This window comes from Enterococcus sp. 3H8_DIV0648 (assembly GCF_002140655.1).
Taxonomy (GTDB): Bacteria; Bacillota; Bacilli; order Lactobacillales; family Enterococcaceae; genus Enterococcus_A; species Enterococcus_A hulanensis.
On sequence record NZ_NGLG01000001.1, the window covers coordinates 3,517,748 to 3,558,211 of the forward strand.

32 protein-coding genes and 1 pseudogene are annotated in these 40,464 nt (G+C 42.1%); 30 read left to right on the plus strand and 3 right to left on the minus strand.

All coding sequences use genetic code 11. The annotated features are described in order from the left end of the window. The first annotated feature begins 240 nt into the window (after positions 1-240). The 26 genes and pseudogenes from A5875_RS16025 (at position 241) to A5875_RS16150 (ending at position 35,339) form a co-directional block, all read left to right on the plus strand. The gene (locus A5875_RS16025) at positions 241-2,148 is read left to right on the plus strand and encodes a SpaH/EbpB family LPXTG-anchored major pilin (protein WP_088934516.1); all 1,908 of its coding nucleotides are present in this window, start codon (positions 241-243) and stop codon (positions 2,146-2,148) included. Positions 2,149-2,175: 27 nt separating this feature from the next. Further along, positions 2,176-6,984 (plus strand): SpaA isopeptide-forming pilin-related protein, encoded by a 4,809-nt coding sequence (locus A5875_RS16030; protein ID WP_088934517.1) that lies wholly within the window; start codon positions 2,176-2,178, stop codon positions 6,982-6,984. Position 6,985: 1 nt separating this feature from the next. Then, positions 6,986-7,699 (plus strand): pilin N-terminal domain-containing protein, encoded by a 714-nt coding sequence (locus A5875_RS16035; RefSeq protein WP_088933407.1) that lies wholly within the window; start codon positions 6,986-6,988, stop codon positions 7,697-7,699. Between the two features lie 110 nt (positions 7,700-7,809). After that, on the plus strand, positions 7,810-9,564 hold the full coding sequence (locus A5875_RS16040; protein WP_088934518.1) for a sortase family protein: 1,755 nt from the start codon (positions 7,810-7,812) through the stop codon (positions 9,562-9,564). A 15-nt stretch (positions 9,565-9,579) separates the two neighbouring features. Continuing rightward, positions 9,580-11,736: a glucosaminidase domain-containing protein gene (locus A5875_RS16045; RefSeq protein ID WP_088934519.1), complete on the plus strand. Its 2,157-nt coding sequence runs from the start codon at positions 9,580-9,582 to the stop codon at positions 11,734-11,736. A 17-nt stretch (positions 11,737-11,753) separates the two neighbouring features. Continuing rightward, entirely contained in the window at positions 11,754-12,332 is a 579-nt protein-coding gene (lepB, locus tag A5875_RS16050) for a signal peptidase I (RefSeq protein ID WP_088934520.1), read from the plus strand. Between the two features lie 31 nt (positions 12,333-12,363). Continuing rightward, positions 12,364-13,137, plus strand: coding sequence for a hypothetical protein (locus tag A5875_RS16055; protein ID WP_088934521.1), 774 nt, complete (start codon positions 12,364-12,366; stop codon positions 13,135-13,137). Then, complete coding sequence (locus A5875_RS16060) at positions 13,137-14,648, plus strand: hypothetical protein (protein WP_088934522.1); 1,512 nt, start codon at positions 13,137-13,139, stop codon at positions 14,646-14,648. Before A5875_RS16055 ends, A5875_RS16060 begins: the two co-directional genes overlap by 1 nt. A gap of 42 nt (positions 14,649-14,690) precedes the next feature. Further along, positions 14,691-15,431, plus strand: coding sequence for a hypothetical protein (locus tag A5875_RS16065; RefSeq protein WP_242551312.1), 741 nt, complete (start codon positions 14,691-14,693; stop codon positions 15,429-15,431). A 22-nt stretch (positions 15,432-15,453) separates the two neighbouring features. After that, the gene (locus tag A5875_RS16070) at positions 15,454-16,554 is read left to right on the plus strand and encodes a hypothetical protein (RefSeq protein ID WP_088934524.1); all 1,101 of its coding nucleotides are present in this window, start codon (positions 15,454-15,456) and stop codon (positions 16,552-16,554) included. Between the two features lie 108 nt (positions 16,555-16,662). After that, on the plus strand, positions 16,663-17,451 hold the full coding sequence (locus A5875_RS16075; RefSeq protein WP_088934525.1) for a helix-turn-helix domain-containing protein: 789 nt from the start codon (positions 16,663-16,665) through the stop codon (positions 17,449-17,451). 224 nt (positions 17,452-17,675) lie between these two features. Next, a complete protein-coding gene (locus tag A5875_RS16080) occupies positions 17,676-20,828 on the plus strand; it encodes a 5'-nucleotidase C-terminal domain-containing protein (RefSeq protein ID WP_176244701.1) in 3,153 nt (1,050 codons plus the stop codon). Positions 20,829-21,175: 347 nt separating this feature from the next. Further along, positions 21,176-21,988: a MetQ/NlpA family ABC transporter substrate-binding protein gene (locus A5875_RS16085; RefSeq protein ID WP_088934527.1), complete on the plus strand. Its 813-nt coding sequence runs from the start codon at positions 21,176-21,178 to the stop codon at positions 21,986-21,988. Next, entirely contained in the window at positions 21,981-22,781 is an 801-nt protein-coding gene (locus A5875_RS16090) for a DUF169 domain-containing protein (RefSeq protein ID WP_088934528.1), read from the plus strand. The genes A5875_RS16085 and A5875_RS16090 overlap by 8 nt, the downstream gene beginning before the upstream one ends. A gap of 11 nt (positions 22,782-22,792) precedes the next feature. Further along, positions 22,793-23,767, plus strand: a complete 975-nt coding sequence (locus A5875_RS16095; protein WP_088934529.1) for a methionine ABC transporter ATP-binding protein — start codon at positions 22,793-22,795, stop codon at positions 23,765-23,767. Next, positions 23,760-24,416 (plus strand): methionine ABC transporter permease, encoded by a 657-nt coding sequence (locus A5875_RS16100; protein ID WP_088934530.1) that lies wholly within the window; start codon positions 23,760-23,762, stop codon positions 24,414-24,416. The genes A5875_RS16095 and A5875_RS16100 overlap by 8 nt, the downstream gene beginning before the upstream one ends. Positions 24,417-24,592: 176 nt before the next feature. Then, a complete protein-coding gene (locus A5875_RS16105) occupies positions 24,593-25,789 on the plus strand; it encodes an MFS transporter (protein ID WP_088934531.1) in 1,197 nt (398 codons plus the stop codon). A 201-nt stretch (positions 25,790-25,990) separates the two neighbouring features. Then, positions 25,991-27,640 carry a hypothetical protein gene (locus tag A5875_RS16110; protein WP_088934532.1) on the plus strand — a complete coding sequence of 550 codons (1,650 nt, stop codon included), beginning with the start codon at positions 25,991-25,993 and terminating at the stop codon, positions 27,638-27,640. 58 nt (positions 27,641-27,698) lie between these two features. Next, positions 27,699-27,965: an rRNA processing protein gene (locus A5875_RS16115; protein ID WP_088934533.1), complete on the plus strand. Its 267-nt coding sequence runs from the start codon at positions 27,699-27,701 to the stop codon at positions 27,963-27,965. 11 nt (positions 27,966-27,976) lie between these two features. Beyond that, the gene (locus A5875_RS16120) at positions 27,977-29,053 is read left to right on the plus strand and encodes a hypothetical protein (RefSeq protein ID WP_088934534.1); all 1,077 of its coding nucleotides are present in this window, start codon (positions 27,977-27,979) and stop codon (positions 29,051-29,053) included. A 515-nt stretch (positions 29,054-29,568) separates the two neighbouring features. Continuing rightward, entirely contained in the window at positions 29,569-30,603 is a 1,035-nt protein-coding gene (locus tag A5875_RS16125; protein ID WP_088934535.1) for a proline racemase family protein, read from the plus strand. Between the two features lie 230 nt (positions 30,604-30,833). Continuing rightward, complete coding sequence (locus tag A5875_RS16130; RefSeq protein WP_088934536.1) at positions 30,834-31,595, plus strand: MurR/RpiR family transcriptional regulator; 762 nt, start codon at positions 30,834-30,836, stop codon at positions 31,593-31,595. 259 nt (positions 31,596-31,854) lie between these two features. Next, positions 31,855-33,165: pseudogene (locus tag A5875_RS16135) on the plus strand (PTS sugar transporter subunit IIC); the annotation flags it as partial. 26 nt (positions 33,166-33,191) lie between these two features. Then, complete coding sequence (locus A5875_RS16140) at positions 33,192-34,622, plus strand: 6-phospho-beta-glucosidase (protein ID WP_088934537.1); 1,431 nt, start codon at positions 33,192-33,194, stop codon at positions 34,620-34,622. 52 nt (positions 34,623-34,674) lie between these two features. Then, a complete protein-coding gene (locus tag A5875_RS16145; protein WP_088934538.1) occupies positions 34,675-34,995 on the plus strand; it encodes a PTS sugar transporter subunit IIB in 321 nt (106 codons plus the stop codon). A 29-nt stretch (positions 34,996-35,024) separates the two neighbouring features. Beyond that, complete coding sequence (locus A5875_RS16150) at positions 35,025-35,339, plus strand: PTS lactose/cellobiose transporter subunit IIA (RefSeq protein WP_088934539.1); 315 nt, start codon at positions 35,025-35,027, stop codon at positions 35,337-35,339. Between the two features lie 717 nt (positions 35,340-36,056). Here A5875_RS16150 and A5875_RS16160 read toward each other — a convergent pair. From A5875_RS16160 to A5875_RS16170, 3 genes are read right to left on the minus strand one after another with little or no spacing between them, the layout of a single operon-like run. Then, entirely contained in the window at positions 36,057-36,266 is a 210-nt protein-coding gene (locus A5875_RS16160; protein ID WP_176244702.1) for a hypothetical protein, read from the minus strand. A 53-nt stretch (positions 36,267-36,319) separates the two neighbouring features. Continuing rightward, entirely contained in the window at positions 36,320-36,634 is a 315-nt protein-coding gene (locus tag A5875_RS16165; RefSeq protein ID WP_088934542.1) for a DsrE family protein, read from the minus strand. Between the two features lie 9 nt (positions 36,635-36,643). Then, a complete protein-coding gene (locus A5875_RS16170) occupies positions 36,644-36,904 on the minus strand; it encodes a metal-sensitive transcriptional regulator (protein ID WP_088934543.1) in 261 nt (86 codons plus the stop codon). A gap of 178 nt (positions 36,905-37,082) precedes the next feature. Here A5875_RS16170 and A5875_RS16175 point away from each other — a divergent pair, with 178 nt between their 5' ends. The 4 genes from A5875_RS16175 (at position 37,083) to deoC (ending at position 40,200) form a co-directional block, all read left to right on the plus strand. Next, positions 37,083-37,394 (plus strand): rhodanese-like domain-containing protein, encoded by a 312-nt coding sequence (locus A5875_RS16175; protein ID WP_088934544.1) that lies wholly within the window; start codon positions 37,083-37,085, stop codon positions 37,392-37,394. Position 37,395: 1 nt separating this feature from the next. After that, positions 37,396-39,045, plus strand: a complete 1,650-nt coding sequence (locus A5875_RS16180; RefSeq protein ID WP_088934545.1) for an FAD-dependent oxidoreductase — start codon at positions 37,396-37,398, stop codon at positions 39,043-39,045. Then, a complete protein-coding gene (locus tag A5875_RS16185; protein ID WP_088934546.1) occupies positions 39,038-39,337 on the plus strand; it encodes a rhodanese-like domain-containing protein in 300 nt (99 codons plus the stop codon). Before A5875_RS16180 ends, A5875_RS16185 begins: the two co-directional genes overlap by 8 nt. Before the next feature lie 188 nt (positions 39,338-39,525). Continuing rightward, a complete protein-coding gene (deoC, locus tag A5875_RS16190; RefSeq protein ID WP_088934547.1) occupies positions 39,526-40,200 on the plus strand; it encodes a deoxyribose-phosphate aldolase in 675 nt (224 codons plus the stop codon). The last annotated feature ends 264 nt before the right edge of the window (positions 40,201-40,464 follow it).

Sequence of the window (40,464 nt, forward strand, 5' to 3'; positions counted from 1 at the left end):
TGTCAACTAGAGATTTTAATGAAAATGATGAAATTATAACAGCTTTTGAAAGGAGGTATGTTTATCGAGAGACAGACATACTAGTTTTTCATTAGTTTCCAATACAGAAGTGGGCGTAAAAAAGCGTCATTTGTGTATTGGAAAAAAGTAAGTATTTGAGAAAACGGCGGCAACCTTTTCTAAGTACTTATTTTAACTAATTTAGGAGTAAAAAACAAAAAAGAGTAAAGGAGTTTATTTATGAAAACGAAAAGAAAATGGATAAGTAGAGTAGCAGTTAGTTTGGGATTATTAACAATGATTGGGGGAGCAGCTTTAAGCGCAGGAAGTTCTGTAGTTAATGCAGCACAAACAATCAGTGATAATCCGACATCAGATGATAAAACACCTCGGACGATCACTTTATGGAAATATGAAATCAAGAGTGCTGCTGAGTTAGGTGAGCGTGGGGATGGCCTTGAACTTGCTGGGAATGCACCGGAGTTAGATGGAAAAACACTAATGCCAGATGTTCATTTTGAAATTGTGCGTGTTAAAGCCAATGATGGTAAACCATTAACCGATCCTTTGAAACAAAAAGAAGGGTCTACAGAGGACTATACGATTGACACAACTTTCCCGAAAACAACTGGTTATACTGATTCAGGCGGGAAGTTAACGTTTGATGCTAGTACAATACTTGGGATCACAGGAGCAACTGGTCATAAAGCTGCAGATGGTATCTACTTGATCAAAGAAATCCCGAATCCAAACACTGGCAAATATGATTATACTGTTGCGGCAGAAGGACCAGGGACTTATAAAGATCCAGTAGATAACAAAATCAAGAAAGAAATCTCCACACCAATGAGTCCATTCTTTGCGTATTTACCACAAACAAAACGTGTAGAAGATCCTCAAAATCCCGGGAAATATATTTCAAGTGGTGAATTGATTTATGATGTTCATGTTTATCCAAAGAATATCGTAACTGATAGTGAGTTGGACAAAACAGTTGAAGGTGGCAAAGGGTATTCAATTAAAGCAGGAGAAGATTTTCAATGGGAAGCGACAACAAAACTTCCAGACGGACTATATTTTAAAGCAGATAAAGATATGACCATTGTAGATGTGTATGATCCTGATACAGATTCTTATTCAGATGTTGATATTTCTGCAGGGGATGAAGTATACGCAGATTATTTCTTCGTACATGATGAACTTGCAAAAGAATTACACTTGGATGGAGTTAAGGTGCAATTCTATAATCCTGATACTAAAGTTTGGGATACTATGACACTTAATAATGAGTATGAAGTATATAAAAATGGAAGTGCAACAAAAGAAACTGCTGATCCGATTACAGATGGGGTCACTGGTAAGACAGATATTCGTGTGGAATTAACACAAGCAGGGATGAAGAAAATCGAAGAACTTACTCCAGAACGCTATTCTCAAATTCGCGTAATTTATGAAACACACACAGAAAAAGATTTCAATGGAATTATTGAGAATGAATACGATACAGGTTACTTGATTCCTGGTCAAAAACCTAAAACAGATGATAGTAAAGATAATCCAGAATACTATGATGGCGGATTTAATATCAAAAAGGTTACAGAAGATGGCACTACTGTTTTAGAAGGTGCTGAATTCCATATCGCATTGACAAAAGCAGATGCAGAAGCTGAAATTTTCTTAGCGGATGATGGTGTTGCTTATCCAAAAGGAACTACAGGGGTAACTTTCCTAACTGCTAAATCTGATGCATCAGGACTTGCAAAATTTGATGGTTTGAAACTGGATTGGTTTACGGACACTGATAGCGATGGTAAACAAGATCCCAAAAATCCAGCTGAAGCAACATGGGATAAAATATATGATAAAAATACAGACACAGGGATTCATAAAAAATACTGGGTAGTCGAAACAAAATCTCCAGCAGGCTATGAATTGTTAAAGACACCTCAAGAAGTAACCGTTACTTTGGATACTCATAAAGATGTGAGTGGAGTCGTCGTACCAGAACTTACAGTTGAGAACAAATCAAAAACTAATCTACCATTCACTGGTGGCACTGGCACAATGTTGTTAATCATCATCGCAATCGGAGCGATCACGATCGGTACTGCCGCAATCGCAATTGATAAAAAACGTCGCGCCGTTTAATAAGAGGGCAGAAAGGAAGGGCAGACAATGCGCAAGCAAATTAAAATAAAGCAATTAGTCGCCATTCTTCTTCCTATCGTTTTCATACTAGGTATTGTGTATTCAATATCTAGTATGATTTCATTACGGGCGGATGATTCTTCCACTCAACTGATTGTTCAAAAAGGCGATGAAGATATCACTGGAAAAGATATCGACATTTCAAATACCTTAGTAGATTTAAAGATGACAGCGAAGGTCAATCAGCTTTATCGCTTACCTAAAAATGAAAAACTGAGTGTTTTTTCGACTGATTTTGATTCAGAGAATATTTCAACGAGAACTATTTCTTCTTCCGATTTTGATGTGAAAGAAGAACTTGCTACCTTGAATAGTTCGAATGCTTCTGACGAAGATAAGAAAAAGTTAGCCAGTGAGTTTATTCAGGTGAGTGATTCTGCAACAGGAGAAGTAACAACTTATTTAAAGCTATTAAAGGGTGATAGCCAAAAAATATCATTTGCCAGAGAAAATACAAGTGATGAATTTTTGATTGAGTTTGAAAATATTGAAGATAAGAGTAAACAAAAATTATTTAGTTTTATTTCTCCAAAGATTGACACCGAACCTGACGAATCAGAAGTACAGAAAGAAGCAGAAGAAAACAAAGAATTTACAGAGAATAAAATAGAAGCGGCTGAAACTAAGCCATTGACTGGCAATGAATCAATTGAAGAACTTGAAAAAAGAAACTACTCAGAAAAAGAATCGTTTAAACCGATTGAACTTCCTTTAGATGAAAGTAAGCCAACTAAAAAAACTAAAGCTACTAGAGCCGCTGCTTCCATTAATGTCACTGGTGCAAAGTTAACTGTTCGATCTGGGACAGCGGGATTTGATGCAAGTGATGCTCCTGGATACGATAAGGACGATTTGAATGATTGGGTACGAACATTTGATTCTAATATATACTTGCTAACCTTTTCACTTGAAGGTAGTGATCCAGGTATCACATATTCAAATATCAAGTATCGAGTAGATATGGATTTGCCAAATGCTTATGGATTCGATACCTCTGGCAAGAATCGTAACAATTTCACAATAGTAACGGATGAATCTAATGGTCTGAAAACGGAAAGTGATGGAACTAAAACGGAGAATGGATATGTGGAATCTACAATTAATTCTAATGGACAAATTCTTCTACCTATATTCGTAAATGTTCTTGGTGCTCAACACAACACCAAAATTATTCCTGAATTAAAAATTACAATTGTTAGTGCAGTCAATGATAAAACAGGTATCGAGGAAAAGTTGAATAAAGTTTATGATAAAGAAAAGTTACCTGTTTTATCTGTCCCAGAAAAGAAAGTTTCTGCAAAGGCATCTTTAACAACTTCGTTACACAAAGGTGATCAAGAAAGTTTTGGTAATACGGTTTTTGGTGGAACATGGCCTCCCAATAGTAGAGAAAATTGGCAGGTCGGTGGTGTCGGTGTTGGCATCATGTTGAAGCCGATTTCAGGAAGAAATAACTATGATTTTCGAGGAGCAACCTTCCCAGTAGGAAAAATTAGTTTCACGATTAATACTCCAAGAAACTATTACAAACTATCACCGTCATCAGATGCGCCGGAGTACCCTGTTGCGTCAGGTACTAATGGTTCGGATCCGACAAAGGCCTATCCGATAAATATTATTGCTGGAACAACCGGTTCATTAAGTACGAATGCATCTGATTGGCATTGGAATAAGTATTCTAGCTCATTAGGAACCTTGAATATTAATGAAAAAAATTTAGCTCGTAGTATTCCATTTGGAAAGACTGGAGCGAATTATCATGAAGTACCAACTGTTTCTGATAAATCTAAAATAGGGGTATATGATACAGGTGATGTATATGTAGCTGATTATACAGAAGTTGAGATTGATAATTATGAACCGATTTGGAATCCCTATACCTATAATATGGATGGGACTCCTGTTGATAAGAATAAAAAATATTTTGCTTCTGTTTCGTTACTTGTAGATTGGAGTAATCTGTATTTTTCAAAAATGACTGAATCAGTGAAATATTATTATAGTGATTTAGAAATATCAAATCTAACTTATGAATCAGAAAGCCATGCTGGAGAAGGAAAAACTACGTTTAGTGTCTCCAGCAGTGAGAGTGGAATATCACAATTCTTACTTTGGGTTAATCCTAATGATGGCTTAAGTCAGGGAAAAGATATTGAGACCAATACAGAAAGATGGATTACTTCCGGAGGTGGAAAAATAGCTAAAGGGTATCAATTTGATTTGGCTGCCCGGTATAGGGATGGTTACTTTAAAGGATACAAATCGAAGAAACTGGTTGCGTATGCTAGATGGAATGCTAACTCTGCGAAGTATGATGCTAGTCGAGAAACTTTTATTACTCAAAATTCGGGATATTTTGAATATCAATACGGAATAAAGAAAACCACTAATCCCGCTCCGGATCGTAGCTCACTTACAGAATCAGCAATAGATGCTCAATATACTTGGCACGCAGATATCGACACTGCTTTGAAAGCTGGCGAAATATCGGCGCTTAAGATTACTTCTGAACGAACGAATCCGACGATTATGTTTGAATACTCTATTTCTTTACCAGTTGTTGCAACAGGTCCGATAAATAGTGATTCAGATAGTACTGGAAACCGTAATATTGCCATGTATAACACATTTGGACATTTTGTCAAAACAGATGGAACTGTAGAAACTCATTCATATCCTGGAAGTGGAGATGTTTATGAACCGACAGTCTTTGATAATAAGGGAAATGTAGTTACCACCCATCGTGGTAAATTAAATGGTGTGACTCATACGAATAATACTTCCAATATAGGAAGTTATGGTGATTCATTCTGGATAAAAGGAGTCGGGATAACCACTACTACTAAACCAGAAAAGGATATCTATAAAACTGATGAAAAAGTTAGATGGAAAGTGACTGGTAACGTCAGTGGCGGAAACGGTGATCACACAGTTACGTTGAAAACAACGATTCCCAAAGGACTCTCTTATGTCAGTGGCTCAAAAGAAATCACTGACGGAACATTGAAATCAGAGAATGTTGTGACGAATGGCGATGGAAGTACCACTATTACTTGGGTAATCGAAAATGTGAATGCAAGTAAACATGTGCCAGAAGTAACATTTGAAACAAAAGCAGATGTTACTAAACTAACATTCACTGATTCATCGATTTCGGAAGTTACTGCTTATACCGTTGGGGAAATTTTCGTGACAGGAAGTCCGAATGAGAATGATGATTCTCCTAATTTTGCTCGAGAATCGTCCGGAAAAGTACAGCTTTATCAAATGCAGAAAATTTCCTTAGAAAAGTCAGTAAGCCCTGAGAATATAGAGGTTGGCTATATTGACGATGCTAACAGTTCTGCATCTACGGATATTAAATACAAAATTAAATTAACGAATAATAGTTCGGATAAGCTAGTGAATGTAAGAGTATTAGATGTATTGCCTTATAACGGTGATTCACTTGGTACAGATTTTACTGGCAATTATTCGGTGACTGGAATGCGATTCATACAAGGAAATGGAAAAGTAACCTATACAAACTCTCGTCCACCTGACGCAGAGAATCGGGATCCAAATTCTATAACCGGTTGGGGAGCATACGTTCCGGGAACATCAAATGTTTCAACTATCAAAAATGCACAGGCATTCTTGATAGCTTTAGATGAAATGGCGGTGGAGGAAGAACTTGAATTTGAAATTAACATTTCTCCAACAGGGCAAAAAGCAGGGGATATTTATCGCAATAGAGCTAGTTTCAATAGTTCAATTGATCTACCAGTTAAGAGCAATACAGTAGAGACAAAAGTTTTTAGTCGTGATCTAACTGGGTATGTTTGGTATGACGATGATTATGATGGGTTGATCGGAAATAAATCCGATGGATCGCCTGAAGATCCAGTAGGGAATATCCCTGTGAAGCTGTATCGAACAAGCTATGAAAACGGAAGTTACACGAAGCAACTAGTGGAAAAAAGTTTGACCGGGCAGGACTTTGTTGATGGAAATAATGATTCATTAATCAAGACAGGCTCAGATGGAAAGTACAAATTTGAGAATCTTCCTGAAGGGGAGTATATCGCTGAGTTCATGGTAGAAGATATCGTCGTGACGAAGAAGATCGTGATCATCACCAAGAAAAAGGTTGGCAGTGATGATACGCTGAATTCGAAAGCCGATCCAAATACCTTCAAGACGGATGGTTACGATCAGCCGAAATTGAACGATCTACCTTTAGCGCCACTACTTGGAACAGATAAGATCCATCATATTACTGACGTCAACGCCGGTCTGACCCGTCTATCCAAGATTCGTCTCTTCAAGTATGAAGAAGGAACGGTCATTGATGTTGATAAAGATGGGAAATTAAGTGATGAAGAAATTGAAGCTAGTACAACGAATGCCTTAGAAGGTGCCGAGTTCCAATTATACAAAGGCAAAAGCGATGATCCAAACACCATCAAGGATGAAAATAAAGTTGGAACGGTTAAAGTTACAGACGAGCATGGATGGTTAGAATTTGAAAGCTTACCACCAGGTTTCTACACGATCGTCGAAACCAAAGCGCCGGCTGGCTTTGAATTACTGAAAAAACCGATTGAAGTGGAAGTCCCAACGTATAACTATATCGCGATCGTCCATGTACCGGATAGCGCGCAAACCAAATTACCATTCACCGGAAGCACCAAGGCCATGCGGATCATCTTGATCGCTGCCGCGATATTGATGGTTGTCGGGATGACAGGCGTCTTCCTGCATTTTCGACCGATTAACGTAAAGGGAGGAAAATAACATGAAAAAACTACGTCGTTTGTTGTTCGCTTTGTTTGTTTTCTCTCTGATCGTTGGTGGGGTGGTTCCTGCTCATGCCGAAGCAGAAGCCGCAGAAAATGCCGGGTACAGTATCTTCGTGCAAAAATACAAGATCGAAGATATTGCCAAGATTGCCGACACGATGCCCTTAGATGGAACGAAGGCCGATCAAGTCAAGGACGCGGATGGCAAGAACCTCGATCCACTACCGGGGATCTCCTATGAAATCACGCGTGTGACACCGATCCAAGGCGCGTCAGGCTTTGAACCCGTTCAAGGGGATGGCGCATTTACGACGACCGTTACCACCGATGAAAAAGGTCTGGCCCATGCCGGGAATTTGGTTCAAGGGATGTATCAGATCGTGGAGAAAGAACACACGAAGCTGAAGGATGTCATGGAGCCGGTCATTGTGGAGCTGCCGTTTCCTCAACAGACCGGTGAACCCTTGAATGAGGTCTATATCTATCCGAAATCCAGTGTCTTAGGCGATGTACCTAAATTGCCTGTGACCAAAGGACCGGATGGCAAGCCTATCCCTGTGGAAGTTGATGAAAAAGGCGAAATCAAGAAATTGCCGCAAACTAGCGGAAATATCGGAACAGCCCAAGTGCTGATGTGGATTTTAGCCATGATCATTGCCATGGGTGGTGTCGGAATGATTAGTATCCATCGCAAGAAGGATGTTTTTTAAGAAAGTAATCAATGCATCATTACGGAAGAAAGAATCTCAGATGCGCCTGTTTTCGTGTCTTTGATTCTTTCTTTCCACTTGTGATGCTCAATTGGAAAGAAGGACCCGTCATGAAGAAACGTAAACAACCGAAAAGAAAGCATTCCTTTTTGAAGATTTTCGCGATCATCATGATCGTTGGCGGCGTCTTGACACTGCTGTATCCAATTGTGGGAAACTACTTAGCCAATCGTGAACGAAGCCAAGCGGTGTCTCAATACGACGACACCATGAAAAAGATGTCGCAAAAGGAAAAAGATGAACAATGGGCGTTAGCCAAAGCCTACAACGAATACATTTATAACCTGCAAGAAGGCTTACCCAAAGGGGAGCCTGTCGTTTACAACAAGATCATGAAACAAGGGGATGTCATGGGAACCGTCGATATTCCCGCGATTGATATCAAACAAATGCCTTTTTTTCACGGCACGTCATTCAAAACATTGGAAAAAGGCTTGGGGCATTTTGAGCCGACCTCGATTCCCATCGGTGGGAAGAATACCCATGCGGTCATTACAGGACATAGCGGGGTCAAGAACCAAGTGCTCTTTACCGATATTCGGAACTTAAAAGAAGGCGATTTGTTTTTTATCAATATTTTAGGCAAACGCTTGGCTTATGAGATTGATTCCTTTGAAGAAATCCTGCCAAGTGATGTCGATAAGGTCAAGATTCATAAAGGCAAGGACAAGGCGACACTTTTGACCTGTACGCCTCCGGGGATCAATACTTTTCGACTCTTAGTCACCGGGCATCGGGTCGATTACAAAACAGCGGTTAAGAAGAAAGTCAAGAAACGAAATACGTGGAGTTATCAAAACATTGTCTTAGCGACACTGGGCTTGAACGTAGCGATCTTTGCCTTACTGATGGGCTTGTATCGCCGATTCATCAAGCGATTCCGCTCAGACGACCCGCTCGTGGCAGCCAAAGCACGCAAGAATTTGAAATGCTTGTTCCTAGTCACGAAAACACTCTTTATCATCCTGTTCGTGACGATGACGGCTGTTCTAATTACGGCGATCTATGGGTATCTGCATATGGAAGAAGAACCGGCTTCTGCGGCCGTCAATATCGGACAAAAGGAAGAATTGAATGCCTACAACATCGACAAGATCGAAGAAGCGAACTACGAGGAGAAACAGATCGCCAGTGTTAAAATCTCCGACTATGCCAAGGCCAAGTCGGTGGTTCAAACCACCACCAATAACTGGGGGATCGGCAAAATCGTGATTCCAGATGTCTCGATCGATCTGCCGATCCTCGCCGGCATGGCGAATGAAAACCTGTTGACCGGAGCGGCGACGTATCGCTCCGATCAACAATTGGGTCGAGGGAATTATGTTGTTCTGGCCCACAACATCTTCGATAAGGATGTGTTATTGCATCGTATCCAAGACTTAAAAAAAGGACAACTGATCTACACGACGGATTTTAAGAAAGTCTATGTCTATGAGGTTTCTTTGAACAAGATCATTGAAGAGACCGAGGTGTCGTATGTCGAAAAGGAGCCGAAAAATGGGATTGCCAAGCTGACTTTATTACGCTGTGAAGGAGACATCGGAACAATCTATCGGCGTCTTGTTCAAGGAAATCTTAAGAGTGTGCATTCGTTGCATGACGCAGAGGACGATCTGTTCAAACAAATGAAACTCAAACGAGAGGAAGGGGAAATCGATGGCACTTTATTGAAGGACGACCCCGTATCCGAACCCGAACGGGTGAGTATGACGTTGGCTGCGAAGATCATTTCTGATCCGATGCAGACGGTGGTGCCGTTGTTTTTATTGTTTTTATTGCCGATATTATTCTTTAGTTTTATTTAGGAGAGGATTCTATTCATGAAAAAAATAGTTGTGGGTATCTGTGGGGTTCTCGTTTTTATCGGAGGCCTCGTCAGTATACGCAGTGGAGTATTAAAAGCAGGAGAATTGCCCCAAGAGTCTTCTTTAATAGTAGAAACAGGAACGGGAGAAAGTACCGTTTCGGTTCCTGAGAGCAGTGAATCGCCTGTGGAAGAAGGCGTTGTGCAAGATGCTGTTGAAGAAGTTCCCGTAGAAGTACAGCCAGAAGTTCCTGTGGTAGAAACACTGGAACCTACTGAAACGACCGAACCCGAAGCGCCGATATCCTCGGAGCCAGTACCTTCTGAAAGCAGTACGGTGGAATCTTCAACGAGTACGAGTTCAACAACAAGTACCTCAAGTTCGACGACTTCAAGTACGACAAAACCAAGCGGGACAACGCCGAGTAGCACGAAGCCAAGTGCGACAATACCAAGCAGCACCAAACCGAGTGCGACAACACCAAGCAGTTCCGTGCCGGCACAGTCGTCTACGAGTCAAAATCAACCAGTGACGTCAGCTCCAACACAACCGGCAACACCGATCGTACCAAGTACACCCGTAGCGGCAGCACCGGTAACACCACCAACAACGAGTGTTCAGTCAAGTTCTTTTGTTGCACCGAGTGCACCTGAAGCATTCTCGGAAACCAGCACCTTGAACTTACCGAGCGAATTGAAAACGACCGAAGTCGCACAATCGGACTTGAAAGGGTTCGAGTTGCCCTTACTAAGTAGCTTTGAGAATAAAGCTCATGCGGCATTGATCTATGAAGGAATCAAACAACTTGGAACTGAACAAGAAGATACTTACGATGCAACACAATTAGCGACCGAGCTTTACCAGCAATTATTCGAATTGGACCTCACTGAAACACCAGAAAAACTGCCGGAGGAACTCACAGTAGGCAGTCTGTTGTATCAAAAGAAAAAAGAGAAAAATGTCTTGTTAGGGATCTACATTGGGGACGATTATTATTTGACTGTCGATGATGTGAAGATTGAGAGAGAAACAGATAACTCTTCGGATACAGAAGAGACAAAGGAAACCTCTGTATCCGAAGAAGAGCCTGAAAAAGAAACACAACGGCAAATCGTTGTCGAATCCATTGATTTGGAAGACGACTTGTTGGTTCAAGAATTACCAAAAGCAACCTTGACGGAGTATGGCGAACAAACATTGGCAGAGTATCCCGCAGCCATGAACTTTACCGAAAATGACAGTGCCAAGAATTTTATCGAAACAGTCGGGGAAGATGCACGGACACTCGGACAAGAATACGATGTCTTTGCATCAGTGATGATCGCACAAGCCTTATTGGAAAGTGGATCGGGTACAAGTACCTTGTCATTGGCACCGAATTATAATTTATTCGGAATCAAGGGAACCTACCAAGGTCAATCGATTTCTATGGCAACCCAAGAAGACCGTGGAAATGGCGAATTGTATTCTATTAACTCCGCTTTCCGGAAATATCCAAACTATGCGGCATCTTTAGGCGATTACGTGGAATTACTTCGTGGCGGGATTTCAGGAAATGACAGCTATTATAAGCAAACGTGGCGTTCCGAAGCTAAGAACTATTTGCGCACAACCAATGCGTTGACCGGGACCTATGCGACAGATACAACCTACGGACAAAAACTAAATTCGATTATCGCCTTGTATCATTTAACGCAGTATGACCAAGTCAAAACAACTGAAGGAAATTCTGGGGTCTTCATCAAAGGCAAAGAAGACATTCCAACAGAATATAAAAGACGAATGACCTATCCCGATTACAACGGCGTGAACTACAATACTTCTGGTTCATATCCCGTTGGACAATGTACCTGGTATGCTTTCAATCGCGTGAAGCAATTAGGAAAATCGGTTGATGATTACATGGGTAACGGGGGCGAATGGGCAACGAAAGGTAAGGCGCTCGGTTATGAAGTCAGTCAGAAGCCAAAAGCCGGCTGGTTGATTTCCTTTAAACCGGGAGTTGCCGGATCAGATGCACGTTATGGTCATGTGGCTTTCGTAGAAGTTGTCCGACCAGAAGGGATTTTGATTTCAGAAGGGAATGTTTATGGCGGCACCGTGATTTCGTATCGGGTGATCGCTAACGACCTAGCCACCTCAGACCAAGTTTCCTATATTAAAGCAAAGTAAAAGGGGCATTGTAACTTATGGCAAGTGTTCGCTCACGTCAAACTAAAAAAGAAGAAAGTCCACCGCACCGTTCAATTGCGAAAAGCCTCGTGCTCACGATCTTGACCCTCCTATTATTGGTGGTGCTGTTCATATCCGGACAATTGGTGCGAAGAGAGTATAGCTTTCATCCAATCTCAGGCACGTCTATGAGTCCGACATTGACAGAAAAAGACATGGTCTTGGTGAAGAAACGCGCTCCGATTCATCGCTATGATGTGATCGCCTTTTCGGTCAAAGGAGAAGAGGGGAAATTCGTCAAGCGTGTGATCGGCATGCCGGGCGATACGATGTTTATCCGCAATGATCGAATGGTTTTGAATATTGGCGAGCACGGGGATTTTGAAACAACCTATACGTTTCAACTCTCCCCAGCTGTGGCCGAAGAATTTAAGGATTTAACGAAGATTCCTAAAGGGTTGTACTTCACGACCGGTGATCACATTGATGTGTCGAAGGACAGTCGGACCTTTGGGTTTGTCTACAAGAAAGAAATCGAGGGAAGGGTTCAACTCCATCTCCCTTCCTTGATCAGAAAGCAGGCGGAGAGCGAATGAAAAAGAACTTCCTGCTAGAGGAGAAATCAAGATGGTGATATTAGGAATCGTCGGCGCAGGGCTGGTCGTCTTAGCCATTATTTTTGTATTGATACGGCTCGTGTTCGATTTGCGGTTTTCAGCCATTCAAAAAGAACCGGATCAATCGCCCTTGTTTCGCAGAAAAGTCAATTATCTAAGAAAGATCGAGCAAGCTAAGCATATTCGCTACTTACTGTTGACCTGCCTGGCTATCGGGATCGCCCTGGTGCTCTTTGTGGGAGCTTTCCTGATGCTGGCAGAGGACCATCAGAAATTAAACGGACAGAATACTCAGCTAGAAGACCGACTAGATCAGCTAGAAGAAGAACAGAAACAATTGATTGCCAGTATTCCTTTGAAGAATTATCCGGAAGAGGGCATCGGGCTTGATACCTACGACTGGGATAAATTAGCTGGTGAAATGAAGGATTCTAAGCTGCAAAAGCAGATGGAAGCAGCGATTACGCAAGAGACGAGGCAGTATTTTGGTTCCTCTGATACGACAGTGTCCTTAGCCGTTCCCCAAACGCTCTCCCTTCAACTCAAAGGGCAAACGGATGACGACGCAAGTAAGGAAACCGTCAAAAAGAATCTTGATGCGTTTGCGAAAGAAGCAGAGGCGATTGGCGAAGTGCGGAGCATTCACGTTCGGATGATCACCGCGGTCGGTAAAGAGAAACAAGTCATCTATAACGTAAATTATTCACGAGAAAACGATACGGATGGGTTTAATAAGAAGAATGTTTCCGAGCAGAATCTAAAGAATGATGGTGGGAAGGGCTAATGGCAGAGAATAAGAAGAAACGAAAATGGCTTTCAACCCAAGCGTTGAAGGAATTCATCAATGATATTACCGAAGAAGAGTTGAAAGCAGAAGAGCTGTATAACGAAACGACACGCATTCCTGGTCCCTTGGAAATGGGAGAGGAGATCGAGGACTCCGAAACGGAACTAGAAACGCTGATTCAAGAACAGGAAACCTACACTAAACAGGAACAAGATCCTGCCACGGATAGCCAAGAAACAAAACATCCGGCAGTAGAAGCAGAAGCTGAGGGGCAGGAGCTTGACCAAGTTCAAGAAGAACTGGCGCTGCTAAAGGCAGAAGCGGCAACCAGTATTCGGCAATTAGCGGATGAAAAGGAAGCGTTAGAAGAAAAGCTTGCCTTTGAGCGTACCCGATTAGCAGATGAGCTAAACGATCGTGAGGAAGAATGGCAAACGAAAATTTCTGAATTAGAAGAAGAGAAGACCGCGATTGAATCAAAGGTCGCACAGCTTCAGGACCAACTAGAAGAAAAACAAAAAGAGTTAACAACAACCATTGAACGTATCAAAAAAGAAGAAGCAGAAAAGGACGCTACCTCACTAGATTTGAAGGAGTTAACGCGGCAGCTGAAGGAATACCAACAAAAGTATCAGGAGTCGCAGGCAGAAAAGAGTGACAACGAAAAAAAGCTGAATCAGATTAGTACAGAACTCACAGAGTATAAAGAAGTCAATGATCAGCTAAAAGCACAGTACCGTGAATTGGAACAAGATTACCAGCAGTTACATATGCTCAATCAAAAAAATGAGGCCAAAATGATGGAACTTCAAGCTGAAAATGATGTACTGGACGAACTGCTTGAAGAAAAAGAAGAAGAACTGGCCGCTGAACTGGCATCGCTTAAAGAAGCAAACGCGAAATACAAACAGACGATCCAGCAGTTAAAGGAGCAGGTCGCTCAAAAGCTTAAAAACGCATTGGAGGAATCACAGATGGATGTAGGTGAACAAGGACCACTGGCAGAAGAACAAATCCAAGAAGAAACAACGGACAATATGGAGGAGCTGGTCGCTGAAAAAGAACGATTGGCGAGCCGATTAGCGGATGCGCAGGTCGAATTGAGTAAGTTGAAGGAACAAAAAGATGCAGAAGAAAGCCTCGAACTGATCCAAGCCAAGAAACAAGTCGAGGAACTGATCGAGAAAAATGAACAACTGAAAAAAGAAGTCGTGCAATCCCAACAAGAAATCGGCGAAGTGCTGATCTCCGCGAAAAAACAAGCGAATCGCACGATCGATGAAGCCCAAACCGAAGCGAAGCACCTGATCAGCTCTGCGGAATTGGAATTAGAAAATATCAGTAACCGGGCGCGAAAGATTCTGATCGAAGTGTCAGAATCACGGAAGAATGTGCTGTCGATCTATGATGATTTGGAATTCAAGGTCGAAGCACTGTCGAACGGCACACTGTTAAAGGAAATAAAGAAAAATAGTCAGGGACAGAAGTTATCCAATTATTTTGAGTAGCTGCGAAACGAAACTAGAGAGAGAAAAGGGGAAACGAACATTTTGATCATAAATTGGATGAGCGTAGGGCTGGTCATTTTGATACTCATTGTCTGGTTTCGGCGAATGATCATTAAGGTGCAGCTGCAGCGGTTGAACGTACCGCCAAATACGCCACTGTCATTTCAACGAAAGTTGGAATATGTCAAACAAGCAGAACAGGAAAAACATGTCTCCGCCTTACTATACCTAACGATCTTTTTAGCGATTGGGCTGCTTTTGACCACCTATGGATTATTTCAAATGGAGGACCAGCTGCACGTCGTCACGGAACGAACCAATCAATTAAAAGACGAGCTGTATACGCTAAAAAAAGAACAGAAACAAATCATCAATAAGCTGCCGATCAAAGCCTATCCCAGCAAGGGAATTGGGTTAAAGGAGTATCCATGGGACGACTTGTTTTCAGAAGAAAATCGTGAAAAACAATACGAGATCGAAAGCGACCTGTCGACGAAGGTGAGCCCGTACTTTGGTTTATCCACGACCTTGATCGTACTGGATATTCCAACGCAGACCCTGAACATTGCGTTAGCGGGGGATTCCGGCAGCGAAGAGAATCGCCAACAAATCAAAGACAACGTCAAAGCCTTCGCTAAAGAAGCGAAAGATGTCTCCAAGTTAACCCAGATCACCTTCCAAATGAATCTGATGAATGATAAAGACAAGAAAAAGACCTATAGCTGTACGTTCTCTCGTGAGAACGCCGACGAAGAGTTTACATTGATCCAAGAAGAAGAGTAAAGAAAGAGGAGTGGGAGTCCGTATGAATGCACAACAAAAAAAGAATGGCTGGTTTTTCAATAAGAACATCATTGATGAGATCAATTCGGTGCCTGAAGAAGAGATCATGATCGAAGAACGCCCAAGAACGGTTGAGCAGCCTGTGAAGAAAGAAACCGATGAGACCGCAGAACTGAAGCGGGCTATTTCCGAAAGGGATCACCAGATCGAACAGATAAAGCGGGACACAGCCTTAGAGAAACAACGCCTAACAAAAGAAAATGAAAAATACAAACAAGCACTTCTACGCACTGGCGAAGAAAAAGCTGAGAACCGTCGTCAGATCCAAGACCTAGAGACAGAGGTTCGCCGAAATCGCCAAGAGATCCAACGCTTGCAGGATAATAAAGAGACGGGCTACTTGAAGGAACAACTGGAACAAGCCGAAGAAGAAGTCACTACCTTGAAAGCCTCGCTGGAACAGCACCACTCGTTGGAAGCCGATCTGGAAGAAGCCAAGAAACAGCTTCACGAGTTCGCTGTGAGCCAGCAAGACGGCGAACGCCGTTACCAAGAAGCCATCCAACAAGTTGAACATCAAATGGACAGCCTAGCCGCTGATCTGACCAAAAAAGAAGAATTAGTTGCTCAGTTGGATCAATTGATTGCGGATAAGGACCAACAGATTTTAGAAAAAGAAGAATTAGTCCAACAATTGATCGAAGATCAAAAGCATCAAGAGGCCGTAATTGAAAGTGAGCAGATCGCGAGCTTACACCATCAAATCGATGAATTGAAAACCGAAAATGAGCAGTTGAAGCAAGAAGCGATCCACTCTCAACACGAGATCGGTGAAGTCCTGATCTCCGCTCGCCGCCAAGCCAATCGGATGGTGGAAAAAGCCAAGATGGATGCCCAACGCATCGTGAAAGATTCAGAAGCCGAATTACAAACGATCCATGACCGGGCCAAAGAAATTTCGTGTGAAGTCGACGAATCCCGTCAAACGATCATGAGCATTTATGAAGAAATGAAGACCCGTGTGGATCAGTTGGCTCAAAGTGATGTGCCAGACTTAGAGGAAATCAAGGGTCGCTATGAGTATCCAAAGGTTTCTGTGATGTCCCGCAAAGAGTTTCAGTAAGTCAATCGGAAGAAGGCAGGGCTGTCTTGTTCTCTTCCGGCTACATAGTGCTTCAGGAAATTGAATGAATCATTATTATTAGGGTTTAACTACGAAGGGGAGATTAGCATGAATCAAATCTTGATTCTGACGAAAAATATTTTAACTGAGCAAGAGATTCAGCAAAAACTGCAGGCGTTGAATTATGAAGTCTATTGTTCAGCCCGGATGCTTGAAACCAGCCGCCAGCAAATAGAGGCAATGGAGTTTTTCAAGTTCTTTCAGTATGTCATTTTAAGTGAGACGATCTGCGAATCAGAAATCATGGAGCTCGTTCCGCTGTTGCGCAAGAACGCCATTCGCATTATTCGAAAAGTGGAATCCAAAGTAACAGAAATGGATCATCAGTATTTAGAAGAAGCACTTATCCACGCCATCATCTCAAATGAGGATTCTGTCGATGAACTGCGGGAGTGCCTATACGCTTTGAAGAATCAGCGAAATGAGCAGTCATATGAGAATCGAAAATATGTACAATTATCGGATAAGGTCTCGTTGATTCGGCCAAATGTCCTGCAAAAAGAAGTCCATACTCCAGAGGATAATTATCAATTTTTAGAAGTCCTGCATCATTTATCCACGACAGAAACAAGGATATTATCGATCTTGCTTGAAGCGGGCAACCAAGTCGTGACCAGAGAAACCATCTGTCACCAAATCTGGAACGAAGACGTCAATAAATCACACTTGGCCTCATTATCCAGCACGGTCACACGGATCAAAACCAAATTTGAGACGACGAATTTAGCGAATAAAGCGATCCAAACGTTGTGGGGAAAAGGCTACCGGATCAATCCAGAGCTGTTAGACCGGATTCGGAAAAACGATACGCTTAATACCCTTGTCTCAAATGGGTAATATTATAATGAAGAGTTTTAAAACAAGAAAGCCGAATCCAACTGTGGATTCGGCTTTTTACACCTTAATTGGTGGCATATTTTCTGCATTTTTCAGGCTTTTCCTTGCATATTTTTTATGAGAATGACGAAAATTAAAAAGTAAATGCGAATAAAGTTTGAATATTACGTGAAGAATTGTTAATATTCTCTTTGTAAGCGTTTAAATTAAAGGAGATGAATTTCTTGAGGAAACCGAGTCTGATTAGAAGTGCAGTAACATTGTTCACCGTTTTAGGTTTTACTTTGCCGGCGGGATTAGCGGCAGCAGAAACAATAAATAGCGAAATAAATAGTACAACAAGCAGTCAAATAAGTGAAACGATAAATAGTTCAACCACTGCTGAAACAAGCACAAGCAGCACTGCGAGCAGTCAATCATCAGAAGCAGCACCAGCAGATGAAGCCGCAGTTGTGAGCAGTTCAGCAGCTGAAAAAGCACCGAAGAGCGCAACCACTGTTCCGATCCAGATGTTGGGGATCAATGATTTCCATGGTGCGTTGAGCACGACGGGAAGTTATTCTGGACCAGATGGATCTAAAGTATCTGGAGCAGGTACGGCAGCATTGATGGCGGGCTATTTTACGCAAGCAGAGACAACTTTTAAACAAAAGAATACTGATGGAAAAACCTTGCGAGTGCAAGCTGGCGACATGGTTGGTGCGAGTCCAGCTAATTCTGGTTTATTGCAGGATCAACCAACTATGCGTATTCTAAATCAGATGAAGTTTGATGTGGGGACTCTTGGAAATCACGAGTTCGATGAAGGTTTAGGAGAATTCAATCGAATTTTAACTGGAGCACAACCAGGTCCAGATGCTGGATTTTATGACATAGTCAATGATTATAATAATGATTACACTCCTGATCAATTAAAGGGCGGCTTTGATCTAGTCATCGCAAATGTTCATGAAGAGGGGTCGGGAAATATTCCTTATGGGTGGCAGCCGTATACAATTAAAAATGTTGGTACTCAAACGGAACCAATCAACATCGGCATCATTGGAGTTGTCACACAAGAAATTCCTAATCTAGTGTTAGCGCAATACCATCAGGATTATAATTTTACCGATCCGGCTGAAGAAATTGCAAAATACAGTAAAGAACTTGTTGATCAAGATGTTAATGCAATCGTTGTTCTTGGTCATACACCATCGGTTCAAGGTACTGGCGACAGTGTTAGTGGCGAGACCGCTGATATCATTAATCGAGTGAATCAGCTTGATCCAGATAATAGCGTTGATGCTTTCTTTGCTGGTCATAACCATGTTTATACGAATGGTGTTGTAGGAAATACGCGGGTTGTTCAATCTACTTCTCAAGGTAAAGGTTATATTGATCTGCAGGGAGAATATGATACAGCAACGAAGGATTTTGTCGGAACACCAAAGGCAACGGTCAGTGCGGTTGATCCAAACGGTGGTGTTGCGCCAGATTCAGCAGTTCAAGGAATTGTTGCTGATGCTGACGGTCGGGTAAAAGGAGTTACCGAAGAAAAAATCGGGACAGCAGATAAAGCGGAAGACATCACACGGACAGTCAACGAAATGGGCGAGTCACCTGTCGGAAATCTCGTGACTGATGCGCAAGTGTATATGGCTAAGAAAAATGGTGAAGCTGTTGATTTTGCCATGACAAATAATGGCGGAATTCGCGATGACCTGAAAGTGAAATCCGATGCGACGATTACTTGGGGAGCAGCTCAAGCGGTTCAACCATTCGGCAATATCATGCAGATCGTTGAGATGACCGGTCAACAAATCAAAAATGTATTGAATCAGCAGACTAGCAAGTATTTCCTTCAAGTCTCTGGATTAAAATATACAGTAGAAAAAAATCCTAATAAAGATGATACTGACCATCCTTATGTAGTCAAAGAATTGAAAAAAGCAGACGGCACAGTAATCGAAGCAGGCACAACGTACAAATTAATCATCAACGATTTCTTATACGGCGGAGGCGATGGATTCTCTGAATTCACCAATGCGAAGTTAGCGGGTGCCTTAGACCCTGATACAGAAACATTTATCGGTTATATCGAAGATTTAGAAGCGAATAACAAAACAGTTTCGGCCTCAATTGAAGGAAGAAAAACGTTAGCAGTAACTGAACCAACTGATCCAGCGAAGGAAGAAACCGAAAAGATCAAAGCTGAAACGAAACTGACGGATTACCGTGAGGGTGACAAGAACTTAACTGGTAAAACCATTCCTAATGGTAAAGTAACGGTTGCACCAACTAAGGCTCGCGCTTTAGCACAAGCAACTGCTGATAAGGATGGAAACTTCAGTGTAGCCGTAGATCAGCTAGGTCTAAAAGAAGGACAAGAAGTAACGGTGACAATAGCTGGGGAAAATGGCGGAGAAGCCAGCTTTACATTAACTGTTTTGGCAATGCAAACAACGACTACTACAACAAGCTCGTCAACAGATAGTTCAACGTCGCAAACTACAAGTAGTTCGACTACTACAACAGATTCATCGACAGATAGTTCGACATCGCAAACTACAAGTACTACTACTCTGCCAACAGATTCGACTACTCAAACTTCTGATCCGTTAGTAGAAGAAACAACATTAATCGAGCAGAAAACGAAATTAAACGAACTTTTTGAAGGTGACAAGTACCTAACAGGCGAGACGATTCCGAATGCAACCATTGAAGTGGCTGTTGCAGAAGATAAGGCTGAACAGGCGACCAATGCAGCACCGCAAGCAAAAATTGCTGAGCAAACTGAAGACCCACTAACTTCTGATGAAGATGGTAAGTTTAAAATTGATGTACAAAATATGAATTTGAAGGCTGGGCAGGATATTACTGTCATGATTACTGGTCCGAATGGAGGAAAAGCTAGCTTTTCTACAAGAGTTCTAGCAAAACCTGGCACTAATCCAGCAGCAGATGCCGAAACTGAAAAAATCAAAAAAGAAACAAAACTTGCGAATATTTACGAAGGTGATACACAATTAACAGGTAAAACGCTCGCAGAAGCGACCGTTCATGTTGCTGTTGCGAACAGTGAAAAATTTGCACTAGGAAAATCTGATATAAATGGAAATATTATTCTTGATATCAAAGAATTAGATTTGAAAAAAGATCAAAAAGTTGTCATTACTATCACTGGAGTAACTGGTGGTAAAGTAGAGTTCGAAAAAACGGTTCTTGGAAAGATTGTCTCCACTAATGTGGTCGATAAAACACCAAGCAGTACTAATTGGATCGATAGCACGATTGGAAAAATCTATCCGAAAACGGGTGAAGGCAAACAACCAATCTTTATAATAGTAGGAATGGTTGCATTAAGTGCCAGCGGTTTGATTTACTTTAAGAAAAGATAAGTGAGAGAAAGCCGAATCCAAAAGTGGATTCGGCTTTTTTAAGCAGTCTTCTTTTTTTGGGGTTTTATTGTGAAGTGTTTATCTTTCAGCTATACTCTTAGTGATAACGCTTTTAATTTTTCGGGAGGTGGAAGGTTTGTTTATTAAACGACTGTGAGTTTGAGTTGGATGTGGACTTAGAGTTTCTAAGTTAATGAGCAAACAAAATTTCCCTCCTGTCTTTGGCGTGTGGTAATCACGTTTATTTCTTATGGATCGGAGGAACATACAACTTTGTATGTTTCTTTTTTGTGCGCTCAGACACATGGAATGGGCTTTAGTACAAAAAAACGATAAGGAGAATGAAGATGAAAAAATTTAAAATTGGATTGGCAATGTTAGCGGCGGTTTTCGTATTGGGCGCCTGTGGATCGAAAAAGGAAGCGGCGACAGAAAAAGAAGAGAAGAAGGATATCAAGATCGCCTGCAACCAAGTATCGGAGAATTCCCTTAAAGCTGCGAAAAAATCAATGGAAGCAGAAGGCTATAAGCCGGAATTCGTGGTTTTCTCAAATAATATCGAAGCATTACAAGCAGTTCAGGACGGCAATGTTGATGCGTCGTTTGCTCAGCATGAACCGTTTATGAAATCCTTCAATGAACAAAAGGGCGGCGAACTGGCGATGATGGAGCCGCATGTTTATTACACGGGGATCGGTTTGTATTCGACGAAATATGACAAGATCGACGAATTGCCGGATGGTGCACAGATCGCCATAATGAATGATGCGATGAATCGTGATAATTCTTTATTAATGATGCAGGATGCTGGCTTGATCAAATTGAGCGATGAGAAGAAATCAGGCTACACGGCATTAGATATCGTTGATAATCCGAAAAATTTCAAATTCGTTGAGATCGAACAAGCACAAACGGTCCGCAGTTTAGAAGATTTAGATGCGGCAACTTGCTTCTTTACCTTTATGTTTAATTCGGGCGAGGATTACAAAGATTATTTGATTCGCGATCAGCATGCCAAGGATTTTCCGATTAGTTTAATCGTAAAAGATGAAAATAAGGACACCGATTGGGCGAAAGCAATCAACAACTCCTTCACGACAAAAGAAAGCAAAAAAGGCATCAACGATCACTTCAAGGGAGTGTTTACTTTCTATGAGTAAATACCAAGAGCTTAACCGCCGCTTGAATTATCTGCTGGAGTTGGAACGTAAGGTCGTGGGCATCAGCTTTTTACGAACTCAAGAGGAGTTTGAAGCCTATGATGCACCCGCAACAAAAAAATTAGTTCCTTATTGTCGGGCGGTTCAGCAGGCGACGGAAGGCATCAGTGTAAAAATGTCGATCGATAATTTCGGCTGTCCGGCTTCTGCGGTGGCCTTAGGATTGATCGAAAATGATGAGTACAGTGCCAGCGGAGAAAAGCACGCCAAGATGGGTGTGTATAAGGATATCGAAGTGAGTAAAGAAATCGCAGATGATATGGTTTATTGCCGTGAATCTTCTTATGGCATCGCGGTTGAACCGATCGATGCGTGGCAAAGTGCTCCGGATGTCATTTTAATCATCACGACACCGTTTAATGCGATGCGGATTTTACAGGGCAACGCATATTTTAACGGACAAGCGAAAAATATTAAGATGACCGGGATGCAGGCGATCTGTCAGGAAGGCACCTCGTATCCATATGAGACGGGCTTGATCAACATCTCCATGATGTGTTCGGGAACGCGTTATGTCGCGCGCTGGAAAGATGAAGAGCTCTGTGTCGGCATTCCCTATGAGAAATTCGAAACCATGATCGAAGGGCTAGAAGAAACCTTGAATCCGATGGAGCTGTTGGAAAAGAAACGCAAAATCATCAAAAAAACGGCTGAGGATGACGTACCGGATTTTTATGATGTGCGCAAACGAGACAATTATTTTAGAGGCGCTTATCAAGGCGTGAAACGTTAGGTGTTGAGCAGATGGAAATAGTTATCGATCAGGTAAATAAAAGTTATGGAACGCAAACGATTCTAGAAGATATTTCTCTGACGATCCCCGCTGGCTCCATCATGGGGATCTTAGGGATCAGCGGTGCGGGGAAATCGACGCTGCTGCGCTGCATCAACGGATTGGAACAAAGCCAGTCCGGCAGTATCAGAATCGGCACCCAGCCATTGGAAAAATTATCAGAAAAACAATTGCGGGAAATGAAGAAAAAAATCGGGATGATCTTTCAGGGGAATTCTTTGATCGAGCAAAAAACGATTTATAAAAATGTCGCATTGCCATTAGAGTGTAGCGGATATTCCAAAGCAGCGATCAAAGAGCGAGTAGAGGAGTTATTGACTGAAGTTGGGATCGCAGATAAGGCGGATATGAAACCGCGGCAATTATCCGGCGGGCAAAAACAGCGTGCGGCGATCGCCAGAGCCTTGACTATGAATCCTGAGATTCTCCTTTGCGATGAAGCGACTTCGGCTTTGGACCCTAATATCACAAACGGCATTTTGGAGCTGCTGCTGAAATTGAATCAGAAAATGGGATTGACCATCGTCGTTGTGACCCACCAGATGGAAGTCGTGAAGAAAATCTGTGACCGTGTGGCGATTTTGCAAAAGGGCAAGATCGTAGAAGAGGACACGGTTCAGCAGGTTTTTCTCAACAATTCCGACCTATTGCAGACGATCACTGGCGAACAGCAGCCGGATTTTGGTGAGCTGAAAGCCGATCATTGCTTAGTAAATATCGTAACTCACTTAGAAGAAGATGTTTTGGCGTTGCTGCTTCAAGCAGGAGTAAAAACACCTCATCTATTGAAGGCCACGACCGAACACTTTAAAGCCGAAACACTAACGACGCTGCTATTGTCAGTGCCGAATGAGGATGCCGGCAAGCTGTTGAAGCTGGCGGAAGAGGGGCATTTTATTTGTCGGGAGGTGAAGGACTGTGAGTAATTCGGTTTTGATTACACAGGTGCTGCTGCCGAACTTGGTCAGTACTCTAATCATGGTGCTGGTTTCCTCGTTGATCGCAACGATCATTGGCTTTGCATTGGCGGTTGTTCTAGTAATTACTAATAAAAAAGGTCTGGCGCCTAATGCAAACATTTATCGGCTGCTGGATTTTTTCGTGAATATCGTTCGCTCTTTTCCCTTTATTATTCTGATGGTGGCACTGATGCCGTTTACTCGTTCAATAGTAGGAACGACGATCGGTACTTCGGCGGCGATCGTCCCTTTGACTTTTGCGATGACGCCGTATGTGGCGCGGCTGTTTGAGAATAATTTATTGGAAATCAATCCTTATACCTTGGATGCAGCGAAATCAATCGGCGCGACTCATATGCAGATTATCTTCAAGGTGATGCTGGTGGAGGCTTTTCCCAGCATGATCTCAAGTCTGACTTTAGCGATCATCTCGGTCTTGGGCTACACCGCGATGGCGGGAACTGTCGGTGCAGGCGGTCTGGGAGCAGTGGCGATTACTTATGGTTATCAAAATTTTGATAATACCATCATGTACAGCACCGTCGTCCTATTGATCGTCTTTGTCCAGCTCGTTCAATGGATCGGCAGCCTCTGCTATAAAAAAGCAAAAAACTAATTAGGATCAGAGCGCAAGTTTTCTTGCGCTCTTTTCGCAGTTCCCTTAGGTGAACAAGTTTAACAGGCTGAAAGATCATTCAAATTGAACCGCCAAGCAGGATTTTTCGAAAATCACCTGAATTCAGTATTTCCATCAGGTATAATGAGACAACGACTTTTTTATGAGGAGGGGCTATGAAGACAAATCATATCAAATTGAATCTACAATATATCAGTATGCAGATTCCTTATTGGATGGGATTTTCGGTGTTGGGGACCTTTACTTCCGTCTTTTTGTTGTCTCGTGATTTTACGAATGGTCAGATCGGGATGGTCTTGTCATTGGCGAACCTGCTCGCCGCAGTGGTTCAGCCGTTTTTGGCTTCATTCGCTGATCGGATGACACGCATTCGTTTGTCGCAGCTGGCGGCGGGGATGGCTGTTTTGTTGGCGTTATTTTCGGGAATCTTGTTGGCATTGCCAAAAGCATTTTTGATCGTCGCATTTATTTATGTCTTGCTTTACGCATGTCTGGTGCTGCTTCAACCAATGACGATCGCTATCGGAACGTTCTTTATCAGCCGCGGCTATGGATTGAATTTTGGTGTGGCGCGCGGTCTGGGTTCGTTGGCTTTTGCGGCCGCGGCGTCAGTGACCGGGGTGTTGATCGAACGTTTTTCGCCAACGATCATTTTGTATTTACTGATCGGTATTTTCCTATTTTTCGCATTGATGGCATTAATGATTGATACAAGAAAGCATGGCGGAAGGTATTCCGAGTCTTTGATCGCAGAGCATCATCACGAAGGTCAGCAAGAAGAACCGATTGGTTTAATCGCCTTCACTAAAAAATATAAACGCTTTATGCTTTTATTGTTCGGCGTCTCCTTGTTGTTCGTTTATCATACGATCATCAACAGCTATATGTTCCAGATCATGCAGCCTTTAGGCGGGACGGCCGCAAACGCAGGCGGTTCTCTATCGGTCGCGGCTTTGAGTGAGCTGCCGACGATGTTTTTCTTTACTTGGGTCCTGCGGCGCTTCAAGATTCATTCGCTGATGCGGTTTGCGGCGTTCTTTTTCTCAGTTAAAGCGGTGCTGATTTTATTTGCCGGCAGTATTTTTCTGATCAATGTCGCGCAAAGCTTGCAGATGGTGGGTTTTGCGATGCACACGATGGCATCGGTTTATTATACGAATCAAATCATTCCGCAAAAGGATTTGGTTAAGGGGCAAACCTTGATGGCGACGGCCAATACGATCGGCGGGATCATCGGGGCGTTTGTCGGCGGGCAGATGCTGAGCTTTTTATCTGTCTCGGCGATGCTCTTGATCGGTACGGTGATCTCAATTGCCGGAACATTGATTGTTTGGTTATCGGTAGAAAAATAAAACGTAAGAAACGTCTATTTTCGTTATGGAAATAGGCGTTTTGTTTCGTTTATTTTTTTGAATAGGGTAGAGTAATGTTTGTAATAATCGATAAGGATGTCAGTTTTATTATTTTGCAGCAGTCATTTTTTTAAATCACTGCTTGGCAGACTGATAGACGGTGAGAAAAATAGTTCATTTGTTTGAACGAGGAGGTCGATTATGAAACGTTATCGTTACTATCTGATTATTCTTTTGATCGCTGGCTTGTTTGTAGTCCCGCAGCTTTGGACTCAGAAAATGATTTTAGGTGCGGATGCGCTCTTTCATTACAATCGTTTTTATGAGACTGCGGAACAAATCAAAACGGGAAACTTCAGCTATTTTATTTCGATCTTTGGTTTCCAGCAATCCGGCCGGATCGTTAATGCGGTGTATGGACCGTTATTTTCCTATTTACAAGGCTTGCTGGTTTTACTAGCCGGCAGCTGGTTTCGCTATCAGGTGCTGTCGAATTTTCTCGTGTTTTTCTTGGCAGGCAGTTCGCTGTTTAAGCTGTTGACCTATGGCAAGATCAAAGAACACACGGCATTGTTTGCGGCGATCATTTTTATGACGACTTACAGCATCAACTATTGGGTGCTAAATCAAGGCTTTACCAGCTGGGGCGCGAGCCTGTTGCCCTTTTGTTTGATTCCGCTGGTGGACTTGAAAAATCGTCATTTTCCAATCGTTAAAATTGCCGTGAGTATGGCCTTAATGACACAGGTGCATATGCTGACTGCGGTGATGCTGGGTCTGATTTATTTTCCATTTTTTATTTCTTACGCGCGAAAGCGTTGGGGCAAGGCGTTGCTTGAATTGGTAAAGGCGATGGGCTTGTATGGCTGCTTATCGATCAACGTTTGGATCAGTTTGATTTTGATTAATACAGGGGATCAATTGAAGATGCCGTTTATCAACCCGCAAATGAGTGAGAAGGCCATCGATCTAGGCGGCGCTTATTGGCTGCATTATCCCGGTATTTTACGTGTGCTGCTGATCGTCGGTTTTCTTCTTTGTCTGGTATATTGGCACAGTGTTCAACGATTTACGAAGCAGCTGTTGATTTTTAGCGGAATCTTTTTACTGCTTTCAACGAGTATCGTTCCGTGGGATTGGCTGGTTGCTCACAACGTGCCTTTTATATCTTTGATCCAATTTCCGTTTCGTTTCTTTACGCCATTTACGATCCTGTTTCTATTCTTTTTTGCTTCGTTGGCAGAGGACTTGGCGGGCAAGAAATATCTTCCGATCATTTTGGCGTTGTTCAGTGTGGTCAGTATCGGGCAGAACTTGAGAATACTTTCTGCTGATCTGAATCAATGGGGCCAACAGACGTTGAGCAGCAAGCACACGTTTGTCCGTATTTCTGAAACGAAGGCCAGAGAAAGCTTTTATGATCCAGATATGAAAAAAGCCCTGCAGGCGGTCGAAAAATCCAGTCCGGATTATTTGCCGATTTATCACAACGACACAAAAAATAAGTACGTCAGCTACGAAAAACAAATTCTTGCGCAGCAGCCAAAATTCGCAAAGACAGTCAAAAACAATCAATTAGAAATTTCTTGGCAGGCCGAAAAAGCGGGCAGTGTCCAATTGCCGGTAATCATTTATCAAAATACCAAACTAATTGAAGACAGGCATGAGATTAAGCCATCGTCATTGTCGAATATCGGCGTGCCGACGATCAAACAACAGGCAGGAAAAAATACGATTCGCCTGCGTTACGATCCGCCAAGCTATGTCACGATAATTTTTGCCCTATGCGGACTTAGCTGGCTTGGGACATTATCATGGTGTGTTTATCGTTTCTTCATGAAGGCAGGATAATTTTGGCAATCCGAGAAACTATCGGGTAAAATACAAAAAGAAATGTGGAGGTAAGATTATGACAAATTACAACAATGAAAAAGATCGTCGTCTGCGAGGCTCAATGGCACCAAAAACCGAGGACGATGTGGCTCTAGCAGGAACCAATTCTAGCGAAACTGAGAATAAGCAAGAAGCATTAGCAGGTAGTAATTCCGGCGAACCGAAGGAAATTGCTCGTTCTGGCTCAAACGCGGTGGAGGAAGAGGAAGCTCATCCGTCATTGAAAGCTGAAGCGAAAAAAATCATTAAAGAGATCGAAGATAAATTTGATCCAAAGAAATAGGACCTTAATTGATGGATAATTATTTAGCGATTTATGAGCATTGGTATCCTAGAAGTTATGGCTTGGATGATTATCCGACAGAATGTCATGTGACCTATTCAGGAGCAGAGCGCAAAGCCCTCTTCGAAAAATTGCCCGCGCCGCAACAGGAGCTCGTCAATCAGCAGCGAAAATACGAAGTCCGTTCGCTGTTTTTGCAAAAGCAGTATTTGCAGACATCGGATTGGGAATTTGTCGCGTTGAATATCGACGATGAATACGAACGGGGAATCCACAGCCAGTTGAAATGTGCCTGCGGACGACCGTTAAAATATCAGTTTGTGATCGAATCGAAAAGCAAGCAGCAGGAGATCCGTCTGGGGATTCAGCACTTCAAGGATCATTTAGGCATTTCGCAGCAGGTGGCCGAAGAGATCAAAAAAGGTGTCGCTCATGTAGATTTGGCTTTAGATGAATTGTTGTGGCTGACGGAAAAGGGCATCCCTTTTCCAGAAGACCTGTGGCAGCGATATGTTTTTGCTTATTATCGCAATAACACTTTGCGTCGTCCGCTTTCCTTGAATCAGAAATTAGCAGAACGCGTCGTGCGTTTCCGTGAAGCAGAAATGCCGCTGTTTATTGGTGATTATCTGAGTGTTGTGACGGAGATCAATCAAGTCGATCGGGAGGTTTTCGAACGGCAGGAGAAGAATTTCTTAGCGGATAAGAATGTTTTCGAAGCGTATTTGGCGGATTTTCAGCAGGATATCCAAGCGCCGGTCTATCTGGAACGAAGGTTTTGGGGACGCAAGCTGACTGACTTTATTCAGCTGGAGCGCTATGGTACGGAGAGCTATGAAGAGTCAAAGGTTCGTTACTTTGATGATCTGCTGTCCTTTTTGCTGGTATTGAAGGAACCCACTAAGGCAGAACGGAAAATTCGCAGCTTTGAGATTTTCCATCAAAAGAAATACGGCAATGGGGAGCTGATCGCCTTTATCATTGAAAAATATCGCCAGTATCAATTTACGCAGAATTTTTTCTTGGCACTGCCGCGGGTCTACCGAATCGGCCTGCGCAAAGCCATCCAACGAAAACAGAAAAAATGAAAGGAATCCGAGCAGCGTTCGGGTTCTTTTTTTGACTATAAAGATTCGGGTGTCAAAAGCCTGTTTTGAAGGAAAAAGTTTTTTGTTCGCTAAAATAATAGGAACAGATCGCTAATTTTACAATGGATTTAAGTAATGATCACCACAAATTAGTGTTTAGACATTAAAAAATGGGATTAGACAAAGCAAGCATCCTAACTCTTACTTTTGACACCCGAATCTATAAAGAAAGTATAAAATCTTTACATGAATAAATCGCTTTGTAGCGGGTATATCTATGTCTGGCTTCACGAACTAGCTTTATCGGCAATAAGCAAAAATATTTCGAAATTTGAGAAGCAATTTAGAAATATTTTGGTCTTATTGCTCAAAAGCTGAGCGAGTTCGCGAAGCCTTTCTTACATACTAAATTATATTCTTTTCGGACTGTTCATTTGTTTTGCGACTCGGTAGAATGAAGGTATTACAGACTGCATGATTTGCTGGACGTTGGAACAGGGAAAAGGAGGTAGAAGATGAGTCGGAAAAAGCAAGTAACAATCGATCCACAGCATTTTGAGGCGTGTTTCAAGGTGATTGACGCGCATACTCAGGGAGAATTTACGCGTATTGTCTATGATGGATTCCCAGAACCGCAGGGAAATACCATGCTGGAGAAAAAGCAATATGTATCAGCGAATTACGACCATTATCGTCGCGCTTTGATGGATGAGCCGAGAGGTCACAAGGATATGTTTGGTTCTCTTTGGACTGAACCGGTGAACCCAGAAGCTGATTTTGGCGCTATTTTTATGGATGGAACGGGGTATCTGCCGATGTGCGGGCATGGTTCTATGGGATCGGCGACAGCAGCAGTAGAAACAGATGTCGTTGAGGCCAAGGAGCCCTATACAATCGTGAAAATTGATGCGCCCGCTGGTTTGATCGAAGCGAAGGTCAAAGTCGAAGAAGGCAAGACGAAGTCAGTCAGCATCAAGAATGTTCCTTCGTTTCTTTATCAAGAAAATTTGAAAACGCAGGTATCCGGTAAAGAGATAACCTATGACCTTGCTTTTGCAGGAAATTTTGTGGCTTTGGTTGCGGTAGAACAGCTTGGAATGAAGGTAGAAAAAAAGGATTTAGCCGCAATTACCGATATTGGCATAAAAATGTTGGCGCAGCTGAATAAGGAGCTCGACGTGGCACATCCTGAATTAGCAATCAACGAAGTGGGAACGTGTAATTTTTACGAAAGAATCGACTCAGGCGAAGTGAATTACCGAAATGTCGTTGTCTTTGGAAATCACCAAGCCGACCGTTCTCCTTCTGGATCGGGAACTAGCGCTTTGATGGCGATGCTATATGGCAAGGGATATCTTAGCCTAAACCAACCGTTCATCAACGAGAGTATTATCGGCAGCCGGTTTGAAAGTCGGTTGCTAGAGGAAGTGAACATCGGAAGCTTCACAGCGGTGATTCCTCAAATTACAGGCAGTTCTAATATTACCGGACTGGCGACCTATTTGATCGATCCTGATGATCGCTTAAAGTACGGCTTCCAACTTAATTAAATCTGATACAGAAGTTTAGCTGACGCTGAAAAAAATTTGGATATTAAGCTTCCAGCAGCTGTTCTTCCATTAAGCAATTCTAGCGAAGAGTCGATGATCAAAATCATTGGCTCTTTTTTTGAGGCATCAATTAAATAAATAACGAAATAATTAAACAATAAGCTGTGTGATTTTTCTTAATTGTGGGATAATGAAGGTGTAAAAAACATACCATTAGGAGTTGGAATTTAATGTTCGATTCGCAAAAGGTGAAAGAATTAAACGAGTTGGAATTGATCGTCTATACTTTTATTGTAGAAAACATGGAACAAATTAATCGGATGACGATTCGCGATCTTTCAGATAACTGCCATGTGTCGACGTCTACGATTTTACGCTGTCTAAATAAGCTCGGCTATTCAGGTTATTCGGAATTTAAGTACGCTTTGAAAGAGAACCTTTCGCGACAAGGACAATCTTTCGAGGCTTTTTATGACGCAAATGTACATGTCGACGCTTTTTTGAAAAAGGTAAATAATGAAAGCTATCGTACGGTGATTGATCCGGCGATTGAACTGATACTAAACAGCAAACATTTGGTTTTTTCAGGGATTGGCACAAGCGGAATACTAGGAACCTATGGGGCGCGCTATTTTTCTAATTTATTATTTAATGCCTATGCCATCACCGATCCCTTCATTCCTGTTCCCACCAAAGGCTTAGATACGACGCTGATGATCGCCTTATCAGTCTCAGGAGAGACGGTGGAGATCATCAAGCAGATCGAAGACTTTAAACGTTACGGGGCCAAAATTTTGAGCATCACGAACGATCAGCACTCAACGATTGCGCAAATGGCCGATTTCAATATTTCTTATTATATGCCGGAAGTGACCGGTCCGGACCCGACGGAGGAATTTATCAATCTGACCACACAGGTTCCAGTCATCACCCTGTTAGAAATTTTGGCGCATCAAGCATATCAACGAGAAAACAAACTAAAAAACAAATAAAAAATTCTTTGGTGAAATCGTGGAATGCTGCGATTCCGCCTTTTAACAGGCTTTAAGTAGGAATAATCAAGTGAATTTTTGGCAAGATAAATGATCTGGCTGTCTAAAAACGGCTAGGTTGTTTTTTTGTGTGGAACATGTTCCTGACTGTTTCAGAAGTATTCCAATCGGAGAGGCCATCCTATATGATAAAGCTGTAAACGGATACATCAAAAATGCGAATGGCCATCGCTGCAAAAATTATTTTTAAGGAGAATAATTTGTAAATACTAAAGCTATTACTGCTCTTCGTAATGGGATGCTGTACACTATGCCATTTACGATCGTCGGTTCCGTTTTCTTACTTTTAGCGAATTTCCCAGTTCCGGCAATTTCTGAATGGGTCGCTAGCAGCGGCTTGGATGTTTATTTTAACGAAGCGTTTGGCGCATCATTTGCTATTATGTCACTTTTCGCCGTAATGGGTATTGCTAATTCATATGTAAAAGAAGAAGGCTTCGAAGGTCTGCCAGCAGGAATGATCGCTTTGGTAGTATTCTTACTGACAATGAAATCATCAGTAACGGATGCTGAAAGTGGAACGATCATCGGCAACGTCATTGATAAAACTTGGACTGGCGGACAAGGAATGATCAGTGCCATCTTAGTTGGTTTGTTTGTCGGTTGGGCATATTCTTGGTTCTTGAAACGTGATATTCGGATCAAATTACCAGAACAAGTACCAGCAAACGTAGCGAACTCATTTACCGCGTTGATCCCAGCAGCGGTAATCACGACGGTATCATTAGTCATTTATGTAATCTTCGACAAATTACTTAATACAACAGTGGTAGAAGCAATTTATAAAGTTATTCAAAGTCCGATGCAAGGTGTTACCGATACGTTTGGTGGAGCGATGATGCTTGGTTTCTTAGTGCCATTCTTATGGTTCTTCGGTGTTCACGGCTCTACATTAGTCGGCGGGATTATGGGTCCGATTTTGACAGCGAATTCATTGGAAAACACAGCGATTTTAAAAGCTGGGAAAGAATTGACAGTTGCTAATGGCGGACACATCGTAACACAGCAATTTTTAGATCAATTCATGACAGTAACAGGTGCAGGGATGACGATCGGGATCGTAATGTACATGGTTATGTTCGCTCGTTCTGCTCAGTTCAAACAATTAGGACGTTTGGCTTTCTTACCAGCATTCTTTAACATTAACGAACCGATTCTGTTTGCGACACCAGTCGTAATGAACCCAATCATGGCATTACCATTTATCTTGACTCCAATGGTTTCAGGGGTAATCACTTATTTCGCTCTGTATTCCGGCCTAGTTCCATTGTTTACTGCAGTCGTAGTACCTTGGACAACACCGCCGATCATTTCAGGCTTCCTAATTGGCGGCTGGAGAACAGCTCTTTTACAAGCAATCGTTTTAGTGATCGGATTCTTCATCTATCTGCCATTTGTTCGTAAAGTGGATTCATTGAACTACTTGCAAGAACAAGGTGAAAGCATGGAACAAATCGAAAAAGACTTAGAAACTGAAAATAAAAAAGCCGAAGGACAAGCGACGGTTTAAACGAAAAAAAATGAAGAGGTACAAACATGAGTATTTTTAAAGAAAACTTTTTATGGGGCGGCGCAGTTGCCGCCCATCAACTAGAAGGCGGTTGGCAAGACGGCGGAAAAGGTGTCAGTGTCGCTGATGTTATGACTGTCGGTGCTCATGGTGTGCCACGCCGAATTACGAATGGCGTTTTAGAAGGAGAAAACTATCCTAACCATGAAGCCATCGACTTTTATGGTCGTTACAAAGAAGACGTGAAGCTGTTTGCAGAACTCGGGTTGAAATGCTTCCGGACATCAATCGCCTGGACACGTATTTTTCCGAATGGTGATGAAGCGGAGCCGAATGAAGCGGGACTGCAATTTTACGATGATCTGTTTGATGAGTGCTTGAAATACGGGATCGAACCGGTGATCACTTTGTCACACTTTGAGATGCCATATCATCTGGTTACTGAGTATGGCGGCTGGCGCAGTCGCAAAATGGTGGAGTTCTTCGCTCGTTTTGCCGAAGTATGTTTCACTCGCTATAAAGATAAAGTGAAATACTGGATGACTTTTAATGAAATCAACAACCAAGCCAACTATAAAGAAGATTTTGCTCCCTTTACCAATTCTGGGTTGAAATTTGAAGCTGGCGATGATCGTGAAAAAATCATGTATCAAGCGGCTCACTACGAGTTGGTAGCAAGTGCTAAAGCAATCGAGATCGGACATAAGATCAATCCTGATTTTGAGATCGGCTGTATGATCGCGATGGTTCCAATCTATCCATATTCTTGCAGTCCGTCTGATATGATGGCTGCCACAGTAGCGATGCAGCGTCGATATTGGTTCACGGATGTTCATTGCAAGGGACGTTACCCAAGCTATATGAAAGCTTACTTCGATCGTAAACAGTTCGATTTGGATATTACAGCCGAAGATGAAGTGCAATTAACCAAAGGCACTGTGGATTACATCGGCTTCAGCTATTACATGTCCTTTGCGGTCAAAGATCATGATAAAGGACCTGCATATGATTATGACGAAGCCAATGACTTAGTAGAAAATCCTTATGTTAAAGCTTCGGAATGGGGCTGGCAAATCGATCCGACTGGTTTACGTTATGCGATGAACTGGTTCAATGATCGTTACGAACTGCCATTATTCATCGTAGAAAATGGCTTCGGAGCGATCGATGAAATTTCTGAAGATGGCGAGATCCATGATGAGTATCGAATTGATTACTTGCGGGAACATATCGAAGCGATGCAAGAAGCAGTCATTTATGACGGCATTGATTTGATGGGCTATACACCTTGGGGTTTCATTGATTTAGTTTCTGCTGGAACCGGCGAAATGAAAAAACGCTACGGCTTCATTTATGTCGATAAGGACAATGATGGTGCCGGAACATTGGATCGCAGCAAGAAGGATTCTTTCCATTGGTTCCAAAAAGTGATCGCAAGTAATGGAGAAGCTTTGTAGTGAAGAGCTCGTAAAAAATGAATATTTTAATTTAAAGCAGGAGGCAAGCATAATGAGTGAAAAGACAATTATGTTAGTTTGTAACGCTGGGATGAGTACCAGCATGTTAGTGACAAAAATGCAAAAAGCAGCTGAAACACAAGGATTAGATGTGGATATTTTCGCAATCGCAGCAGCAGAAGCGACGAATAAATTGCAAGAACGCGAGATCGATACGGTCCTGTTAGGCCCACAGGTTCGCTTCATGCAAAAACAATTTGAAGAAAAATTAGCACCACTGGGAATTCCTGTGGATGTCATCAATATGACGGACTACGGCATGATGAATGGTGAAAAAGTGCTTGGTCAAGCAGTTGCGATGATCAACGGTTAATGTACGGGAAAAAATGGAGGACGGGTTAAATGCAAGAAGAAAATTTAGAAGCAGTGATGGGGCTGATCATCCATGGCGGCAATGCGAAAAGCAATGCCATGGAAGCTATTCAAGAAGCCAAGGGCGGCGACTTTGATTTAGCAGACGAAAAGATCAAGCAAGCCGAAGAGTCATTAGTTGAAGCTCACCATTCGCAAACAGGACTTTTAACAAAAGAAGCACAAGGTGAGCACCTCAATTTGAATTTATTGACGGTTCATAGTCAAGACCATCTGATGACATCGATCGCTTTTACCGATCTAGCAAAAGAAATCATCGATGTTTATCGTAAAATAAGTGCATAAGAAATCCCCCTCCATGATTCTCCTTAAATCATGGAAGGGGATTTTTTTTGCGAGTTCCACTTCGCGTTTTTTACGCGATTAGTGGAATCGTATGCGTGATGAAGATAGGATCATTTTTCCGGTTTTTGGAAAAATGGTTCATTCACATGAATTAGCTGTCAGTTATGCTTTTCCCAGTTTGTCACATATGAAAATCTATTAAACTGCCGTAACTAAAAAAAAGACAAGCTGTTTAGTTTGATGATATGCGAAACGAGAATCAAATTCATTTTCTCGGTTTTTGAGAAAATGATTCCATTTGCGACCGAGATAGCAGCGAGTTCCACTTCGTGCTCATTTCGCGCGATTAGTGGAATCGTATGCGTGATGAAGATAGGATCATTTTTCCAGTTTTTGGAAAAATGATTCATTCACTTGAATTAGCTGTCAGTTATGCTTTTTGCAATTCATCCAGTAATGAGGCATGTCTTGCATTCCTTACTTTGTAACGAACAAGTGGTTTAGCATAATGATATGCGAAACGAAAATCAAATTCATTTTCTCGGTTTTTGAGAAAATGATTCCATTGTGATCGAGATAGCGGCGAGTTCCACTTCGCGCTCATTTCGCGCGATTAGTGGAATCGTATGCGTGATGAAGATAAGACTATTTTTTCCGGTTTTTGAAAAAATGGTTCATTAACATGAATTAGCTGTCAGTTATGCTTTTTGCAGTTTGTTACATCTGACGGATAAACCCGATTTTTTCTTGAATGGAGACAATCTCTGTTTCGATCGTATTTAGAGCTTCCATGATTTCTTGTTTTTCCTCTTCTGAATGAATATCCTTGGCATTGATTTTTTCAAAATTTTCTTGAATCGTCTTTAAATTAATCAAGCTGCCTGTGACGTGCATTTTCTTGTTAATATTTTCAATAGTGTCCAACATCCTACCCCTTCCCATGAGCAGTTTTTACATTCCCATAAATAGTTTCCCGGCTATTATGGTTTGATATACGCATAGCCCTCAGCTTGTAACTCAATCAAATCCAAAACACCCGCAGAAACGACAACAACATCCTTTGGTAACTGTTCCTTTACGATCTTATTCGCTCTCATCGCATTGCTGCAGGCATGAAAGGTAACCCCTTCAGTTGCAATAAATGCTTGATTTTCAGCAGCGAGATATCCAGTGATCGCGGCCCCATTTACTAAAATAATTATAGTTATTTTATCAGGTTCTTTCAATAAGTTTTTGACATTGCTGGCTGTCTCTACCCATTTCTCTTGTTCATCGATATGGAAAACGACCTTCATATTTGCACCCTATTTCTTAATAATCATATTGATTGCTTGTTCTAGTTTTTGCGCCTGTTCCTCCGGATTCTGATCCGGATTTTCGAAGCAATTCTTCAAATTTTCGGCCACGATCATCCCCATCACGCGATCGATACTGGAACGCACGGCGCTTAATTGAGTAATAATATCGATACATTCCTTTTCATCATCGATCATTTTCTGCACTCCGCGAATTTGTCCTTCGGTTCGTTTCAACCGATTAAGGATCTTTTTTTCTTCTATCTCCATTTTTTAGACACTTCCTTTATTAAATCTGCTTAAGAAGAATATACCTAGAGAGGGTATGTTTCGTCAAGTGGGGCGGTCTCTTAACGAATGATGACCAAACAGAATGGTTGACAGTCTTCATTTCTTCATGGTAAAAATACCCTATCAGGTATTTTAGAAAGATGAAGGAGATTAATGTATGTTTAAGCTATTTCAAAAGACTTCCACTATATCTACGCAAGCTTTAGCGGGGAAAATAGAAGGTCCAATCACATTGCTAGATGTTCGAACCCCTGAAGAATACCGTAGAGGGCATATTGCCAAAGCCGTAAATTATCCTTTGAATAAAATCGATCGTTACCAAGGAAAAGAAAAAGAAGTCTATGTCATCTGCCAATCAGGAATGCGCAGTAAACAAGCGGCGAAGATATTAAAACAAAAAGGCTACGAAGTCACGAATGTTCAAGGCGGCATGAATCGCTGGCAGGGCCCAACTAGAGGAGGAAAGTAAAATGAAAATCATTATTGTAGGCGGTGTGGCAGGCGGAATGTCGGCGGCTACGCGTTTGCGCCGTTTAATGGAGGATGCAGAGATCATTGTATTGGAAAAAGGACCGTTCGTTTCATTTGCCAATTGTGGACTGCCTTATTATGTTTCAGGCGAGATCGCTGATCGCGAAGCACTTTTAGTCCAAACACCGGACTCATTGAAGGCCCGTTTTAATTTGGATGTCCGGCCATTTCATGAAGTCACGAGTATTTCACCGGAAAATAAAATCGTGACGATCAAAAATGAACAAGGGACAGTTGAGGAAGGCTACGATAAATTGATCTTATCACCAGGGGCGAAGCCGTTGATTCCTGAAATGGCAGGATTAGCCGAAGCAGATAATGTTTACAGCTTGCGCAATGTGCCTGATTTAGATCAGATCATGGAAGCACTAGAAGCTAGACCTGCGAAAGCGACGGTGATCGGTGCGGGATTTATCGGTTTGGAAATGGCAGAAAATTTGAAGGCTCGCGGATTAGAGGTCACTGTCATTGAAAAAGCGCCGCATGTTTTGCCGCCACTAGATGAAGAGATGGCGGCGTTTGTAAAAAATGAGCTGATCAAAAAAGGCGTTCGAGTGATCATTGGAGAATCTGCGGAAAGCTTCAGTGAACAAGGCAAGAAAATCACTTTGACCAATGGAGAAGTAGTGGAGTCGGATGTGACGATACTTTCTGTCGGTGTTCGCCCGGAAAATACGTTGGCAAACCAAGCTGGCTTAGCGACAGGTTTAGGCGGAGGAATCGTGGTTGATGAAAATTATCAAACGAGTGAGCCAGACATTTTTGCAGTCGGCGATGCTATCGTAGTCAAACAGCAGGTCAGCGGAAACGATGCACTGATCTCACTGGCTTCGCCCGCCAATCGTCAAGGCCGTCAAGTGGCAGACATCGTTGCTGGCTTGAAACGGACAAATCGCGGCAGTATCGGTACAGCAATCGTACGGGTGTTTGACCTTGCCGCTGCAGCGACAGGCTTGAGTGAACGGGTAGTTAAACAATTAGGATTAGATTTTCAGGTCGTTCACGTTTCTGGAAAAGACCATGCAGGGTATTATCCTGGGGCAAGTGATCTGACCTTAAAATTAATTTTTGATCCAACGACTGGCAAAATTTATGGAGCTCAAGGTGTCGGTGCGAATGGAATAGACAAGCGTATCGATATTTTAGCGACAGCGATCAAAGGCGGATTAACGATTTTTGACCTGCCAGAACTAGAATTCACCTATGCACCGCCATTCGGTTCAGCCAAAGATCCAGTCAATATGCTGGGCTATGCAGCGATTAATTTATCAGAAGGTCTTAGTGATTCGATCCAATGGTATCAATTAAAAGAAGAACAGGAAAATGGCAGCCAGCTGCTAGATGTTCGGAACACTGAAGAATTAGCCAATGGACGTTTCCCTGATGCCGTCAACATTCCTTTAAATCAATTGCGGGAGCGACTGTCAGAGCTGGACTCAACGAAAAATTATATCGTCAGCTGCCATAGCGGATTGCGAAGCTATGTCGCTGAACGATTATTAAAACAAAAAGGCTTCAAGGTGAGGAATTTGGATGGCGCCTTTGCTTTGTATAAAACAGTAAGACCGGAGGAATTGATCTATGATTAATTCGATCGCGATGATGGACTTCTATCATTTGGCGAGACAAAAGGAATTGAACATCATTGATGTGCGGGAAGTCTCCGAGTATCAAATGGGTCATGTTCCTCATGCGAAAAACTTACCATTAAGCGGCTTAGGTACTTATAAGCTCGAACTTTCTCCGGAAAATGAATACTACCTGATTTGTCAATCCGGTGCTCGCTCGGAAAATGCCTGCGTCTTTCTAAGGGACCAGGGCTATCAGGTCGTCAATGTGTTAGGCGGAACAGCCGCTTGGCCGGGAGAATTGGCGCGTTGATTTTCATTTACTTTTAAAATAATCTCGAAAACACCAGTTTATGTGATGAACTGGTGTTTTTTTGCCGTAATGTCATGACTTAAAGCCGGTTATTCATTTTTGATTGCATTTTTAAATTTTTATGTATTGACAAAATGAAAGTAAATGATAATATAAAAGTGTAAATAAAAATAAAAAGGAGCAAACGAATGATTGAGTTGGAAAAATTAGCGAACATGGTCGATCATACTTTACTGAAGGCTGATGCGACCAAAGAGGGGTTTGAACAGCTTTGTAAAGAAGCAGACGATTATGGTTTTAAAATGGTAGCGATTAATTCTTATCCAGTAGCGATGTGTCGGGATTTCTTACAAGACAGTGAGGTTCACGTGGGAGCAGCCATCGGATTTCCGTTAGGACAAACAACGATTGAAACGAAGGTATTTGAAGTGCAGGATGCAATCAAAAATGGTGCAGATGAAATCGATTATGTAATCAATATTGGCAAATTAAAGGATGGAGACACTGATTATATTCGTGAAGAAATGAAAGCAATTGTGAATGCTTCTCGTGAAGGCGGAATTATTAGTAAAGTTATTTTAGAAAATTGCTATTTAACGGATGAAGAAAAAGTAGCGGTCTGCGAGATCGCGAAGGAAGTGAAACCCGATTTTGTCAAAACTTCAACCGGCTTTGGAACGGGTGGAGCTACAGTGGAAGATGTAGCATTGATGAAAAAAGTCGTAGGCGATGAGGTTAAAGTGAAAGCGGCTGGCGGCATTCGTGATTTGGCGACGGCCTTGAAAATGGTTGAAGCAGGAGCCGAACGTTTAGGAACAAGCTCAGGCATCAAAATCGTAGAAGAATACAGAAATCTATATTAAAAAGAAAAAGGATGCCAGTCCAACTTTTCGCAGTAATTAAGAAGCGAGGCACGCACAAGAAGCCGCCGCAACTCAAAAGAAAGGGACAGCTAGTTGGATGGTATGCGGCTTGAAAATCAAACTTATTTTTCTGGTAGGAAAAATAAATACATTAGAATGAAAAAGGATGGCAGTCCAACTTTTCGCAGTAATTAAGAAGCGAGGCACGCACAAGAAGTTGCCGCAGCTCAAAAGAAAGGGACAGCTAGTTGGATGGTATACGGC

Excerpts from the sequence above, each read along its gene's own strand:
- A5875_RS16055 (WP_088934521.1), top strand. The coding sequence starts at position 12,364 with ATGGTGATATTAGGAATCGTCGGCGCAGGGCTGGTCGTCTTAGCCATT.
- A5875_RS16185 (WP_088934546.1), top strand. The coding sequence starts at position 39,038 with ATGATTAATTCGATCGCGATGATGGACTTCTATCATTTGGCGAGACAA.
- A5875_RS16115 (WP_088934533.1), top strand. The coding sequence starts at position 27,699 with ATGACAAATTACAACAATGAAAAAGATCGTCGTCTGCGAGGCTCAATG.
- A5875_RS16075 (WP_088934525.1), top strand. The coding sequence starts at position 16,663 with ATGAATCAAATCTTGATTCTGACGAAAAATATTTTAACTGAGCAAGAG.
- A5875_RS16145 (WP_088934538.1), top strand. The coding sequence starts at position 34,675 with ATGAGTGAAAAGACAATTATGTTAGTTTGTAACGCTGGGATGAGTACC.
- A5875_RS16160 (WP_176244702.1), bottom strand. The coding sequence starts at position 36,266 with ATGTTGGACACTATTGAAAATATTAACAAGAAAATGCACGTCACAGGC.
- A5875_RS16070 (WP_088934524.1), top strand. The coding sequence starts at position 15,454 with ATGAATGCACAACAAAAAAAGAATGGCTGGTTTTTCAATAAGAACATC.
- A5875_RS16040 (WP_088934518.1), top strand. The coding sequence starts at position 7,810 with ATGAAGAAACGTAAACAACCGAAAAGAAAGCATTCCTTTTTGAAGATT.
- A5875_RS16125 (WP_088934535.1), top strand. The coding sequence starts at position 29,569 with ATGAGTCGGAAAAAGCAAGTAACAATCGATCCACAGCATTTTGAGGCG.
- A5875_RS16045 (WP_088934519.1), top strand. The coding sequence starts at position 9,580 with ATGAAAAAAATAGTTGTGGGTATCTGTGGGGTTCTCGTTTTTATCGGA.
- lepB (WP_088934520.1), top strand. The coding sequence starts at position 11,754 with ATGGCAAGTGTTCGCTCACGTCAAACTAAAAAAGAAGAAAGTCCACCG.
- A5875_RS16150 (WP_088934539.1), top strand. The coding sequence starts at position 35,025 with ATGCAAGAAGAAAATTTAGAAGCAGTGATGGGGCTGATCATCCATGGC.
- A5875_RS16105 (WP_088934531.1), top strand. The coding sequence starts at position 24,593 with ATGAAGACAAATCATATCAAATTGAATCTACAATATATCAGTATGCAG.
- A5875_RS16025 (WP_088934516.1), top strand. The coding sequence starts at position 241 with ATGAAAACGAAAAGAAAATGGATAAGTAGAGTAGCAGTTAGTTTGGGA.
- A5875_RS16110 (WP_088934532.1), top strand. The coding sequence starts at position 25,991 with ATGAAACGTTATCGTTACTATCTGATTATTCTTTTGATCGCTGGCTTG.
- A5875_RS16170 (WP_088934543.1), bottom strand. The coding sequence starts at position 36,904 with ATGGAGATAGAAGAAAAAAAGATCCTTAATCGGTTGAAACGAACCGAA.
- A5875_RS16030 (WP_088934517.1), top strand. The coding sequence starts at position 2,176 with ATGCGCAAGCAAATTAAAATAAAGCAATTAGTCGCCATTCTTCTTCCT.
- A5875_RS16085 (WP_088934527.1), top strand. The coding sequence starts at position 21,176 with ATGAAAAAATTTAAAATTGGATTGGCAATGTTAGCGGCGGTTTTCGTA.
- A5875_RS16035 (WP_088933407.1), top strand. The coding sequence starts at position 6,986 with ATGAAAAAACTACGTCGTTTGTTGTTCGCTTTGTTTGTTTTCTCTCTG.
- A5875_RS16165 (WP_088934542.1), bottom strand. The coding sequence starts at position 36,634 with ATGAAGGTCGTTTTCCATATCGATGAACAAGAGAAATGGGTAGAGACA.
- A5875_RS16090 (WP_088934528.1), top strand. The coding sequence starts at position 21,981 with ATGAGTAAATACCAAGAGCTTAACCGCCGCTTGAATTATCTGCTGGAG.
- A5875_RS16175 (WP_088934544.1), top strand. The coding sequence starts at position 37,083 with ATGTTTAAGCTATTTCAAAAGACTTCCACTATATCTACGCAAGCTTTA.
- A5875_RS16180 (WP_088934545.1), top strand. The coding sequence starts at position 37,396 with ATGAAAATCATTATTGTAGGCGGTGTGGCAGGCGGAATGTCGGCGGCT.
- A5875_RS16095 (WP_088934529.1), top strand. The coding sequence starts at position 22,793 with ATGGAAATAGTTATCGATCAGGTAAATAAAAGTTATGGAACGCAAACG.
- A5875_RS16140 (WP_088934537.1), top strand. The coding sequence starts at position 33,192 with ATGAGTATTTTTAAAGAAAACTTTTTATGGGGCGGCGCAGTTGCCGCC.
- deoC (WP_088934547.1), top strand. The coding sequence starts at position 39,526 with ATGATTGAGTTGGAAAAATTAGCGAACATGGTCGATCATACTTTACTG.
- A5875_RS16130 (WP_088934536.1), top strand. The coding sequence starts at position 30,834 with ATGTTCGATTCGCAAAAGGTGAAAGAATTAAACGAGTTGGAATTGATC.
- A5875_RS16060 (WP_088934522.1), top strand. The coding sequence starts at position 13,137 with ATGGCAGAGAATAAGAAGAAACGAAAATGGCTTTCAACCCAAGCGTTG.
- A5875_RS16120 (WP_088934534.1), top strand. The coding sequence starts at position 27,977 with ATGGATAATTATTTAGCGATTTATGAGCATTGGTATCCTAGAAGTTAT.